Below are 57,671 nucleotides of genomic sequence, written 5' to 3'. Positions count from 1 at the left end.
TCCGGGATTAAACAAGGTGTTCCAGTCAGGGGGAAGGCTGATTCGTTCGGAAAAAGACAAAGGGGTTTTGCGGTTGATCGATGACCGTTATTTGACACCGAAGTATAAAGCCCTCCTGCCTGAAGAATGGACACCATTCGAAGTCATAAAAAAATAAGGAAAGACCCGTCAAAAATAAAATGTACCCTATAGAGTAGACACTTGAAAAAGTCTACCTATAGGGTATTTTTTTGTATAATGACAAATAGACAACTAGTAGAAATCGGGGAAAACATCATGAGTAAAAAAACATTCACAGAGAAAGAAATCCAACTATTATCCATTAATCCTTTTGTCAAAGCTGTTAGCTCTAAGGGAATTACCTACACAGATGAATTTAAACGCCTTTTTATCTCTGAGAAGGAGAAAGGCAAGTTCTCTAGACAGATCTTTGAAGAGGCTGGATTTGATACAGATATAATTGGTATGGCACGTATTCATTCCGCTAGTAAGAGGTGGAATGCTGCTTATAAAAGGAACGGAGTTTTGGGGCTCAGTGACACAAGGAAAGGCCATTCTGGGAGACCTAGACAACGGGAGTTATCCCTTGAGGATAAGAATGCTCGACTAGAAGCTCAAATCAACCTGCTTAAAGCGGAAAATGAACTTCTAAAAAAGATTCGATTCGCGGAAAGGGGGCTAAAGAAGTAGTCCTCTCCCCAAGTCAAAAGTTCATTCTCATTCGTTCCGTAATAGAGAAATATAAACTCAAAAAAATGGTGAGATACCTTTGTGGGGTCGCAGGAGTTTCCAGAAGTGCCTACTATAAATACTACTCTCACGAGTCTCAAGAGCGTAGAAAACAACGGGAAGCAAGGGATGAAGAACTGAAAGAAATCATCTTAAAAGCGTTCCGTCATAAGAAGCGCAAGAAAGGGGCGCGTCAAATCAAAATGACTTTGGCGGGTCAATTTAAGATTGTCTTTAACTTGAAAAGAATTCGAAGAATCATGAAGAAATATAACATCGTTTGCCCCTTCCGGAGGGCGAATCCATATAGGCGTCTAATGAAGGCCACCCAGGAACATTCAGTGGTCCCTAACCTACTGGAGCGCCAATTCAATCAGGGTAAACCAGGCAAAGTGCTGTTAACAGACATCACTTACTTGAACTATGGTAAAAGTTCCAGAGCTTATTTATCCATGATATTGGATGGCTCCAGTGGTGAAGCTCTTGCTTACCATGTGTCTGACAGAATGAATATGGAATTAGCCACAGATACCCTCAAAAAACTAAAGAAAAACAGAAGGTTTAAAAAACATAAAGATTCACTCATCCATTCGGATCAAGGGGTTCACTATACCCATCCCCAATTTCAGAAAATGGTTAAAAAACTTGGAATCCGGCAATCAATGTCCCGAAGGGGCAACTGTTGGGATAACGCCCCCATTGAATCATTCTTTGGACACCTAAAAGATGAAACCTCTATTAAATCCTGCCTGACACTAGAGGAAGTACAAAAGGAAATTAAGCAATACATGACTTACTATAATCACTATAGGTATCAATGGAACAGAAAAAAGATGACCCCTGTTCAATACAGAGATCATCTTTTAGTAGCAGCTTAGGCTTTTTTAAAATGTCCTTTACAAAGGGTACACTTTAAAATACGGTCTTTCCTTATTTTTATAATTTAACTGAAAGAAGGATCTTTCAGCAGACGGTCAAATTCTTCAAGGTGATGCGTTTCATCCGCAATCATATCCTCAAGCTTGATGACAAGCTCCGTCAAGCCTAGCTCTTCAGCCTGCTCTTTGCGTTTTTTGTAGCGTTCAATTGTGTCAGCTTCCGCTTTGCGGCCTTCCACAAGCATTTCTTTCACATCATCTGTCTGTTTGACAGGAGCGGGAGTCGTTGTCGGATCTCCGCCTAATGTTTTGATTTTTTCTGCTAAGTATAAAGCGTGTCCCTGTTCATCAGGGATTTCCTCTTCGAAGAAAGGCTTCAATATCTGACGATACAGTCCGCTGACGACTGCAGCATAGTTCGTATATAGAATGACTGCTGCATATTCGTTAGCCAGGTCTTCATTTAATCCATCGATTAATTCTTTTTTCTTTGCATCCATTATGTTACCACCCTTTTGTTAATTGTTTATATAGAGTATTTACCCGGAGAGCCGGCAAGTAAACATATCCAATTGGATTTGAACACTCTTTGTTATTTTGTCTTTGATTAGTGTTTCTAAACATTTTGGTGTAATATCCTGGACCGTTCCTTTTCGCTTCAGGCATTTGCTTTCCGCGGGGAGGAAGTCAAGCCTCCTCGTCGCTGCGCTCCTGCGGGGTCTCGACCTTTCCTCTCTTCCCGCAGGAGTCAAATGCCTTCCGCTCCAATCCACTCCGGGTTTTAAGTTAGTGTTAAGGTACCACCAATCAATTTCCTTCAAAACAAATATAGTTATGATGACCGTTTACTTCTCTGGGAAAATGAATTTGGGAATCAATTATGAGTCATCTCCATCTGTTGATTGGTGTACAAGACGAAGACTCCTGCTGAAAGCGAAGTCTTGTACGGAAATCAACAGCGGTGATAGTACCCCACAAAATCTTCGGAAGTTTGATGAATATCTTTTTGGCGGAAGGAAAATCCTAATGTTAGAAATATGAAAGCGGAGGCGGGGTGCCGCCGGAGCTTGATAAAAAATGGAGGTAGGTTGAGATGGCAAGAAAAATTGGTGTTGAAGAGTCTCTTACAAATGTTGTGGAAGCTTTGCGTGCAAAAGGACATGACGTTGTTGAACTTAAGCAGGAATCAGATGCGCAGGGCTGTGACTGCTGCGTCGTGACTGGATTGGACTCAAACGTGATGGGCATCCAGAATACTGTCACTCAAGGTTCAGTCATTGAAGCAAGCGGGATGAGTGCTGATGAAGTTTGTCAGCAAGTTGAAAGCAGACTTCAATAATTCAAAGTAAAAAACAGGGCCGCAGCGTGCGGTCCTGTTTTGTTGTTTCCGGACATTATCCAATCTGAGCCAAAGGCTGATTCCGTATATGTTCCTTTAAGAGGTCGGGGGCAGTCAAATAAAGCATTCCGTTTCCTTCGAGTGTCTTTGGGAAGTTCAGCGGCACTGTCCGTTTTATGAGCTGTGCATAAAGTTCCGGTTCAGACAGCGGACGCTCAAATGCTGCCTGTTCATATTGTTTGATGAGGGCAAGAGCACCGGAAACATGGGGAGCAGACATGGAAGTTCCGCTTAGCTTGGCATATTTATCACCCGGAATTGTTGATAATATTTTCTCGCCCGGGGCAACCAGATCCACTTCGTTATTAGAATTGGTGAAGTAAGAAGATTTCCGCTGCAGGTCGATCGCTCCGACAGCAATGACTTCATTATAGGAAGCCGGATAGGAGAATTCATCGGTCGAACTGTTTGAATCGCCTTCATTTCCAGCTGCGCAAACGACTGATACGCCGGCCGCAACAGCTTTTTGTATCACTTCATGCAAAGGTTTATAATCCGACGGACCGCCTAGGGACATGGAGATGATATCAGCACCTTGATCGATCGCATATTGGATGCCATTTACGATCCAATCATAGTCCCCGCTCCCACGGCTTCCTGCCAGCACTTTTATGACAAGCAGTTCTGCAAGCGGCGCAACCCCGATGACGCCGTTTCCGTCTTCGTTCGCTGCGATGGTTCCGGCAACATGGGTGCCATGTCCGCTGTAATCCGTCACATTGTTTTCATCTCCGTCATCATCATCCGTGAAATTCCTGACGCCTTTTACTTTTCCTTTAAGGTCAGGGTGATCGACGTCACAACCCGTATCTAGGACCGCAATCGTAATGCCTTTTCCTTTATAACCATTTTTCCACAAGGTTGGAGCTTGGATTAAATCAATGCCTTTGGGAATCTCATTCGTATCAGCCAATTTTTCTTCCATGAAATATGGAATCAACCTGATTTCACCTTGCATATCAATCCCTCCCGAAAATGGTAGTATACATTGAGGTAAAGAATCTGAAGTTTCTGAAAATATAACATTTTTCGGACGAGTTTTCCAGTGTAATTGGTAATAGGAAAATAAAACCATTTACTGGAATTACAGACAGGCTCAAATTATGAAGGCGGAATTTTAAACAAACGTTTGATTAAACCCTGGAAGTGTTGATGAATAAGGGGTAATCAAGTTTAAACAAACGTTTGAATGAATTTGTCATGAACGTCCTTATCTTTTCATAAAGTGGTTATGAAGCACAGAGAAGGAGGCGGTATCAATGAATTATTATCAATACGGCTATCCTGCCTATTCATATTATCCTTACAGGAATATTCCCGAGATGGCCTACGCCATGATTCAGGGAGGCCCTCTTGCTCCGAAGATAAACGGTTATGTCTTCTTCAGGGAAGTACCGAATGGAGTGGAAGTTTTCATAGAGGTGCACGGGCTGCCTCAATATCAGCAAGGCAGCGGGGATAAAAAACCTGTAGGGCCGCATGGCTTTCACCTCCATGAAAAAGGGGTCTGTGAAATCGGAGACAAGTCAGATCCATTTCAATCTGCAGGCGGACATTGGAATCCTGACAAGCAGCCGCACGGAAACCATGCAGGTGATTTCCCGGTCCTGTTCTCCAACGACGGGTACAGTAAGATGTCCTTCTTCACAAACCGGTTCAGAGTGGAAGATGTCATCGGGAAAGGCGTCATCATCCACCAGAATCCGGACGATTACCAGTCACAGCCCTCGGGGGATGCAGGGAAGAGGCTGGCGTGCGGCGTGATCATGAAATATGGGATGTGAAAAAGCGGACCTTCATCAATGAGGTCCGCTTTTTCTTTGTTTTATATAATTCCAAGTACATCAAGCATGACGGCAATGATCAGAATCGGGGCGACGAAACGGATCAGGAAATACCACGTCTCGAACAACCCTCTCTTCAACGAACTGCCGCGCTTCAGTTCTTCATACAGCGCTGTCTTCTTCATCTTAAGCGGGATGAAGATGGCGATGAGCAGGGAACCGATCGGCAGGAGTACGTTGCTCACTGTAAAGTCAGCCAGATCGAAAATCGTCTTCCCGAAAATGATGACATCCGCAAGTACACCGTATGATAAGGCAGAAGGAATACCGAAGACGAAAATCGCCAAACCGACGATCCATGACCATTTTTTCCTCTGTGCAGGTTCCCCTTTGGAAATGGCCGAAACGATGATCTCAAGCATCGAGAAAGCAGATGTCAGGGCTGCAAACAAAAAGAGTACCAGAAAAGCGATAAAGAAAAGCATTCCGAACGGCAATTGATTAAAGATGGTCGGCAGTACGTTGAATAACAGGACAGGTCCAGCACCCGGTTCCAGCCCGAATGCGAATACAGCCGGGAAGACGGCCAGGCCGGCAAGCAGGACGATGAAAAGGTTCATCGCAACAATCGACCCCGCTGAACGCGGCAGGCTTTGATCTTTCGGCAGGTAAGAACTGTAGGTGACCATCACCGATACCCCGACGCTCAGTGTAAAGAATGACTGCCCCATTGCTTCAAGGATCGTCTGGGACGTCACTTTGGAAAAATCGGGCTGGAGAAGGAACGTAATCCCTTCCATCGCTCCATCAAGCGTAACGGCACGGATCACGAGAATGATGAACAGGACGAAGAGTGCCGGCATCATGATTTTGCTTGCCCGTTCGATTCCATCCTGTACCCCTTTTGCAACGACTAAAATCGTCATAAGGATAAAGATGAATTGTACCAATATGCTCAATCCCGGATTAGAAATCGTGGCGCCGAAAAGCTCTCCATACTGTTCTGAGCTAAGACCGTTCATCTCTCCAGTGACAGCTTTGAACAAATAGGCAACGATCCATCCCCCGATGACGCTGTAGAAAGATAAAAGGATGAAAGATGTAACCATCCCTAGAATCCCTACCCAGTGCCACTTCGTACCCGGGGCTATTTTTTTGTAAGAATCAACCGCATTGCTCTGGGCAGTCCTTCCTATGGAGAACTCCGCAAGCAGTAGTGGAAGGCCGAGAAGTAAGGTAAAAAGTATAAAGATCAGGAAAAAAGCTCCGCCTCCATTTTGACCTGCTGTGTAAGGGAATTTCCAGATGGCCCCGAGGCCGATTGCCGACCCTGCAGCGGCAAGGATGAATCCAAGTTTTGATGACCATTGTTCACGTTGACTCATATACAATCTCCTTTCTGTTCGATTTGATTAAATTAATAAGAAATCAACCTTGCATTTGAGAATTGGCCAGCTCCAGCGCCTAGCCCCTCGAGACGTTTCGGTCCGCCCACTGACGTCAAAGAACGACTTCAATGTTCGGCCCTCCAACGCTTGTCGGGGCTGAACAAGGCGCTTCCGCTTTTCGTAGTGTTCCGCATAAAGACATAAAAAAATCGCCCCTACGTATCGTAGGGACGATTGAATATCGCGGTACCACCCTAGTTATGAGAAAATATTCTCATCACTTCAGTAAAATAACGGCTGTGCCGTCTTTTGATCTCGTCAAAAGAAGCTCCAGAATCGAAATTCGCTACCCATCTTTGTACCGGTTTCCACCAACCACCGGCTCTCTGTCACAGGGAAATGATCACTACTAGTTTCCTTCAAAGCTTGTTCAATATTAGGTTATTCAAGTTTTATCATGAAACGAAACAACTTGTCAATAAATTTCGAAAATACAAATTTTGTATGTGCTTCATGGAAAGGATTACATCCCTCACCTGCGCGTGATTGTATCGGGCTTCTTTCTCTTGTACAATAGCTAACAGAATCCAAATGAAAAATATGATCGGAAAAGGTGTTTTTAATGGAAAAAATCATTGTCATCGGAGCAGGCATCCTTGGCGCTTCCACAGCCTATCATCTCGGTAAAAGAGGAGCAAGGGTCACGCTTGTGGACAGGAATGAAAAGGGACAGGCTACGGATGCAGCCGCAGGAATCGTCTGCCCGTGGCTGTCGCAGAGGCGGAATAAAATATGGTACCGGCTTGCAAGTTCCGGGGCGGGATACTATCCAGGGCTGATCCGGGAGCTCGAGGAAATGGGCGAGACGGAAACAGGTTACAAGCGGGTGGGGGCGCTCAGTCTTCACACAGACGAGAGAAAGCTTGACAAGATGATCGAACGCGCGTTGAAACGCAGGGAGGGTGCGCCTGAAATTGGCGATATTATCAAGCTGAACCCTTTCGAAACACAAAAACGCTTCCCATTGTTGTCGGAAGAATTCTCCTCTGTTTTTGTCAGCGGTGCTGCGAGAGTGGACGGCAGGGCGCTTCGTCATGCATTGGTCCGTGCTGCAGAAAAGAGGGGTGTGACTATTCTTAATGGAAATGCGTCTCTTTTAACAGAACAAAACCGGGCTGTCGGTGTGAAGATCGGTGAAGAAACGATAAAAGCTGATAAAATCATCGTGACTGCAGGAGTATGGGCTAAGCAGCTGTTCGCAGAAGCGGGGATTGATTTCCTCGTTTCCGCGCAAAAAGCACAGATCCTCCATTTGAAAGCTAAAGAAGAAGAAAGCGGCTTTTGGCCGGTCGTCATGCCGCCGGGCAGCCAATATCTCCTCGGGTTCCCCGAAGGCAAAGTGGTGGCGGGGGCGACCCACGAAGATGAAGTGGGTCTTGACCTTAGCGTGACAGCGGGAGGGGTGCATGAAGTCCTTCATAAAGCGATTGAAGCCGCCCCTCATACCGCCGATTGTGCCATTGTTGAAACAAGGGTCGGATTCCGTCCGTTCACTCCGGGCTTCCTGCCGGTATTCGGTGCCGTACCAGGACTCGTAGGAGTATTTACAGCGAACGGACTAGGTGCATCCGGGCTGACTTCCGGACCATTCCTGGGCTCGGAGCTCGCCAAACTCGTCATGGGGGAGGAAACGGAACTCGATCCAGCCGATTATCCGGTGGAGGGTGCCATTGGATAGCGGCAACATTCCATCCTGAGTCACGATTTTCCTCTATCTTCTAAACGGCCGGGCCTTTATAATAGAGGGAGTGTCTAATTTTAAAAAAACAATAGTTTATATAGAAAAGGTGTAGTCATATATGAGTTTATTATCTGTAAAGAATTTAACCCACGGTTTCGGTGACCGTGCGATTTTCAATGATGTATCGTTCCGCCTGTTAAAAGGGGAGCACATCGGATTGATCGGTGCGAACGGCGAGGGTAAATCGACCTTCATGAATATCATTACGGGCAAGCTTGAGCCGGACGAAGGAAAAGTCGAATGGGCAAAGCGTATCCGCATCGGCTATCTCGATCAGCATGCCCAGCTCAAACAGGGGATGACGATCCGTGATGTATTGAAAACGGCATTTCAGTATCTGTTTGATATGGAAACAGAAATGAATGAACTGTTCGGGAAGATGGGGGATGCCTCCCCTGAAGAGCTGGAAGAACTGCTTGAAGAGACCGGCACGCTTCAGGATGCATTGACGAATAATGATTTCTACATCATCGACGCAAAGGTGGAAGAAATCGGCCGCGGGCTGGGTCTTGATGATATCGGTTTGGACAAAGACGTCCACGACTTGAGCGGAGGGCAAAGAACAAAGGTCCTGCTTGCAAAGCTCTTACTTGAAAAACCGGACATCCTGCTACTGGATGAGCCGACCAACTATCTTGATGAACAGCATATCGAGTGGCTGAAGAGATATCTTCAGGAGTATGAAAATGCGTTTATCTTGATCTCGCATGATATCCCGTTTCTGAACAGCGTCATCAATTTGATCTACCATATGGAAAACCAAGAACTGAACCGCTATGCAGGGGATTACCATGAATTCAAGAAAGTCCATGAAATGAAGAAGCAGCAGCTTGAAGCCGCTTATAAAAAGCAGCAGCAGGAAATGAAGGATCTGAAGGATTTCGTGGCACGTAATAAAGCCCGTGTATCAACACGGAATATGGCGATGTCCCGTCAGAAAAAGCTTGATAAGATGGACGTCATTGAACTTGCGGCCGAAAAGCCGAAGCCTGAGTTCAATTTCAAGATGGCGAGAACGGCCGGCCGTGTCATTTTCGAAACGAAGGATCTTGTCATCGGTTACGACACGCCGCTTTCCAAGCCGCTCAATTTGAAAATGGAGCGCGGACAGAAGATTGCATTATCCGGTGCAAACGGAATCGGTAAGACGACGCTGTTAAGAAGCATTTTAGGGGAAATCCGTCCGATCTCCGGATCAGTCGAGCTTGGGGACTACCTGCATATCGGCTACTTCGAGCAGGAAATCAAGACCCAGAACTACAACACCTGCATTGAAGAAGTGTGGAATGAGTTCCCGTCCTTCAATCAGGCTGAAGTACGTGCGGCCCTTGCAAAATGCGGCCTGACAACCAAGCATATCGAAAGTAAGGTCGAAGTGCTGAGCGGAGGGGAAAAAGCGAAGGTGCGCCTCTGCAAACTGATGAATAAAGAAAGCAACGTGCTTGTTTTTGACGAACCTACAAACCACCTTGATGTCGAAGCGAAAGAAGAGCTGAAGCGCGCGTTGAAGGAATACAAAGGCAGCGTCCTCTTGATCAGCCACGAACCCGAATTTTATAACGATGTCGCGACTGAAGTATGGAACTGCGAATCCTGGACGACGAAATTGTTTTAATAAGAGATGAAGAATGCTCCCTTTTGAAAGGGGGCATTTTTTTGATATACCTCGCATCTGCTTAGTTTAGTGGAAATTCGACAATTCGAGCATAAAAACAAGATTCAGAGCATATTTCTTCCGTATTCGAGCATATCAATAAAATTTCAAGCATAAAAGCAAAGTTATCGCGCATATCATTTGCCAGTGATGCCGTGTACGTGTCGAATCTTGTAGAAAAATCTACAGCTCGCACATATATCCCGGGTTTCGCACATATATGAAAAATTCCGCACATATATACGTGAACCTTTTCAATCTCTGTGCACGAACTGTATCATGCACCTGCCTATAACCCCAGGGTTCCCTACATGAATGACAATCTCCATATACCAATACACACAAATACTTACAACTTGCTAATAAATCCTCTTTCCTATGTAAATCCAACACTTTTTCCATGTTTTAATTTTCTGAAAATATATTGACATTTTCCAGTAAAGACGTTATCTTTTGAGTAGTTGAATATAACACTTATTTTAATAAACGAATTAATAACGTTATATGATTATAGTTTTACATAAGGGGAGGCATGGATATTGATTCTGCATGAGATTGAAACGGCCGGTCGAGATCAGATGGAAAGCCTGCAGCTGGAGCGTCTCCGCAAGACTGCCAGCCTGGTTTATCATTCCGTACCTTTTTACAGGGACCATTTTGAAGCAAGGGACATCCACCCGGATGATATCCGGTCTTTAGAGGACTTAAAAATGTTACCGCTTACAACAAAGAAGGACCTGCGTGATCACTATCCTTTCGGGATGTTCGCGGTGGGACAGGAAGAGCTGGTGAGGGTGCATGCTTCTTCCGGGACGAGCGGGAAGCCGACGGTGGTCGGTTATACGCAGAAGGATATCGACATGTGGGGGAATATCGTCGCACGGGCGATTGCGATGGCAGGTGGCAGACCCGGCAGCGTGCTCCACAATGCTTATGGATATGGATTGTTCACAGGGGGCCTCGGACTTCATTACGGAAGTGAGAAACTCGGGATGATCACCGTGCCGGTTTCGGGCGGGAATATGGATAGGCAGATTACATTGATCGAGGATTTCAAGCCGACCGTCATATGCGGTACCCCTTCTTATGTGCTGAACCTGGCCGAGACGATTGAATCGCAGGGGAAAGATCCGGCAGGGCTTTCACTACAAGTCGGAATCTTCGGGGCTGAACCCTGGTCCGATAAGATGAGGGAGACACTTGAAGGAATCCTTGACATAAAAGCCTGTGATATTTACGGGCTGAGTGAGGTCATCGGTCCCGGAGTCGCCATGGAGTGTCCCGAAGCGCAGGACGGCCTTCATATTGCAGAGGATCATTTCCTGGTTGAAGTCATCAACCCGGATACCCTTGAACCAGTTGCTGACGGAGAAGCAGGGGAACTCGTATTCACAAGCTTGACCAAGGAAGCATTCCCGATCATCCGCTACCGGACAGGGGACATTGCGTCCATCCAGCGCGGGTCTTGCGCATGCGGAAGGACGACTGTCAAGATGTCCAGGGTGAAGGGGCGCGTCGATGACATGCTCATCATCAGGGGCGTGAATGTCTTTCCTTCTGAGATGGAGCATCACCTTTTTGAGCTGAAGGAACTTGCACCCCATTATCAGCTTCACCTGAAGAAAAAGGGAGCTCTCGATACAGTAGAGCTTCATGTGGAAGTCAGCCCGGAATATTATGCGGGGCTTTCAGGAAATATCGGACATGAAAAAGTCGGTGAACTGATTACAAAAGTAAAACGTGTGATGAAGAACGGATGCCTTGTGTCCATGGATATAAGAGTGAGGGCGCCGAAGGAAATACCGAGGTCTGAAGGAAAGGCGATCCGGATCGTGGATCTGCGGGAAGAAGCGGTTCTTCCTTAAAAAAATTTGCTCTATAAATCTATTACATTCTTAAAGGTAATCGTGAAAACAGTGTAATAAAGGAGGCAGTGCAATGAGTCTACAGATAACTGAAGAAGAACACATGGCCCGCTTTATGAAAAAAATCGAAAATGATGAAAAAATCGAGGCGGATGACTGGATGCCCGATGAATACCGCAATGCGCTGATCAAGTTGATTTCAATGCACGGGATCAGTGAGATCATGGGGGCCCTCCCCGAGAAGGAGTGGGTGCCGAAAGCACCGTCCCTCCGAAGGAAGCTCGGCATCATGGCCAAGGTCCAGGATGAGATGGGGCACGGCCAGCTTCTCCTCCGTGTGGCTGAGGATTTGATGAAGCCTTACGGAAAAACCAGGGAACACATCATGAGGGATTTATTTTCAGGAGATTTGAAGTTTCATAATGTCTTCCATATGGAAGCACCGACGTGGGGCGATGCGGGACTGATCGGATGGCTCGTCGACGGCGCCGCAATCATCTCGCAGACCAATATGCTCGGCGCATCTTACGGTCCCTATGCCCGTGCATTGAAGCGCATATGCGCGGAAGAAGTGTTTCACGCGCAGCATGGCGAAGCGATCATCATGGCGCTTGCAGAAGGGACGGATGAACAGAAAGCCCTCGTACAGGATGCGGTCGACCGCTGGTGGGAGGCACTGCTGATGTTCTTCGGACCTGCCGATGCAAAAACGACCGGATCATCCAAACAGGATATCACCATTAAATATAAGATCAGGACGAAAACAAACGAACAGCTCCGACAGGATTTCTTCACGAAATATGTACCGCGGATGCTGTCATTGGGCCTTACGCTTCCTGACGAAACGATGTATTACGACGAAGAGCAGGAGCTGTGGATTTATAAGCAGCCTGACTGGAGCCGTTTTAAAGAAATCATCCGCAATAACGGGCCGAAATCGAAGGAACGTCTTCGCCTGCGGGAGTTATCCTATGACAACAACGCCTGGGTCAGGGAAGCACTGAGCCCAAGCGGGAGAGTCGGTTAGAAAGGAATGAGGCAGATGTCTGACAAGGGGCAGAATTTTTACCAGGAGTTTGAAGTGTTCAGCAAACGTACAGACGGGGCGCAGATGCAGCATCAATTCAGTCTGCTTGCCCCCAATCATGAACTGGCGATGGTCATGGCGCAGGAGAATTTCATGAGAAGGGAGCCGGTGGCGGACATTTGGGTCGTCAAACGCTCAGACCTCAGAAAGATGACGCCTGAAGAAAGGGAAAGTGTAAAGCGCCTGGATAATAAGGATTACCGGAATGCAAAAGGATACGGCTACCTTAAGAAGAAGTGGCGGCAATATGAACAGGAGATGCTTGATGAGAAAGAGATCATGTCCTGGGGAGAGTTGGTGAAGAAAAAATGATCGTAAAAAGTCCGGATGACATCCCGAATAAAGAATACAAAGAAGCGCTGCTGAGCCTGCTCTATCAGCTTGCGGATGACGATTTCATCCTTGCGTACCGCGGATCTGAATGGCTGGGGCTCGCCCCTCATATCGAGGAGGATGTCGCATTCTCTTCCATCAATCAAGATACGATGGGTCACGCGACGATGTATTATCAGCTGCTTGAAGAGCTTGGTGAAGGGAGCCAGGATTCACTGGCCCATGCCCGTCCGTCAAACCAAAGGAAAAATGCCATTCTTTTAGAGGAAGTGAACGGACCGGGTGACTATTTGACGGAACCACGCTACGACTGGGCATTTACCGTGGTCAGGCATTATTTTTACAGCGTGGCTAAAAAGGTTCGGATCGATTCATTGAAAAACTCTTCATATGAACCATTGGCTGATCTCGCCATTAAGATCAATACGGAATTATACTATCATCTCCTTCACTGGAAAACGTGGTTCCTGCAGCTGGTGAACGCCGGCGGGGAAGCAGGTGTGAGAATGAAGGAAGCAATGGGAAGGGTGCTTGATGAGTTTCAGGGAGTCCTGACACTTGGACCACAAGGCAAAGAAATGTCCGTTATGGGATTGATTGAAGGAGAAGAAAATCTCAAAAAGCGTTGGGAGCTCGCCCTTCAGCCCGTCTTCCAATCTGCGAATCTCGCATTTCCGCCGAAAACCGGCATGAAAAAAGGAGACGGCCGCCAAGGAGAGCATACATCAGACCTGGATCAGGCATTATCCACTCTCAGTGAAGTGTATAACTCAGACCCGGCAGCAATCTGGTAAAGGATGATCAGAAATGACAGAAACGATTTGGAATGTCCTTCACACGGTGAAGGATCCGGAAATCGATTCAATAAGTATCGTAGATTTAGGAATGGTGAATAGAATTATAGAGGGCGATGGGCCGGTGACCATCGAACTGCTTCCTACATTCATGGGCTGCCCGGCACTCGACATCATTAAATCCAATGTGGAGGAAGCCTTCAGGGACCAGTTGGGAAATACGGGAGTCGAAGTGAAGTTCGTCTATTCCCCGCCCTGGACCTCGAGCCGGCTGACCGAAAAAGGACGTGAAAGCCTGAAGGAATTCGGCATTGCACCGCCGCCGAAGGACTTCACGGGAGAAGAAGACTGGCACATTCACTGCCCGTACTGTGATTCACCCTACACATCCATGGAAAACCTCTTCGGGCCCACCGCCTGCAGAAGCATCCTCTACTGCAAACAATGCAAAAACCCGTTCGAGGCAATGAAGCCCATATCGACCATGATGTGATCAGAAAAGCGGAGGCGGAGTGATCGACCCGACAAGCATAAGCTAAATGGGGCAGGAAGTTCGCCTCTTGGACCATTTTGCTTAAGACCTCTCAGGTCTAACCGGCAGAACTGGACATATGAAAAACGGAAGGGATCACTTGGTCAGTTCTAAAGAGGATTGGTTAATCTTCAATATTAACCGAATCCAGCGGTTGATTGGAGTGGAAGACGAAGACTCCTGCGGGAAAAGTAGCTAATGTGAGACCCCGCAGGAGCGCATGCGACGAGGAGGCTTACGAGCTACCCGCGGAAAGCGAAGTCTTCCACGGAAATCAAAAGCGGTATAAAAACAAATTTTTAAATAATAAGGAGAGATTAACAATGGTAAAACTAATCGCATTATACAAACACCCTGAAAACAAGGAACAATTCGACGAGCACTACTTCAATACCCATGCCCCGATCACATCAAAAATCCCTGGTCTTAAAGAAATGAAGGTTACGAGAATCACAGGTTCCCCAATGGGCGGGGAAGGCAAGTACTACCTCATGTGCGAGATGTACTATGAAAGCCATGAAGCACTTAAAGCAGGCCTTAAATCCGACGAAGGAAAAGCTTCCGGAAAAGACCTGATGGGCTTCGCTGCCGAACTGGTCACGCTCATGATCGGTGAAGAAGTGGATGAGTAAGCACGAATACATTGCAGTCAGCGAAAGGGACGGGCTCGGATTCATCGAGCTTAACCGTCCCAAGGTGCTGAACGCTATCAATCGCCCCATGGTTTCGGAAATCGTTGAAGCTTTTGAGGAGTTTGACCGCAATGACAATGTGAAAGTGATCATCCTGTCCGGAAAGGGGAGGGCATTCGCCGCAGGAGCCGACATTGATGAAATGTCGGAAGACGGCGCCATCGACCTTGAACTTCTCAACCAGTTTACGGAATGGGACCGCCTCGCGTGGATCAAAAAGCCGATCATCGGCGCTGTCCAAGGCTTCGCTCTCGGCGGCGGATTTGAACTCGCGCTTTGCTGTGACATGTTGTTTGCCGCTGAAGACGCCAGTTTCGGTTTCCCCGAAGTGAATCTCGGTGTGATGCCGGGCGCTGGAGGGACCCAGCGCCTGACAAAGCTCATCGGTAAATCAAGGGCGATGGAATGGCTCCTCTCAGGCGACCGCTTCACGGCTGCGCAGGCACTCGAATGGGGTGTCATCAACCGTGCAATCGCTCCGGAACTATTAATGGAAGAAACAGAGAAGTTCGCGAAGAAACTGGCCTCCAAGCCGTCGCTTTCCATACGGTTGATAAAAGAATCCGTACATAAAGCGGTTGATTATTCCCTTTACGAAGGAATGCAGTATGAACGGAAGAATTTCTATCTTCTTTTTGCCTCCGAGGATCAGAAAGAAGGCATGAAAGCGTTCGTGGAAAAACGCAAACCACATTTCAAAGGAAAGTAAGGAGGCTGCATCGTGTACGAAACCATTAAATATGAAGTGAAAAATCATGTAGCCTGGATCACCCTGAACCGGCCGGATAAATTGAATGCGTTCATTCGCCAGCTCAATCTTGAAGTTGCAAAGGCAGTCAAGGAATCATCCCGTGACAAGGATGTGAGGGCCGTCGTCATAACGGGCGAAGGGCGTGCATTTTGTTCGGGGCAGGATTTGAGTGAAGTGGACGAAGAGATGGATCACGGGGAAGTGCTGCGGAATAACTACGGACCCATGGTGAAGGAAATCGAAGCCTGCGAGAAACCCGTGATCGCCGCGGTGAACGGTGTGGCGGCAGGGGCCGGTTTTTCATTGGCTCTGGCATGCGATTTCAGGATTGTATCAGAGAAAGCAAGCTTCGTTCAAGCGTTCGTCCATGTCGGTCTGGTCCCGGATTCAGGAAACCTCTACTACTTAACGAATCTGGTAGGCTATGCAAAAGCACTGGAACTCGCTGTTTTTGGTGAAAAAATCACCGCAGACCAAGCTGAAAAGCTCGGATTGGTGACGAAGCTTATCCCGATTGAAGGATGGCAGGAAGAAACAACGGCCTTTGCAGAACGGATTGCCTCCATGCCGACGAAGGCAATCGGACTCATGAAAAGGCTCTTGAAAGGAAGTCATGATGTATCCTTCCATGAATACTTAGAAAAAGAAGCTTACGCTCAGCGGATCGCCGGTCAAACCCAAGACCACCGCGAAGGCGTCACTGCGTTTCTTGAAAAACGAAGACCAGCTTTTCACGGTAAATAGATTGCTTTTGATTTAAGGTTGCAGCCAGCGTTTGATTGGAGTGCAAGACGAAGACTCCTGCGGGAAAATAAAAAGCGGTGTTTAGCATACTAAAACGAAAAAGGAGATGGGACGATGTCTACAGTAAAAGAACAAAGCTTTGAAGTACTTGAAATGAAAAGAGAGCATTATTCATTGGTGATCAACGGTCAGCGTATGGAAAGTGAATCAGGGGAAACGTTCACGACGTATAATCCTGCAACCGGCGAACCGATTGCAACGGTATCACTTGCTTCCGTGGAAGATGCAGAAAAAGCCGTCCAGGCTGCAAGGAATGCATTTGATCACGGTAAGTGGAAGAAGTTCCCGATCAACAAACGTTCCCGAGTACTGAATAAGATTGCCGGTATTATGCGTTCCCGCTTCAATGAACTGGTTTCACTTGAGATCATGGACAGCGGAAAATCGTTATCTGCAGCTCAAGGCCAGGTCATGCAGGCAATCGAAGACTTCGAATTCTACGCAGGAGCGATTGTGGGGCACCGCGGAACAGTGAACAATGTACCCGGTCAATTCACAAACACAGCAGAAAAAGAGCCTGTGGGTGTCTGTGCGCAGATCATTCCTTGGAATTATCCGCTCATGATGGCGGCCTGGAAGATCGCACCCGCGATTGCGTCTGGATGCTCTGTCGTCGTAAAGCCTGCGACACTTACTCCATTAACTGCAATTGTCCTCGGTGAAATCTGTATCGAAGCAGGAGTTCCTGAAGGAGTCGTAAATATTGTACCGGGGGCCGGATCCTCAGTCGGAAACTACCTTGTTGAACATAAAAAAGTAGACAAAGTGGCCTTCACGGGTTCAACACCGATCGGGAAAAATATCATGGAGAAGGCTTCTCAAACCCTTAAGCGTGTGACATTGGAGCTTGGAGGCAAATCTCCGAACATCGTCTTTGATGATGCAGATGTGGACGCAGCGGTGGACGGATCGCTGTTCGGTATCTTCTATAATACTGGACAGTCCTGTGAAGCACGCTCAAGACTTTATGTTCATGAAGACATTTATGAAGAATTCATGGAAAAATTCGTCGAGAAGACGAAAAAGCTTGCGCTTGGAGATCCGCACGACAAAGGGACTCATATCGGTGCGATCATCAACCAGGGTCAGGTCGATACCATCCACAGCTACGTGGAATCAGCCAAAGAGGACGGCGCTACCATCGTGACCGGAGGGAAACCGGCAACTGTGGAAGGCTTCGAAAAAGGTTACTGGTATGAGCCGACAATCATCACGGATGTCACTCATGACATGAAGGCTGTAAAGGAAGAAATCTTCGGACCGGTTGTTGTGGTCATGAAATTCAAAGATGAAAAAGAAGCCATCAAGATGGCCAACGACAGTGAATACGGACTTGGCTCAGCTGTATGGACACAGAATCATGGCCGCGCGACACGATTATCGAAAGCAATCCAGGCAGGTATTGTCATGGTGAACTGCCCATTCTCCGCATTCCCGGGCACACCGTTCGGAGGTTACAAGCAATCAGGATTCGGCCGCGAACTTTGTGTTGAAACGCTGGATCTATATACAGAAACGAAGAGCATCATCTCTTACTTCGGTAATCGTCCGCTGAATCCGTTCGGCGTATAAATAACAGCTTGATACAGGGGTTGTCCTTTCCGGGTCAACCCCTTATTGCACTAAAGGAGGAATAACAATGACACAGCATATCGTGGTGGTAGGTTCAGGGGTTATGGGAAGAGGCATTGCCTACGTAAGTGCCGTCGGGGGCTTCAGAACCACCCTGGTGGATATAAAGCAAGAACAGCTGGATCATGCCAAATCGGAAATTCAGAGCATTTTTGAAAAAGGTGTGGAAAGAGGGAAGATCACCGGTCAGGAATATATGGAGGCACGCGAGCAGCTTTCATATTCCACCAACCTCTCGATCACAGTCCGTGATGCAGATGTCGTCATCGAAGCGGTGCCGGAGAAGGCGGACATCAAGCGCGGGGTTTTTGAAGTGCTGGATGCGCATGCTCCTGACTACTGCTATCTTGCAACAAACACTTCAACGATGAGCCCGACAGAAATCGGCTCATTTACAAAGCGTCCGGATAAAGTCATTGCCATGCATTTCTTCAATCCTGTACATAAAATGCCGCTGGTGGAGATCGTGCGTGGATTGGAGACAAGTGATGAAACGGCCGAAGTGATTGAACAGGTTGCGCGCCTGATGGGCAAGGAAACAGTCGTCATCAATGAGTTTCCCGGTTTCGTTACAAGCAGGATCAGCGCACTGGTCGGAAACGAAGCCTTTTATATGCTGCAAGAAGGCCTCGGTTCACCGGAAGAAATCGATAAGGCCATCAAGCTGGGTCTGAATTATCCGATGGGTCCGTTTGAGCTTGGGGATCTTGTCGGATTGGATACGCGCTTGAACAACCTGAAATATCTTCATGAAAAGCTTGGGGAGAAATACCGGCCGGCACCGCTTTTGGAAAAGTACGTCAAGGCGGGGAGACTCGGCAGGAAATCCGGCAGGGGCGTGTATGATTACTCGGAAACGAAAGAAAAGGAGAGCCGGCCATGAAGGAAGTAGTCATTGTAGATGCAGTGCGTACACCGATCGGAAAGTATAAAGGAGCATTGAAAGATGTCCGTCCGGATGATCTTGGGGCAATTGTGATCAAAGCACTGGTTGAACGAAATGACATGATGCCGATGGATGAGATCGAAGAGGTTGTGCTCGGTAATGCCAACGGGGCAGGGGAGGACAATAGAAACGTAGCACGTATGTCCGCCTTGCTGGCAGGATTGCCTGTTGAAGTTGGAGCGACGACGATCAACCGGCTGTGCGGCTCCGGGTTGGATGCGGTGAATTATGCTGCACGTGCAATCCTTGCCGGGGAAGGGGATATTTTCATTGCCGGCGGGACGGAAAGTATGACAAGGGCACCCTTTGTCATGGCGAAGCCTTCCAAAGAATTTCCGAGAGGCAATATGGAAATGTTCGACACAACTATCGGGTGGCGATTCGTCAACTCGCGCCTGAAGCAGAGATACGGGACGGATTCCATGCCTGAAACAGCTGAAAATGTAGCAAAGCAATATGAAATCACCAGGGAGGAACAGGACCGCTTTTCCTTTGAGAGCCAGATGAAGGCGAAGCATGCAATGGAAGAAGGGCGATTCAGCGATGAAATCGTTCCTGTGGAAATCACCGACCGAAAAGGGAACGTCACCACTGTGACAGTCGACGAGCACCCCCGTCCCCAGTCAAGTATGGAAAAGCTCGGTAAGCTCTCCCCGCTATTTAATGAAGGAACAGTCACGGCAGGCAATGCGTCAGGAGTGAATGACGGAGCATCCGCGCTGTTATTGATGAGCAGGGAGAAAGCGGAGGAACTAGGCCTGAAACCGCTGGCACGGTATATCACCTCTGCGACTGCGGGACTGGAGCCTTCAGTCATGGGACTCGGGCCAATCTATGCAACGCGCAAGGCACTGAAGCGTGCAGGCCTTTCGCTTGATGAAATCGGGCTGGTGGAGCTAAACGAAGCGTTTGCGGCACAGTCGATCGCCTGCATGAGGGATCTCGGACTTAACGCGGAAATCGTTAACGTCAACGGCGGGGCAATTGCGTTCGGTCACCCGCTTGGTGCAAGCGGTGCGAGGATTCTGACCACCCTTGTACATGAAATGAAAAAGCGAGGAACCCGCTACGGCCTCTCGACGATGTGCATCGGTGTGGGGCAGGGGATTGCAACGCTGGTGGAGCAGGTGGAATAATTTTATTAAAGAGTTAAAAGGAAGGATGTTTCCTTCCTTTATTGTCTGCTTGTCTTTCGTGTTAACTTTTTATTGACCTTCCTCATGATGAAATAGCCTGCGTTGATATAGACGGCGAGGACCAAGAATTCATACCATAAAGCCAGGTATGTTTCAGTTGTGACTGGCATGAATAAGTTTGCTGCGGCAAGTCCCGTATACAGGGAAATTCCCACTACAGCCGTGTCCATTAATGACTGATAGGGGGACCACAGATTTTTAAAGTATGTTCCTAACAGAATAAGTGTCATCGCTGTGAAGAAAAGGCTATGTACAGTGTCAAACGACTGATCACGATCTACCTGCCAAATAGGAATCCAAAACAGTGCGGTTAAAAAGGAACAAACGGCCAAGAATGCTGTGAGTTTCTTCTTTTTATATACCCATTTAGAGTTACTTGTTTCTTCCCTTTTCTTGTACGATTCAGGGCGCCATTGAGGATGAGTGCTATGCTCTTTAGTCACTGCCATTACATCCGGGAGCTGGGAATTGGATTTAAACTGTTTTTTCTTTATATCCTTGTAAAATAATTTGTAATCCGTATGTGGTACATCCTTTAAATCCAGATCAGTAGTGAATACAGGGATAGTATGCTCGTTGAACAGTTGCAGCCATTTGGCCAGATCTTCCTGGGTTTCGGCTAGGAATAGTAAATACTGGTCGGTTTGTTTATCTTCATACTGAATGACTATGTTTGCTCCGATCCGGAATCGAATACTGCGGTCTGTACTACTGGAGGAAGTCCAAGGCAGATATGCATAGCCGATTAATGCCTCGGTCATATTTTGATATGATACAGTCTTTTCTTCCATTTTCTTTGTTTCTTTATTGAAAAATGTTTGGACGTACCCTTTTTCATTCCACCATGATTTATGAGCGGTCTTTCCTTCAACTGAAAGATATTTTTGTAAATCCATATGCTCTCCTTCATAAAAATTCTTTATATATCTTACGAACCTGCCATAGATAAGTTTCAAAAATACTCTACCATTTTTAAAGATTAAGTCAGCCTGAAAATATCCCTTTTATTATTAAAATTATGATATGATACTATTTAAACGTAAAATAAACGGCATAATATATTTTGGAAAGAAAGTAAAAAGGAGAGGCATCAATGAATACCAGATCAATGATTTTTACCCTGTACGGGGATTACATACGCCACTATGGAAATAAAATTTGGATCGGCAGCCTCATCCGGCTGCTGAATGAATTCGGCCACAATGATCAGGCCGTCCGGGCGGCGATCTCGAGGATGAATAAACAAGGCTGGGTACAGGCGGAGAAACAGGGGAATAAAAGCTATTATTCCTTGACTGAACCCGGCGTGGACCGCATGGAAGAAGCCGCAAACAGGATCTTCAAGCTGAAGCCGCAGGATTGGGACGGAAAATGGAGAATCTTCATGTACAGCATCCCTGAAGAAATCCGCAGTATCCGTGATGAACTTCGAAAGGAACTGGTTTGGAGCGGGTTTGGAACGCTTTCGACTTCGACATGGATTTCACCGAACAATTTAGAAAAACAAGTTCAGTCGCTGATCAAGAAATATGATATTAAAGAATACGTCGATTTCTTTATAGCAGAATATCAAGGTCCCAATGAAAATCAGCGGCTCGTCGAAAAGAGCTGGGACTTAAAAGAGATCAATGAACGTTACCAGGATTTCATTGCGCACTATAGCCAGCAGTATATGATTGATAAAAATAAAATTAAAAAAGGCGATATGAGCGACGCGGAATGCTTTGTGGAACGCACAAAGCTCGTGCATGAGTACCGTAAATTCCTATTCGTCGATCCCGGACTGCCTGAGGAGCTTCTTCCCGAAAAGTGGCTTGGGTCCCATGCCGCCTCCTTATTCGCCGAGTACTACAAAGAACTCGCGGAACCAGCCTCCCGCTTCTTCGAAAGTGTATTCGAAGACGGCAATGAACTGAAAAATAAAGACCGCAGCTACGATATCATGACCCACCCTTTATTGCTGGATTAAAAAAAGTGTTTTAGCATATGTTAAACCCGAACTAAATGGCTTTTTTACTGCCAAATTAGTTCGGGTTTTAGTTTTCATTTATGCTTGTTGGCGTCTTCACAGCGGTTGATTGGAGTGCAAGACGAAGACTCCTAACCGAAATGCGGAAGGGCTTTGCTCAGAGGCGTGTGGCATAAGACGAATCGGCCTGCAAGGCGCACTTTGCCTTCATGGACGGTTTGGCTTATGACATGTGCCACTAAGCCCTGAAGCTGGACAGTTCTTATCCTGAATAAGGAGAGGAGGCTCACCAACCGCCCGGGGAAAGCGAAGTCTTGCACGGAAATCATTAGCGGTTTTAAGTATCGATTATCATTTTACTAGAATAACGAAAGTTACCTCTTGTCTAAATTTTTGTAAACGTATAACATGAATTTAACGAAGGGGGATTATAATGAATAACTTAACGGAGATTCTCAATATTGATGTTCCCATTCTTCAGGGGGGGATGGGGAATATCAGCAATGCTCCTCTGACTGCAGCCGTTTCAGAAGCAGGTGCACTGGGTACGATCGGCGTTGGTACAATGGACGTCGATGAAGTTGAAAGTATAATCATAGAGACAAAGAATCTTACAACAAAACCATTTGCGTTAAATATTCCGATCGCCATCACTCCTCATTTACAGGAGATGGTCCGCCTGGTGGTTAAACATGGGGTTCCAGTCGTATCCTTATCGGCAGGAAATCCGACGCCTCTCATCCCATATTTTCATGAACATGGTGTGAAGGTCATCTGTGTGGTCGCTTCAAAGAAACAGGCGGTGAAAGCAGAACAAGCAGGGGCGGATATTATCGTGGGCGAAGGATATGAAGCGGCTGGGATCAATTCCAATCTGGAAACGACGACCCTTGCCCTCATTCCTCAGCTCGTTGATGCCGTCAGTATCCCCGTGGCCGCTGCAGGGGGTATCGGGGATGGAAGAGGGCTTGCGTCAATGCTTGCGCTCGGAGCAAGCGGGGTTCAGATGGGGACGCGCCTGATCGCGACTAAGGAAGCTCCGTTTCATGAAAACTATAAAACAGCGCTATTGGATGCAAAGGATGACAGTACTGTGATTGTCGGGCGCTCAGTCGGAAAAGTAAGAAGGGTCATGAAGGCACCTTACTCGGCGGAATTGCTGCAAAAAGAGAAAGAAGGCGTTCCTGCCGAGGAGTTCGGCAGGCTTACTTCGGAAGATTTTCATAGAATCGGTGCACTGGAAGGGAAGCTGGACCGGGGTTTCATCAATGGGGGACAGATCTCCGGACTGGTATCGGATATCCCGACAGTGAAAGAGTTGATAGAGAAAATGATGAGAGATGCAGAGGGCATTTTTACACGGTTAGTGAATCACAAAGTTAAATGATGGAGAAGAGGCATGTTCCTTTTATGGGGGCATGCTTTTTTGTTGGAAGCAATCTTCAATGCAATAGATGGGCACTGGCCTGACACTGGGTTATCGACCGTTTATCGATTTTATCGTCCGTTTTTTCGAGATATCACCTAAAACCTTTTTTTATCGATCATAATATCAATTTATCGCCCAAAATCGTAATATATCGACCATTCTACAAAATACGACACTATTCGCACTCACCACGAAAGCACCACCCTCCCCCTCCCCGTCACACTATTAAAAAATCAAAAATTCATCTAGATATTCAGACCCAAACCGTCTATACTAGTATTAATTTTTAAATTTTCGGAATATTATTGACTATTTTGTGACGGTGATGATAATATAACGTTGTATTCACGAAGGTGGTATTTTTTATTACAAGGGGGATCTAATAGTCTATTAGACTATTAATCATAAAATTTTTCAAGAGAAAAAGGGGGATATCAATGAAGAAGAAGAGTTTGTTGTTCGGTGCCATGACAATGCTTCTGGGTATGACTGTATTATCCGGATGCGGCAGCAGTGAAAAGAGTTCGGCAGATGATGGTGACAAGAAATATGTCATCGGTGTCACCCAGATCGTAGAACATCCTTCCCTGGATGCTGCATTTGAAGGATTTAAAAAAGCATTGGAGGAGAACGGCTTTAAAGAAGGCGAAAATGTTGAATACAATGTTCAGATAGCCCAGGGAGATCAAAGTAATTCACAAACGGCGGCCAAGAACCTTGTGGGTGACGGCGTAGACCTTATCTTCGCAAACTCAACCCCAAGCGCACAGCATGCGCTCAATGCCACAAAAGAAATTCCGATCGTTTTCACTTCGGTGACGGACCCTGTGGGTGCTGAATTGGTGAAATCGTTTGATGAGCCAGGCGAAAATATCACGGGTACGACGGATACTCATCCTGAAGCGATTTCCAAGACCCTTTCTTTTGTCACAGACGAAATGAAAGCGAAAACAATCGGTATCATTTATAACTCCGGTGAACAAAATGCTGTCGTTCAGGCAGAGGAAATCAATAAGTTTGCCAAAGACAAAGGAGTCAAAGTCGTAGAAGCTTCCGTTTCCACATCAGCGGATGTCAAGCAGGCAGCTGAATCCTTGACAGGGCGGGTGGATGCCATTTATATCCCTAAGGACAACACGGTGGTATCAGCACTTGAGTCGGTCATCGGTGTTGCGAACGAAAAGGATATCCCTTTATTCGTGGGTGAACTAGATTCATTGAAAAAAGGTGCGATTGCAGCAAGCGGCTTCAATTACGAAGATCTTGGTTACGAAACGGGAATGATGGCCGTCAAGATTTTGAAAGGTGAGAAAAAACCGTCTGAAATTCCTGTACAGGCTCCGCAAAATTTCGAGTTGATGTTTAATAAAAAAGCAGCGGAAGAGCAAGGTGTGGAAGTGAAAGATTCATGGTCTGATTTAGGAAAATTTCTTGAAGAATAAGGGAGGATGAAGATTCGTGCCAACAGCAATATTCGCATCCTTTGAATCTGGAATCATATACGCAATTATGGCCCTTGGAGTCTACCTGTCCTTTCGGATATTGGATTTTCCTGATTTAACGGTGGATGGCAGCTTCGTGACCGGGGCTGCTGTCGCCGCCACCATGATTGTCAGCGGCTACAATCCCGTTACAGCAACACTGACAGCAATCGTAATTGGATTTGCAGCGGGATGCATAACAGGTCTGCTTCATACATTTGGAAAAATCAATGCATTATTATCAGGGATACTGATGATGATTGCCCTTTATTCCATCAACCTCAGGATCATGGGACGATCGAATGTCCCTTTATTGAACCAGGATACAGCTTTTACAGGTGTTGAAAGTGTATGGGCACCGCTCGGCATCGATACAGCGCTCAACAAGCTCTGGATGGCAGTGGGACTTGGGGAACCTCTCCCGGGGACGTGGAGCATCCTGTTCATCATGGTGATCATCACACTCGCCATCAAGTTCCTGACGGATGCTTTCTTGAAAACCGAGGTCGGTCTCGCGCTTCGTGCAACAGGCGACAATCAGCGGATGATCCGCAGCTTCTCAGCCAATACAAATCTCATGATCATTTTGGGTCTTGGGATTTCTAACGGCATGGTAGCGCTGTCGGGTGCACTGATTGCCCAGTACAGCCGTTTTGCAGATGTCGGCATGGGGATCGGGATGATCATCATCGGTCTTGCTTCTGTCATCATCGGGGAAGCGTTATTCGGGACAAAGACAATCGCCCGCACGACACTAGCAGTCATAGGAGGTGCGATCATCTACCGTCTAGTCGTCAGTATGGCGCTCCGGGTTGAGTTCCTTGAAACCGGCGATATGAAGCTGATCACGGCGGTGATCGTCATCCTCGCTCTGATCATGCCGAAAGTGATGGACAGATACAAGGATAAAAAACGAAAAGCACAGCGTATGGCGGAAAGAATGAATAAGGTTTCTCTTACTGAAAGGAAGGGTGATGACGGTGCTGCAATTAAATCGAATTCATAAAGTCTTCAATGAAGGCACACCGGATGAGAAAATCGCCCTCGACGATATCCAGCTGACCATGAAACCGGGGGACTTCGTCACTGTCATCGGAAGCAACGGTGCAGGGAAATCTACTCTTATGAACATCGTATCAGGGGTCCTGCTCCCGGATGTGGGTAATGTCCTAATCGGTGACAATGATGTTTCCAGGGTATCGGAGTATAAGCGTTCAAAGCTGATCGGACGTGTCTTCCAGGATCCGATGGCAGGGACGGCGCCTTCCATGACGATCGAGGAGAACCTGGCGATGGCTTATTCCCGGAACCGGACAAGAACCTTCCGAATCGGTGTCACGAAGAAGAGGAAAGAATTCTTCAAAGAAGTACTCGAAACCCTGCATCTCGGTCTTGAAAACCGTCTGAACGCAAAAGTCGGAATGCTTTCCGGCGGGGAGAGACAGGCGCTGTCCCTTTTGATGGCGACTTTCACCGAGCCGTCGATCCTGCTGCTTGATGAACATACTGCAGCACTTGATCCGGCCCGTGCCGATCTGATCACGAACCTGACGAAAGAAATTGTGAAGAAATATCAGCTGACAACCCTGATGGTCACCCATAATATGCAGCAGGCACTCGATCTCGGCAACCGCCTGATCATGATGGACAAAGGACAGATCATCCTTGAAGTCAATGAAGATGAGAAGAAACACCTCACCGTCGAAGGGCTTCTGAACGAATTCCAGCGAATCCGCGGCAGCAAACTCGCAAGCGACCGCGCGCTTCTATCTTAAAAAAACAACGGGACTCCATATAAGGGGTGATTGCTTTTCGTATTGTAACTAGCACCAAAGTAAGAAGCAATCTAGCATGAAAAAAGTGCTTGGAGACAGATGCTCCAAGCATTTTTTATTCGTGGTTGAATTTAAAAATAATTTCTATAAAAAAACTACTAGAATAAGGGGAGGAATTCCTCTTAATAAGGAATTAGCTCCAAATAAGGAATGAATAGACGGAAATATTTCCCCTATTTACTCCAAGAGCATGAAAATGCCCCCTTTTACCTTGCCTTAACGGAAAAAGTCCCCTTATTTTCCCCAAACCTGGTCCGATTCTGCAGGATAACAGAAAAAACTCCCCTTATTTAAACAATTACAGGATACTGACAATGAAGGGCGAAAAAATGTTCTGCTTCATCTCCCCGTTAGACTTGACTCCATCCCGTTGCTTTTTTGTGTTAAAGCGCCGCGGGACGGGCTTTGAGGTTGGTTTGTAAACTGTTTAAATTTTAACAATATATTGACTATTTATAATACTGAATGTTATTATATCGTTAAATTAACGTTATATGAAAATGTATGATGCGTTGGTTTAAAGGGGGAAAGCGATGAAGTCCGGTTTAGCTGAAGGACATACTGCGACGATCATGACGGAAGTGTCCCCTTCCATGCATGCCCAGTTCGAAGGAAGTGTGGTGCATCCGGTTTATTCAACCGTTTCGATGGTCTACCACATGGAATGGGCGTCCAGGAAAATCATTCTTCCTTTTCTGGAGGAAGATGAGGAAGGCATGGGGGCGAAAGTGACTGTTGAGCACATGGCTCCAGCAGGCACCGGTGCCAGTCTTGAAATTAAGGCCGCGGTCATTAAATACGAGAAAAATATCATCGTGACGGAAGTGATTGTGAGAGATTTCAAGAATGACAGGATCATCGGCAGGGGAGAGGTCAAACAGGTTGTCCTGCCCAAAGAAAAAATAAGAGAAAGAATCGAACGTATATAATTTTTGAGCTCTAATCTGTAAGCGTTTACAAAAAGGTCTGGGGGAATCGGAATGGATATGTTTGAACAAATCAAGAACCATGAACAAGTTGTTTTTTGTAATGATGAAGATACAGGACTCAAAGCCATAATCGCAATACATAACACGACACTCGGCCCGGCACTCGGCGGCTGCCGCATGAGGCCATACGGCTCAGTGGATGAAGCATTGAACGATGTGCTTCGCCTGTCAAAGGGAATGACGTACAAATGCGCTGCGGCAGACGTTGATTTCGGGGGAGGAAAGGCAGTCATCATCGGTGACCCTGCGAAGGATAAGCATCCTGAATTATTCCGTGCCTTCGGTCAATTTGTGGAATCCCTGAACGGCCGTTTCTACACCGGAACAGACATGGGGACAGAACCTGAAGATTTTGTTTATGCACTGAAAGAAACGAATTGCATAGTAGGTGTCGATGAAGTATACGGAGGAAGCGGAGACTCGTCGATCCCGACTGCGATGGGGGTCATTTACGGACTGCAGGCAACGAACCAGACCATCTGGGGATCAAGGGACCTGCACGGGAAGAGCTATGCGATCCAGGGCCTTGGGAAAGTCGGTTATAAAGTGGCCGAGCGCCTCCTGGATGAAGGGGCGGATCTGTATGTGACCGATATCAATCAAGGTTCGATCGATCAGCTGGTATCAAAGGCGAAAAGCATGGGAGCGGCCATCAAAGTCGTATCAGGCGATGAAATTTATTCAGTCGATGCCGATGTCTTCGTGCCGTGTGCAATCGGCGGAATCATTAATGACGACACGATCGACCAGCTGAAAGTGAAGGCAGTCGCAGGGTCTGCCAACAACCAGCTTCTCGACCTGTCCCATGGGTTGAAGCTTCATGAAAAAGGAATCCTTTACGCCCCGGATTACATCGTCAATGCCGGCGGATTGATCCAGGTGGCAGATGAATTATACGAACCGAATAAAGAGCGGGTCCTTCAAAAGACAAGTGCCATCTATAACACCCTTCAGAATATTTACCTTCAAGCAGAGAACCAGCAGATGACCACAATGGAAGCAGCGGACCGCTTCTGCGAAGACCGCATCCACTCCCGCTCAAGAAGAAACAGCTTCTTCTCACACATGAAACGGCCTAAATGGGCAGTACGTCAATAAGAAAAACGTAGGGCGGCTCGTTCAGAGGTGACAAACATAAGATGAAGGCGTATTTTGCCTTCATGGACCATTTGGCTTATGACAAGTGCCTCTAAGCCCTGGAGCTGGACAATAAAAAATAAGCACCACACGAGGTGATGAAATGATCGAGGATTTTCCAATCGTCCAGGTGATGGACAATCAAGGGGAACTTATTCAAACCGAATATGAAAACGAGATTTCAGAAAACATGGCCCGGCAGTTTTATCGTCATTTGATCAGGATCCGAACCTTTGACCGTAAAGCAGTCAGTCTTCAAAGGCAGGGAAGGATTGGCACATATGCACCATACGAGGGCCAGGAAGCCTCGCAGGTCGGGACTGCCCTCGCCCTGGATGAGAAAGACTGGCTCTTCCCGACATACCGCGATCACGGGGCCGCGATGACGTTCGGTCATTCCCTGTTGAACATCCTCCTGTTCTGGAAAGGGAGGAATGAAGGGTGCGTCCCTCCGGAAGGGAAGAACATTTTCACACCGGGCATCCCGATTGCCACACAGCTCCCGCATGCGGTGGGTGCGGCCTATGCCGAGAAAAGGAAAGGGACGAGGAATGCTGCGATTGCATACTTCGGCGACGGTGCGACGTCTGAAGGGGATTTTCATGAAGGCTTGAATATCGCAAGCGTATGGGAGGCTCCGGTTGTCTTTTTTAACCAGAACAATCATTATGCGATATCAGTCCCGATGCACAAACAAATGAAAACGAAAACCATTGCCCAGAAAGCACTGGCTTATGATATCCCGGGAGTCAGGATAGACGGCAATGATATTTTTGCTGTGTATTTTGAAACGAAAAAAGCCCTGGAACGGGCACGAAGCGGAGAGGGACCGACCCTGATCGAATCGGTCACCTGGAGATACGGTGCGCATACGACTGCCGATGACCCGACAAAATACCGCGACCAGCAAGAGAGCGATGCGAGAAGGCATGACAACGACCCGGTAGACAGGCTCGTGAAATTCATGGAGAAAAAGGGCTGGATCGACGAGGATTGGATGGAATCAGTCGGGAATGAATGTGCGAAGGAAGTGGACCTCGCAGTTGATGAATTGGAAGCCTATCCTGCTGCAGATCCAAGTGTCATATTCGATTATGTTTTTGAAAAACCGACATGGACGATCCAGGAACAAAAAGAAAAGCTCCTGAAAAGTATGGGAGGAGTGAGCCGATGAGCACATTAACCAAGACAAAGATGCTGACGATGGTCGGGGCGGTCACGGATGGAATGAGAGTGATGCTGGCTGAACACGATGACGTGCTCCTTATGGGGGAAGATATCGGCACCAACGGAGGCGTTTTCAGAGCGACCGACGGACTGCAGGCAGAGTTCGGTGAAGACAGGGTCATGGATACCCCGCTCAGTGAAGCCGGGTTCATCGGTGCTGCGATCGGTATGGCCGTGAACGGCTTCAGACCGGTGGCAGAGGTTCAGTTCATGGGATTCATCTATCCTGCCTATGAGCAGATCATGACACATGCTTCCCGTCTGCGCTCAAGGACCCTTGGGCATTTCACATGTCCGCTCGTGATCAGAGCTCCTTACGGGGCGGGGGTCAGGGCGCCTGAAATCCATTCCGACAGCACTGAAGCGATCTTTACTCATATGCCGGGCATCAAGGTGGTCTGCCCTTCAAGCCCTTATGATGCGAAAGGGCTCATGATTGCGGCCATCGAAGACCCAGATCCGGTCCTTTTCCTCGAACCGATGAGATGCTACCGTTCCTCACGCGAAGAAGTGCCGGAAGAGAAGTACACGGTTGAAATCGGGAAAGGGAAGGTAGTGAAAGAAGGGGAGGACGTCACAGTCATCGCCTGGGGGGCCATGGTCAAGGTGGCGGAAGAAGCCGCAGAAGAAGCTGCGAAGAAAGGGATTTCATGTGAAGTGCTGGATCTGCGCACCCTTTATCCGCTGGATAAGGACTTGATATCTGACTCCGTCCAGAAAACGGGAAGGACAGTCGTGGTGCACGAGGCACACGCGACTGGCGGAGTGGGGAATGACGTACTCGCCATCATCAATGATACGTCCTTTTTATATCAAAAAGCACCGGTGGAGCGTGTGACGGGCTTTGACACACCCGTTCCGTATTTCGGTTTTGAAGATTTTTATCTGCCTGACAAGAAACGCGTACTGGAGGCAGTCAAGAAAGTGGCAGAATACTAGATTGATAAGAGGGGGGAGAGTATGGAGGTCAAGCTTCACGATATCGGGGAAGGCATGACGGAAGCGAACGTGAATCATTTCCTTGTCAAGGCAGGGGACACGGTCAAAGCGGATCAGCCGCTGGTGGAAGTACAGACGGACAAGATGACCGCTGAAATACCTGCGCCTTTCTCAGGCAGGATAAAAGAATTGAAAGTCGGGGAAGGGGAAACGATCCCGGTCGGTACGACTGTGCTGCTGATGGAAAAGGAAGATGGGATGCCGGAAGCAGTCACACAGCCGAAAAAGCCCCAGGGCATCAGGGCGAGGAGAGTACTGGCTTCACCTTACACAAGGAAAATCGCCAGGGAAAACGGTGTGGACCTGGATGAGGTCACCGGCAGCGGGGCAGGCGGACGGATCCTTGATGAAGACGTGTACACTTTTCTCCAAAAAGACACCGGCTCACAGCCTGAAGAGCCTATACGCGCTGAAGAGGCACTGGAAGTACAGGAAGTCCAGCCGGACGCTGCCGCCAAGGATACAAGCACGATCCCGTTCAGGGGAAGAAGGAAACAAATCGCTTCAAAGATGACACATTCCCTTCGCACGATCGCGCACTGCACCCACTTTGAAGAAATCGACGTGACCAATCTGCTGGAATGGAAAGAAACGATGAAGAGCCGGGGGCAGTCCATTTCGATGGGAGCCTATTTTATCAAAGTCATTTCGATCTGTTTAAAAGAGTTCCCTCTATTCAATGCGGAACTTGATGAAAAAAATGAGTGTGTCCATCTTAAACGGGAGCATCATATCGGTTTGGCAACAGACACAGAAGAGGGGCTGATCGTTCCGGTCATCCGCAATGTGGAAGCGAAATCGATGAAAATCATCCATCAGGAAATGAAAGAACTGACGCGCAAAGCGCAGGAAAATAGATTGACGGTCAAAGAAATGACTGGCGGGACATTCACGGTCAGCAATGTCGGTCCGCTGAATGGATCGATCGGAGCCACGCCGATCATCAATGAACCTGAAACCGGACTGCTTGCCTTCCATAAAACGAAGAAGCGGCCGATGGTGAATGAAAACGATGAAATCGTCATCCGTTCGATGATGAATGTGTCGATGTCTTTCGATCACCGGGTAGCAGACGGCGGCACGGCGGTACGATTCACCAACCGTTTGCGTGATCTCATAGAGGAACCCCAAACCTTGCTTCTGGAGTTGATATAAATGGTAGTGGGAGAAATCACGGAAGATAAAGATGTTGTCGTCATCGGCGGCGGACCGGGCGGATATCATGCCGCCATCAGGGCTGCAGGCCTTGGGCGGCGGGTGACCCTCATCGAAAAGGAAGAACTGGGGGGCACATGCCTCAATAAAGGGTGCATACCGTCCAAGATCTTCACCCATTTTGCACAAGAATATAAGAAACTCGGCCATCTAACGGAAATGGGAATGGAATTCATGCAGACAGATCTGAACATGTCCCTCCTTCAACAGTACAGGGAGAAAAAGGTCACCCAGCTCCGCAAAGGGGTGGAAGCACTCTGTAAAGCGAATGAAATCGAAATCGTGAAAGGGACTGCTTCTTTCCTCTCGGATTCGAGGATCGGAGTGGAAAACGGGCACGAGTTCTCACTGTTTAATTTTAAACAGGCGATCATAGCGGCCGGGGGAGAATTCCATTATGAAGCAGGCATTCAGTTTGACTCAGAAAGAATTCTGAAAGAACGCGACATCTTTACGCTGGAAGAAATTCCGAATGAACTGGCTGTCTGCGGATCGGATTATATTTCACTCGAAATCGCCTCGTCCTTTGCGGCGCTCGGGTGCAGGGTCACACTGATCCTGCCGGAGGGACTGCCATTCGATGCGAGTATTACGAAAGAACTCCTGAGACTTTTTAAAAAGCAGAAGATAACCGTGCTGAAAGACTGTGAGCTTCAGGAGGTATCGAGGAACGAATCCGGGGTTCGCACGATTCTGAAGAAAGAAAATGGTGAAACCATCTCGATCGAAAGCAGTCATTTCGCTGTAAGCGGAAGTGTAAGGCCGAATGTAGGAAATCTGGGCCTTGACCGCCTGGGAATCGAATTGACAGGGGACGGGTTCATTAAAACCGACAACCTGGGAAGGACTTCGATTGATAACCTATGGGCTATAGGCGATGTGACACAAGGCCTGCCCCTTGCAGTAAAAGCGATCAAGCAGGGCAAGGCGGCGGCAGAGGCCATCGCGGGAAGGCACCCTGAAGTTGACCTCCGGCATATACCGACAGTCATCCAGCTTACTCCGCCAGTGGCTTTTACGGGGTTGAGTGAAAGCCAGGCGGAAGAGGAGGGGTATGCGGTTTCCGTGAGCGAATACCCTGTGAGGGCGAATGGCTATGCGGGTGTGACAGGTGCATCGGACGGCCTGGTGAAGATTGTCTCTGATAAAGAAACCGATCTTATACTCGGAATTCATATGATCGGGGCAGGCGCCGTCGAGTTGATCCAAACCGGGGTCCTCGGACTTGAAATGGCAGCCAGGGATGAAGATTTCAGTTTTCCCCTGTATGCTCATCCGGGGTTCGGAGAGAGCCTTTTGGAAGCAGTGGAAGCAATAAAGGGAGCGGCGGTCCATCTGCCTCCCCGCAAAAAAGAGCCGGCTGGAAGATAGTGCGCTTCATTGCAGAAAAGCGTTCAAGCTTCACCGGCCGCTCTTGAGAAGATGCGTGTAATTATTTACGATATATTCAGAAAATATAAAAAGTTATCTGGAGGGATCAGTATGCAAGAGAATGCGGCGAAGAAAAAAGAAAAAGTGGAAGAACTATTTCCGGTAAGGGATGTTGACTATCTGGAGTATTATGCGGGAAATGCAAAGCAGACCGCCCACTTCTTCTGTACGGCATATGGATTTAAAACAGTGGCTTACTCGGGCCTTGAAACAGGCAACCGGGACACGGTGTCCTATGTACTGCAGCAAAATAAGGTGCGCCTGGTGATCACAGGAAGTCTGCACGAAGGAAGCCGTGTCTCACAGTTCATCCATAAGCATGGGGATGGAATCAAGGATATCGCTCTTATGGTGGATGATGTTGAAAAGGCTTACACCGGGGCTGTGGAACGAGGGGCAATCGAAATCATGCCGCCGTCCACACTTGAAGATGATGAAGGAACATTGAAAAAAGCCGTGATCGGTACATATGGTGACACGGTCCACACGCTGATCGAGCGCAAGGATTACAAAGGGATCTTCATGCCGGGCTTTGAAAAATATGATTCGGCACTGAACAATGAAGATACCGGAATCATCGCGGTCGACCACGTTGTCGGCAACGTCGAAAGAATGGAAGAATGGGTCGAGTACTATGAGAAAGTGATGGGCTTCAAGGAAATGCGTCACTTCACGAATGAAGATATCACGACCGAGTATTCCGCCCTCATGTCCAAGGTCATGCATAACGGGGGAAGAATCAAGTTCCCAATCAACGAACCGGCGGAAGGGAAACGTAAATCCCAGATTGAGGAATATCTTGAGTTCTACGGCGGACCTGGTGTCCAGCACATTGCGATACTCACAGAAGATATCGTGAAAACAGTCGGTAAATTAAAAGAAAACGGAGTAGAATTCCTTAACACTCCGGACTCTTATTATGAAATGCTTTCAGAGCGTGTAGGCGAAATCGATGAAGAAATTTCAAAGATCAAAGAACTAAATATTCTGGTTGACCGCGATGATGAAGGGTATCTCCTTCAAATCTTCACCAAGCCGATCGTCGACCGTCCGACACTGTTCATCGAAGTCATCCAGCGTAAAGGGGCAAGGGGCTTCGGGGAAGGAAACTTCAAGGCACTTTTCGAATCCATCGAACGCGAGCAGGAACGCCGCGGAAATTTATAAACCATATTAATAGATACAGATAAATAAAGAAAGATAGAGAGATATTGGGGTCAAAGGGACCGGTCAAGGGGGGTTAACCCGTAAAGAGGGGAGCTGATTCCGGCTGAATAGGTGCTTATTCAGTGCGGGGGAAGCTTTTTACTTGAAACGGGTCGGCCCCCTTCATCCATGAGGAAAGCGGGGGACATGCATGGCACTTAAATTTAAAACAAGAGAAGCGGTAACGCATATCGCTCCCTATGTGCTGGGAAAGACATTGGCAGATCTGCAGAAAGAGCATGGATTGAGCAAAATCAGGAAGCTCTCGGAAAATGAGAATATTTATGGCTGCTCACCGAATGTGAAGAAATGGTTCAAGGAACAGGACGGGGATCTTTTTCTCTACCCGGACGGGGCAGCCATTGAACTATCAAATAAAGTTGCAGCGTTCCTTGGTGTGGAGAAAGAAAAGCTGGTGTTCGGGAATGGGTCGGATGAAGTAATCCGGCTGCTGACAAGGGCATATATGTCCTGCGGGGACGAAGCCGTCATGGCCGATGTGACCTTTCCGAGGTATCAGACGAATGTATTCCTTGAAGGAGGCTCACCTGTCATCGTCCCTTTGGTTGATGGCACGCATGACCTGAAAGCCATGGCCCGGGCGGTCACTCCAAAGACAAAGCTCATCTTTGTATGCAATCCCAACAATCCCACAGGAACCATCGTCGGAAAAAAAGAGCTGCTGGCATTTCTCGTAAGCATCCCGTCGCACATTTTGGTGGTCGTGGACGAAGCATACATGGAGTACGTGACGACCGATGACTACCTCGAAACATTACCATTATTGTCTCAGTTTGATAATTTGATTGTCCTGAGGACCTTTTCAAAAATTTACGGCCTTGCCGGGCTGCGGGTCGGGTTCGGCGTGATGAACGAGGAAATTGCCGAGCAGCTGAGAAAAGTAAAGGATGTATTCAACGTGAACATGATCGCCCAGAGATCTGCGGTCATCGCGCTCGAGGATCAATCTTTCATACGTGAATGCACCCACAAAAATCAAGTTGGCCGTGAATACTTAGAAAAAGAGTTTCACCGTTTGGGAGTAAGCTATTTTCCATCACAGGCAAACTTCATCATGGTGGACACCGGACTGAACGGTGATCATGTTTCCTCCGAACTTGTGAAAAGAGGGATCGTCGTCCGCTCCGGGACCCTGCTCGGATATCCGACGACCGTGCGCGTCACGATCGGCACCGAGGAAGACAATAGACTGTTTGTTTTTTCACTGGAACAAATTTTAAATGCGAAAGGAGGAGAGTGAATGGATCTCAAACCACACACCCTTCCCTGGCAGGACGCGTATAAATTAATGATCGGCAGTATTTTGCCGCGGCCGATTGCTTTCGTCTCCACCCTCGACGCTGACGGGAGGGCGAATCTTGCTCCTTTCAGTTTCTTCACGGCCATTTCCGCGGAGCCGATGCTCGTCTGCTTTTCCCCGATGAGAAAGGGGAAAGACGGGGGCAAAAAAGATACGCTCTGGAATATCGAAGAGACGAATGAATTTGTCATCAATATCGTAAGTGAAGAGTTCGTCGAGGAAATGAATAACTGTGCGATTGAATTCGACCGCGGAATCGACGAGTTTGAACAAACAGGCTTAACAAAGAAGGAATCGGTCACCGTCAGGCCGCCAGGAGTTGCAGAAAGCAAGGTGCAGCTTGAATGCACCCTGCATCAGGTCCTTCACTTCGGGGATCAGCCCGGTGCAGGGAGCCTTGTGATCGGCAAGGTGGAATGCGTGAGGATCGACGATGACCTTTATTATGACGGGAAGATCGATTCACAGAAATTAAAGCCTGTCGGCAGGCTTGCCGGCCAATCGTATACGAAACCGCTGGCGGATTCGTTTGAAATGATCAGGAAAAGGTGATCCTCAATGAAACTAGTAAGTTTTCAAAAGGAAAATGAAGTCAGGACCGGCCTTATTCAACATGACCTTGTGATAGATTTGTACGAAGCAACTGACGGGAAGCTGCCGAAGGACATCCTTGCCTTGATCGGACGCGGGGGCGGGGCTCTGGAAACGATCGCTGACCTCGGACCTTTTTCCCAAGGCGGCAAAGGGGTTATTTTATTGGAGGATGCCACGCTGAAAGCTCCGATCCCAATACCGGTCAGCATCCGCGATTTTTATGCATTCGAGGAGCATGTCAGAACCGCCCGCAGGAAAAGGGGGCTCGATGTCGTGCCCGAGTGGTATGACGTCCCAGTATTCTACTTTACGAATCATCTGGCGGTGAAAGGACCGGACGAAGCGGTCGCAGGGCCGGCAGAGTGTGAATGGCTCGATTATGAACTGGAGATCGCATGCGTCATCGGGAAAGAAGGCAGGAATATTGCAAAGGAAGATGCCGAAGACCATATATTCGGCTACTTTATCATGAACGACTGGAGTGCCAGGGACATCCAGAAGCATGAAATGAAAGTCGGACTAGGGCCGGCCAAAGGGAAGGATTTCGCCACATCCTTCGGTCCTTATCTTGTGACAAAGGATGAATTGGAAACCCGCAGGTCGGGGGACCGGTTTGATATGAAAATGACGGCGAAAGTAAACGGGAAGCTCCTTTCCGAGGGGAATTTCAAAGATATTCACTACACGTTTGCCGACATGATTGAAAGGGCGTCAAAAGATGTCACGCTTTATCCAGGTGAAGTCATCGGCTCGGGGACGGTCGGGACCGGCTGCATCCTTGAACTCGGGACGGAAACCCACCGCTGGCTGAGAGCGGGGGATGAAGTCGAATTGGAAATTGAAGGACTCGGCGTGCTGCGAAACACTGTCGCAGGCACGAGGGAGGAGGAAAAAGATGTATTACCGCAAAATGGGGAAAATACCACACAAACGTCACACCATGTTTAAAAAGGACGACGGCACCCTTTTCAGGGAGCAGGTCATGGGGACAAAAGGATTCTCCGGCACGCAGTCGATCCTGTATCATCATCACCTGCCGACTTCCGTCACAAAGACGGAATATCTCGGCAGCTATAGACCTGAGTTTGAAGAAGACGGTGCAGTGCGCCACCGCCACTTCATGACGGACGGGGTGGAGAAGAAAGGTGATGCACTAAAAAGCAGGGAATACCTGCTTGGAAATTCGGATCTCCTGATCGGGACGGCGTATGTCACAGAAGGAATGAAGAACTTTTACCGTAATGGAGACGGCGATGAGGTTTTGTATATCCATTTCGGAACAGGGAAAGTCGAAACGATGTTCGGGACAATCACGTACGGAGAAGGAGATTATGTCGTGATCCCGATCGGCACGATTTACCGGGTGGTCCCTGATGAAGACACAAAAATGCTGATTGTCGAATCCTTCAGCCAAATCACCACGCCGCGGCGCTACCGGAATGAATACGGCCAGCTCCTCGAACACAGCCCGTTCTGCGAAAGGGATCTGCGCGGACCGGAGAGACTCGAAACCTTTGAGGAAAAGGGCGAATTCGAAGTCATCCTGAAATCACGCGGCGCCCTTCATTCACACATTCTGGATCACCATCCGTTCGATGTGGTCGGCTGGGACGGCTACTTATATCCGTGGGTCTTCAACATCGGGGACTTCGAACCGATCACCGGGCGCGTCCATCAGCCGCCTCCGGTCCACCAGACATTCGAAGGCCATAATTTCGTCGTGTGCTCTTTTGTGCCGAGATTATATGACTATCATCCGGAAGCGATCCCTGCCCCGTACAACCACAGCAACGTAAACAGCGATGAACTCTTGTATTATGTGGAAGGGAACTTCATGAGCCGGAAAGGGATCAAGAAAGGGTCGATCACCCTCCACCCAAGCGGAATCCCGCACGGCCCGCACCCCGGAACAACCGAAGCAAGCATTGGCAAAAAAGAAACACTAGAACTCGCCGTCATGATCGACACGTTCAAACCACTAAAAATCGTCAAACAGGCAAAAAATGTCGAAGACGAAAAATACATGTTCACTTGGACATAACCAAAAAACCAATTTAAAGTGCCTGACGCACTTTAAATTGGTTTTTTATTTAGAGGGATTTTAATTTCAAAGAGGGTGAACGTTAGGATGCCGATTAAGTGAGAGAAAATAATTATTATAAATATTATTTTGATTAGATCTTGGTGTGGACCGTTCCAGCAGATGATTGGAGTGCAGGACGAAGACTCCTGCGGGAGAAGTGGCCAATGTGAGACCCCGCAGGCGAAGCCGAGGAGGCTCACGGGTCACCCGCGGAAAGCGAAGTCCTGCACGGAAATCATCTGCGGTATTCAAAGGTCATTATCAATTAAACAATTAAACTGAGAATCACCTAAATCCTTATTCATAGGCCCATCCTCCTTCTACAAAAAAATGACCATCAAACCTTGTCGAATTCCCCCAAACCCGCGCCAAACAAATGAATCACCACTCATTAAAAAAATTCCAAAAAAATTTAAACCAAACAAACATGATTAGGACAAAGATGTAAGCGGTTACCATAAATCAGATAAATCTAAATAGTCTAAAAATTTATAAAAATACTGTTGACCTTCCCGGGAAACGGGCGTAATATTGTCCTCAATATAAAAATTCGAGCCGCAGCAAACCGGTCATCGGCCGCTCCATGAACGCAGCCGAGACCACTGGAAAATGGCTCATAAGCAGCACCGGATTTAAGCTGCAAAACATACAAATCTATCAACCTATACAAAAACAAATACTCCCGCGAAAGGAATGATGAACATGAACGAACAATGGATCTACTTAGACGGTCAATACGTTAAAAAAGAAGACGCAGTCGTATCAGTTTACGACCATGGTTTTCTTTATGGAGATGGAGTGTTCGAAGGGATTCGGATGTACGATGGTAACGTATTCCGCCTTGAAGAACATGTTGACCGCCTCTATGACTCAGCAAAAGCCATCATGCTCGACATTGAAGTGTCGAAAGAAGAGATGTGCGACATTATCGTAGATACATTGAAGAAAAACCAACTGGAGAATGCATACATCAGAGTAGTCATTTCCCGCGGAGTAGGAAATCTTGGTCTTGATCCATTTTCCTGCAAGCGGCCGCAGCTGATCGTCATCGCAGAACAGCTGGCCCTTTTCCCGAAAGAATTATATGAATCAGGCATCGAAATCGTATCCGTCGCAAGCCGCCGGAATCGTGCCGATGTGCTTTCACCGAAAGTAAAATCACTGAACTACTTAAATAATATCCTGGTTAAGATCGAAGCAAACCTTGCTGGTGTGAGCGAAGCGCTCATGATGAACGACCAGGGGTATGTAGCTGAGGGATCTGCCGACAACATCTTCATCGTGAAAAAAGGAAAGATCCTTACGCCGCCGGGATACGTTGGCGCACTGGAAGGGATCACACGGAACGCGATCATCGAACTCGCTGAAAAATCAGGTTTCGATATCAAGGAAGATGTATTTACCCGTCATGATGTCTATACAGCGGATGAAGTATTCCTGACCGGAACAGCGGCGGAAGTCATCGCAGTAGTGAAAGTGGACGGCCGCGTCATCGGAGACGGTAAACCGGGATCCTATACAAAGCAATTATTGCAGGAATTCAGAAACACTGTCACGCAGGATGGAAGAAAAGTTTACAAACAAAATGCTCAAGTCGGATAAGTTGGAGGTGATGACGTGCGAAGTGACATGATCAAAAAAGGAATCGACCGTGCCCCTCACCGCAGTTTGCTATATGCAACAGGGGTCAAACTTGAAGATATGGAAAAACCATTCATCGGGGTGTGCAACTCCTACATCGATATCATTCCGGGGCATATGCACCTGAACGGTTTTGCCCAGGTGGTGAAAGAAGCCATTCGTGAAGCAGGCGGAATTCCATTCGAGTTCAATACAATCGGAGTAGACGATGGGATCGCGATGGGACATATCGGGATGAGGTATTCACTTCCAAGCCGTGAACTCATCGCGGATTCAGCGGAGACCGTCATCAACGCCCACTGGTTCGACGGAGTCTTCTACATCCCGAACTGTGACAAAATCACTCCCGGGATGCTGATGGCATCAGTCAGGACGAATGTACCTTCCGTGTTTGTATCGGGAGGACCGATGGAAGCGGGAGTATCGAGTGATGGAGATCCTTTATCACTTGTATCTGTCTTTGAAGGCGTCGGTGCCCACCAGTCAGGCAGAATGACAGCCGAACAGCTCCTCGACATCGAACAGAATGCCTGTCCTACATGCGGTTCCTGCTCGGGGATGTTCACAGCGAATTCGATGAACTCCCTGATGGAAATGCTCGGCATGGCGCCTCCAGGGAACGGGACGATCGTCGCCACTTCCGCAGACCGTCACAGGCTGATCAAGGATGCAGCCAAACATCTGGTGGAAATGGTCAAGAAAGACATCAAGCCGCGTGACATCATCACGGAAGAAACGATCGACGATGCATTCGCACTCGATATGGCGATGGGCGGATCAACCAATACCGTCCTTCATACCCTGGCGATCGCAAATGAAGCGGAAATCGATTACGACATCAACCGTATCAATAAGGTGGCCGAACGCGTCCCTTATTTATCTAAAATAAGCCCGGCATCCGACTACTCCATGCAGGATGTCCACAATGCCGGCGGAGTCAGCGCCATCATCAAGGAACTATGCGAAATGGGTGCTGTACATAAAGAGAGGATCACGGTCACAGGAAAATCTCTTTATGAAAATGTAAAAGAAGCGCACATTCAAAACGACGATGTGATCAGGAGCAAGGAAAACGCCCACAGCCCGGTCGGGGGATTATCGGTCCTCTTCGGAAACATCGCCCCTGATGGAGGGGTCATTAAAGTCGGAGCGGTCGATCCTTCGATCAAGACATTCATGGGAGAAGCAATCGTTTATGAATCCCAGGATGAAGCACTCGCTGGAATCGAAAGCGGGGAAGTGAAGGAAGGCCATGTCGTCGTCATCCGGTACGAAGGACCAAAAGGCGGTCCGGGGATGCCTGAGATGCTCGCCCCGACAGCAGCGATTGCCGGCAGGGGACTCGAAAAGAAAGTGGCGCTCATGACAGACGGAAGGTTTTCCGGGGCATCGCGGGGAATTTCCATCGGCCATGTTTCTCCGGAAGCGGCTGAAGGCGGCCCAATCGGCGTCATTGAAAACGGGGACGCCATCCTTATCGACTTAACGAACCGGACCATCTCACTCATGGTCTCCGAAGAAGAACTGAAATTCAGGCAGCAGGAATGGGTCCAGCCGCCTCCGAAAATCAGAAAAGGTTATCTCGCAAGATACGCAAAGCTGGTTACATCCGCAAGCACAGGCGGCATCTTGAAAACCGAATAGATTGAAAGCGTTGAAGAGGTTAAAGGATCGGGACTTGTATTTCCAGAGAGCTGGTGGTGCTGCAAACCAGTAATACATCCGATACCGACATCCCCTCTGAGTATCGTTCTGAAACATCGGAGTAGGAACGATCGAGTAGCTGTTACTCGTTACAAAAACAAAGGCTGATGCCAATAAAGTCAGCCTGCTGAGGGAGACGGCCCCGTGCCGTCTCTGAACTAGGGTGGTACCGTGGAAAGGAACAAAGCCTTTTCACCCCTGCGAAAGATCAAATTCTGACGTAGTGGGTGGAAGGGCTTTTTTATATGGAAAATCAATAAACTATCGGCTGATAGAAATCATTTTTTGAGGAGGAGATGAAAAAATGAGAGCTAAGCTAGAGGCAGAACCGGTTTCGCACACAGAGACAGAAAAAGCCAACGGTGCTGACATGCTCATGAAGGCGTTAAAAGAGGAACAAGTGGAAATTCTGTTTGGGTACCCGGGTGGAGCGGTCCTGCCAATCTATGATGCTCTGTACAAAGCCCCGATCAAACACGTTCTCGCCAGGCACGAGCAGGGAGCCATCCATGCTGCAGAAGGGTATGCGAGGGTTTCGGGAAAACCAGGGGTCGTCATCGCGACTTCAGGTCCCGGTGCAACAAATCTCGTAACCGGGATCGCAGATGCCATGATGGACTCACTGCCGCTCGTCATCTTCACCGGCCAGGTTGCGTCAGGCGTGATCGGGACCGATGCCTTCCAGGAAGCGGATGTTGTCGGGATCACGATGCCGATCACGAAACATAATTACCAGGTCCGGGACATCAAGGATTTACCGAGGGTCGTAAAGGAGGCTTTCCATATTGCCTCGACAGGGCGGCCGGGTCCGGTCCTCGTCGATATTCCAAAGGATCTGACTGTTCAGGATGCCCCGCAAGTGAAAGACGTGGAAATGGATCTGCCCGGTTATCAGCCGAATTTTTATCCTAACCCGCTGCAGATCAGGAAGCTTGTGGATGCAATCAAAGTATCGAAAAGACCGGTGATCCTAGCTGGGGCGGGCGTCCTGCACGGCAAAGCGTCAGAAGAATTAAAAAACTTTGCCGAAAGTTACGACCTTCCGGTTATCCATACCCTTCTCGGGTTGGGCGGCTTTCCGGCAGATCATCCGTTATTTTTAGGGATGGCAGGGATGCACGGCTGTTACACAAGTAATATGGCACTTTATGAATGCGACCTTTTAATTAATATCGGCGCCAGATTCGATGACAGGCTGACCGGGAATCTTGCCACCTTTGCACCGAAAGCAAAAGTGGTCCATATCGATATCGACCCGGCTGAAATCGGAAAGAACGTGACAACGCATATCCCGATTGTGGCCGATTCCAAACAGGCTCTCTTGAAAATACTTGAACATCAGCCGGCAAGGGGAGATACAGAAGACTGGCACCGCCATCTTCAGGCATACAAACTTGAGAATCCTTTCTGGTATACGAAGACGAATGATGTCCTGTCCCCTCAGCTTCTGATCGAGCAGGTATACGAAATGACAAACGGGGAAGCGATCGTCACCACAGATGTCGGTCAGCATCAAATGTGGGCAGCTCAGTACTACTCATTCAAAAAGCCGAATAACTGGGTCACTTCCGGAGGACTCGGAACGATGGGGTTCGGTTTCCCGGCGGCAATCGGCGCTCAGCTTGCGAATCCTTCAAGCAAGGTCGTAGCATTCGTCGGGGACGGCGGCTTCCAGATGACACTGCAGGAACTGGTCCTCTTAAATGAACTCAATCTTCCTGTCAAAGTCGTCCTGCTGAACAACAGTACGCTGGGAATGGTGAGGCAGTGGCAGGAAACCTTCTATGAAGAAAGGTACTCACAATCACTCTTTTCCCTGCAGCCCGATTTTGTAAAACTGGCCGAATCATACGGGATCAAAGGTTATCGCGTGAAAACACAGGAAGAAGCCGAAACGGTTTTAAAAGAGGCGCTGACCAGTGACGAACCGGTCCTCATCGACTGCCTGGTGAATCCGAAGGAAAACGTCTATCCGATGGTCGCCCCAGGCAAAGGAATCCACGAAATGTTAGGGGTGAAACCATGAAGCGGATTGTAACTGCGCTCGTTCATAACCGCAGCGGCGTACTGAATCGTGTGACTGGATTATTCACGAAGCGCCAGTTCAACATCGAAAGCATTTCGGTCGGCTACACCGAAGTGGAAGGCATTTCACGGATGACATTCGTCGTTAACGTGGAAGACGACCGCAAAATCGAACAGCTGATGAAACAGCTTCACAAACAAATCGACGTATTAAAGGTGACGGACATCACGGACCAGGGAGTGGTGGCCCGTGAACTCGCACTTATCAAAGTGCTGAGCACAGGCCAGACAAGGTCCGAGATCAACGGGATCGTCGAACCATTTAGGGCATCGATCATTGATGTGGCCAGGGACAGCGTCACCGTCCAGGTTACCGGTGAAACCTCAAAGATCGAAGCCATCATCGACTTATTAAGGCCTTATGGGATCAAGGAAATTGCCCGGACCGGCATCACGGCTTTTGCCAGGGGAAATGGAAAACCGGTGACGGAGCTCAAGCAGTATTCAATCGTGAACTGACGGAAACACCGCTAAACGGCGTGAATTTTATAAAAAAACTGGAGAGGATGAGCGAAATGGTAAAGGTTTATTATAACGGAGATGTGAATGAAGAGGTTTTAAAAGGGAAGAAGGTTGCGGTCGTAGGATACGGTTCCCAAGGTCATGCCCATGCACAGAATTTAAAGGAAAGCGGATTTGATGTAGTTGTCGGTCTGCGCAAAGGGAAATCATGGGATCAAGCAGTGGAAGACGGATTGGATGTTTATTCAGTACGCGAGGCGTGTGAACAGGCGGACGTGATCATGGTCCTTCTCCCGGATGAACATCAGCCTAAGGTGTATGAAGCAGAAATCAAGCCGGCCCTCACAGCCGGAAAAGCACTGGCATTCGCACACGGATTCAACATTCACTTTAGCCAGGTTGTTCCTCCTGAAGACGTCGATGTCTTCCTTGTCGCTCCTAAAGGTCCGGGGCATCTTGTACGGAGAACATTTGAAGAAGGCGCGGGTGTACCTGCACTGTTCGGTGTGTATCAGGATGTATCTGGTCAGGCCCGTGAAGTTGCACTTGCCTACGCAAAAGGAGTCGGGGCAGGACGCGCCGGGATTCTTGAAACCTCATTCCAGGAAGAAACGGAAACGGATCTATTCGGTGAACAGGCGGTACTTTGCGGAGGGCTTACTTCCCTCGTAAAGGCAGGGTTCGAAACGCTCGTCGAAGCAGGCTATCAGAAAGAAGTTGCATACTTTGAATGTCTGCACGAACTGAAATTGATCGTCGACTTAATGTACGAACAAGGACTTGAAGGCATGCGTTACTCCATCTCCGACACAGCCCAATGGGGAGATTTCGTTTCAGGACCGCGTGTCGTGAACGAAGAAACGAAAGCCCGGATGAAGGAAGTCCTTTCAGACATCCAAACAGGAAAATTTGCAAAAGGCTGGATCCTAGAGAACCAGGCGAACCGTCCGGAATTCAATGCCATCAATCAGCGTGAAAGCAAACACGAACTCGAAGTGGTAGGGAAGGAGCTCCGTAAAATGATGCCATTTGTTCAGCCGAAATCCTCTAAAAAAGAGAAGGAAGTGGTAGCAAGTGCGAACCATTGATATTTTTGACACAACGCTTAGAGACGGGGAACAATCTGCCGGTGTAAACCTGAACACAGTCGAAAAAATAGAAGTGGCAAAGCAGCTCGAACGCCTCGGGGTCGACGTCATTGAAGCCGGGTTTCCTGCAGCTTCAAAAGGTGATTTCGACGCCGTGAAGAGGATCGGTGAAACAATCAAAAACAGCTCTGTGACCGGATTGGCGAGAGCGAGTATACGTGACATCGATGCTGTTTGGGAATCGTTGAAAACGACTGCCGAACCAAGGCTTCACGTCTTTATCGCGACCTCTCCGATCCACATGACCCACAAGCTGAAGATGACGCCTGATCAAGTCATTGAGAAAGCGGTCGAAACGGTGAAATACGCGAAGAAGTTCTTCCCGGTCGTCCAGTGGTCTGCTGAAGATGCCGGCAGGTCGGATTTGAATTTCCTGGTCAAAATCATGGAGAAGGTGATTGATGCAGGTGCATCGGTCATCAACCTACCTGACACGGTCGGATATATGACACCTCAGAAATACGGTGAAATGTTCCGGTTCGTACGCGAGAATGTCCCGAATATCGACGGCGTGAAATTATCCGCCCACTGCCATGACGATCTTGGAATGGCAACGGCGAATTCGCTGGCAGCCATCGAGAATGGAGCCGATCAGATCGAAGGAACGATTAACGGAATCGGTGAACGGGCCGGGAATGCAGCTCTTGAAGAGGTGGCAGTCGCCCTCCTGATCCGCGAAGACTTTTACAGCGCGTCCACCCGTTTAAAGCTCGATGAAATCAAGAAAACGAGCGCACTGGTCAGCAAGCTGACCGGGATGAGGGTACCGGCCAACAAGGCGGTCGTCGGCAACAATGCCTTCGCCCATGAATCCGGGATCCACCAGGACGGCATGCTGAAGGAGAAAACAACGTATGAAATCATTACGCCTGAGCTGATCGGGGTCAATTCCACAAGACTCGTCCTCGGCAAGCACTCAGGGCGTCATGCTTTTAAAAATAAGGCACTTGAACTTGGCTTCGATTTAACAGAAGAGAAGTTAAAAGAAGCATTTGATACCTTTAAAGATTTAGCAGACAAGAAGAAAGAAATCGTCGACGACGACCTGTTCAGCATCCTGACGAACAAGCAAACCGAAATCGGTGAAGGTGTTGGCTTCAAGCTTGAAAGGATGCAGGTACAGTACGGTATGGATAATATCCCGACCGCAACCATCGAGCTCCGTGATGAAAATGGCGACCTGAAGCAGCTCGCATCTACCGGGTCGGGAAGCGTGGAAGCCATCTACAACACAATCGAATCGATGCTTCCATCGCCATCCAGGCTCCTTGACTACAAAATCAACTCAGTCGGCGGAGGCCGGGATGCCCTGGCAGAAGTATATGTCCGCCTTGAATATGACGGAGATAACACAAGCGGCCGCGGCACCGCACAAGATGTCCTTGAAGCATCCGCCCGCGCTTACCTTAACGCAGTGAACCGGATGCTGCAGCAGAAAGCGGCGATGAAGGAGAAAGTGGCAGTGAAGGCCGGGGTATAGATTTTTATTAGTTTTTTGATGATACCTGTCTCAAGGCAGGTACTTTATTCAAAGCAATGGTATGGGAAGATCTAGCTGTTGATTGGAGTGCAAGACGAAGACTCCTGCGGGAGAAGTGGCTAATGTGAGACCCCGCAGGCGAAGCCGAGGAGGCTCACGGGTCACCCGCGGAAAGCGAAGTCTTGCACGGAAATCAACAGCGGTTTTGTAACAGATTTTATAAAAACAGGAGGTAGTTCTAATGAAGAAAAAAATCGCAGTGTTGCCTGGAGACGGTATCGGTCAAGAGATCATGGATGGTGCATTAGAAGTACTGAAAGCGGTGGGTGACTGGTTCGGCCATGAATTCGAGGTAGAAAAAGGCTACATCGGCGGAGCAGCGGTCGACCGTTTCGGTACCCCGTTACCTCCTGAAACAGTCAAGCTTTGCAGGGAAAGTGACGCCGTGCTCTTAGGGGCAGTCGGCGGCCCGAAGTGGGAGCACCTGCCAAAAGAACAGCGCCCTGAAAAAGGACTGCTTGCCATCCGTAAAGAATTCAATCTATTTGCGAATCTGAGACCGGTAAAAGCTTTCGAAAGCCTGCTGAATTCGTCTCCTCTGAAAAAAGAAATGGTCGAAGACGTCGATCTGGTAATTGTCCGTGAGTTGACGGGCGGCCTGTATTTCGGTCAGCCATCAGGCCGCCAGGGGAAAAACAATGAGGTAGCAGTCGATACCCTGGTGTACGAACGAAGTGAAATCGAACGAATCGTCCGTAAAGCATTTGCTCTTGCTCAGAAACGAAAGAAAAAGTTGACGTCCGTTGACAAGGCGAACGTTTTGGAAACGAGCCGAATGTGGCGGGAAGTCGTGAATGAAGTAGCTGTCGAATACCCGGATGTGGAAGTCGAGCACATGCTGGTGGACGTGGCTGCCATGAAACTGATGTATAAGCCGAAGCAATTCGATGTACTGGTGACGGAGAATATGTTCGGGGATATCCTCAGCGATGAGGCGTCCATGATCACAGGGTCTCTCGGAATGCTGCCTTCTGCAAGTTTAAGAGAAGACTCTTTCGGACTCTATGAACCAGTACACGGCTCCGCACCGGACATCGCCGGTAAAGGAAAAGCCAATCCGCTTGCGATGATCCTGTCCGTTGCAATGATGCTCCGTCACTCATTCGGACTGAAAGAAGAAGCAGAAATGATCGAGCTGGCCGTCCAGGAAGTATTGAACGCCGGCTACCGTACCGGCGACCTGTGGACGATGGGCCGCGGCACCGTCGTCGGGACAGGGGCGATGAGCCAGCTCGTCGTGGAACGTCTGGAAGCGGATCATGCGTTGAGTTCGATCTTGGCGGCTTATTTGTAAGAAGGAAAGGATAATAGACTCGCTTCAACGTGTGTGGACACTCGATGAAATTCGACATTTAGAGCAAAAATCATAGAATTCGAGCAAAAATATGATGAAAGCGGGCATACTTGCAGGATTTTCGAGCATAAATCGAAAATTTTGAGCATAAAGTAAGATTTTCATAGGGATACGAACCACAATAGAAGCTATAAAGACAAACAAACCAGGAGGGAGATCATGGCAGGGAAAAATATCATTGAAAAGATATGGGAAAAGCATATCGTGCATGAAGAGAAAGGGAAGCCGGATTTGCTGTATATCGATCTGCACCTTGTTCATGAGGTGACATCTCCCCAGGCTTTTGAAGGACTCCGTCTCAAGAGCAGAAAGGTGAGAAGGCCGGATCTGACTTATGCCACGATGGATCATAATGTTCCGACCCGTGAGCGCCATATCGTGCGGGATGAAATCGCCAGGCTGCAGATGGATACGCTGAAGAAAAATTGTGAAGAGTTCAGTGTTGAGCTTTCCGACATCCATCATCCGGATCAGGGGATCGTCCATGTCATCGGTCCCGAGCTCGGGCTTACCCAGCCGGGTAAAACGATTGTCTGCGGTGACAGCCATACTTCGACTCACGGAGCGTTCGGTGCTCTCGCATTCGGGATCGGGACGAGTGAAGTGGAGCACGTACTCGCAACCCAGACCCTCTGGCAGGCGAAACCGAAAACGCTGCAGGTGGAAGTGACCGGCGAACTTGGTTTCGGCGTGTCGGCAAAAGATGTGATCCTTCACATCATCTCCGCATACGGGGTCGGATTCGGAACCGGATATGTCATTGAGTTCACAGGCGATGTCATCCGGAATCTCACGATGGAAGAGCGGATGACGGTCTGTAATATGAGCATCGAAGCAGGTGCAAAGGCAGGATTGATCTCTCCGGATGAGGTGACATTCGAGTATCTTGAAGGCAGGGAGCATCTGCCTAACCACACTTCTTATGACGAACTGAAAAAGGAGTGGCGTTCTCTTCAAAGCGACAGTGATGCCGCATACGACGATCACATCTCGATCAAAGGGGAAGACATCGAGCCGCATGTGACATGGGGTACGAACCCCGGAATGGGTGCCGGCATCTCAAGCAATGTCCCCCATCCGGGAGATTTTCAGGATCCCTCCGATCAGGAAGGCACGGAGCGGGCGCTGCACTACATGGGGCTTGAACCCGGCATGAGGATCGAAGACATTGAGGTCGATTATGTGTTCATAGGTTCCTGTACGAACTCAAGATTGAGCGATTTGAGAGCGGCGGCGGAAGTGGTGAAAGGCCACAAGGTCAAAGAGGACGTGACCGCACTTGTCGTACCTGGTTCATTCAAGGTAAAGCAGGCCGCTGAAGCAGAAGGGCTTCATGACATCTTTAAAGAAGCAGGGTTTGAATGGAGAGAAGCCGGATGCAGCATGTGCCTTGCGATGAATGATGATATCGTTCCCCCAGGGAAACGATGTGCATCGACTTCCAACCGGAACTTTGAAGGGCGCCAGGGGAACGGGTCACGCACCCATCTCCTCAGTCCTGCAATGGCCGCTGCAGCAGCGGTAACCGGCAAACTTACAGACGTAAGAAAACTAAAAGCAGCGACAGTATCCTGAGGAGGTGGACTACTGATGGCATTCAATCATCTGGAGGGGAAGGTATTCCCTCTCAACCGCGATAATGTTGATACCGATCAAATCATACCGAAGCAGTTTTTAAAAAGAATCGAGCGCAAAGGGTTCGGACAGTTCCTGTTTTACCACTGGCGCTTCGAGGATGACGGGAAGACGCTGAAACAAGACTTTCAGCTTGATACCGGGAAGTACAGCGATTCGGAGATCCTTCTTGGCGGGAAAAATTTCGGCTGCGGATCATCAAGGGAGCATGCGCCGTGGTCCCTTCAGGATTTCGGATTCAAAGTGATCATCGCCAAGAGTTATGCAGATATTTTCTATAATAACTGCCTGAAAAACGGTATCCTGCCAATCCGGCTCCCGGAAGATACAGTGGACGCTCTGTTCAAGAATGAAAAGAAAGCCGATCTTTATAAAATTGAAGTATCACTGGGATCACAGATGCTGTGTGATTCTGAAGGGCTGATTGCATCGTTCGAGGTCGATCCTTACTGGAAGACGATGCTGATGAAAGGCCTTGATGAAATTGATCTTACATTGCAATACGGCGGGAAAATCGAGCAATACGAAAAACAAAATGAGGTGAATGTCTTGGGGATTTAATGAAAAGTGCTGATGTTGTAGAAGCGATGGAAAGAATTTGCGGTCAAGTGCATCGAACGCCGTTGAAGCAGTCTTCAACATTGAATACTTTTACCGGCGGAAACATTTTTATGAAAATGGAAAACTTGCAGCGGACCGGGTCTTTTAAAGTAAGAGGGGCAATGAATAAAGTGATGTCCTTATCAGAGGAAGAAGCCGCGAGAGGAATCATCTGCGCTTCTGCAGGGAATCATGCGCAGGGAGTCGCACTTGCCGCCACCCAGCGCAACGCGGACTCGAAGATATTCATGCCGAAGCGGACTCCATCTGCGAAGGTGGAGGCGACAAAGCATTACGGGGCGAACATCGTGTTGGAAGGCGAGACCTATCAAGAAGCCTATCGTGCGGCTGTCGATGAAATGAGGACAAAGGGCTCGACATTCGTTCATGCATTTGATGATCCAAAAGTGATGGCGGGGCAGGGAACCGTCGCACTTGAAATGCTTCAGCAGCTCAGCGATCTGGACACGATCCTTGTTCCGGTCGGCGGCGGGGGATTGCTTGCCGGCATGGCGCTGGCAGTGAAAACATTCAACCCCCGGGTAAACATTATTGGCGTGCAGGCACTCGGTGCCCCTGCCACCTATAATTTTTTCACAGGGAAAAATAAAGGCTCCCTGAATCACGTGCACACAATCGCCGACGGAATCCTGGTGAAGAAACCGGGTGAGCTGACATTCCCGATCATCCGCAAATACGTGGATGACATGGTCACTGTGACCGACGAAGAAATCGCTTATGCGATGATGTTCATGCTGCAGCGTGAAAAAACGCTCGTCGAAGGCGCAGGCGCCGCATCCTTGGCTGCCGCAATGTGCCATAAAGTCAAAGTACACGGGAAGAAGGTCGGATGTGTCATCTCCGGGGGCAACGCGGATCCAAGCAAAATTCCCGTCTACCGGGAACTATCAAAAATGGTCCGCCAGCTTCACTATATCGGATAAAGCAGGACGGCTCCCGATCTGAACCGAGATCAGGGGCGGTCCTCTGTTATTAAAATGGGGATTTTCAGACGATTTAATACAAAGAGTAATGGTGTTTAGATAATCGTTTATAGTAACCTATCAAGCTTTTGATTGGAGTGGAAGACGAAGACTCCTGCGGGAGAAGTGGCCAATGTGAGACCCCGCAGGAGCGCAGCGACGAGGAGGCTCACGGGTCACCCGCGGAAAGCGAAGTCTTCCACGGAAATCAAAAGCGGTATTCAACAGTAGATTTTTTATTCCTCATCTACCAACAAAGAAAGCTCTTACATTCAGAAAATACGAAAAAAGGTATTGTAATAGGAAATTATTTCTACTATAATGTCCTCTATACAAATACAAATGTACACCAGAAATAAACAATTGGAGGTTTTCGACTTATGGAATCAATTTCAATCGGACTTTTGGGACTCGGAACAGTGGGAGCCGGAGTTGTAAAGATCATCGAGAATCATCAGGATAAACTGGCGCATCAAATCGGCTGTCCTGTGAAAGTGAAAAAAGCCCTTGTTCAGGACTTGGAAAAGGATAGGGGACTTGCGATTGAGGACGGGATATTGACCTTGGATCCCGAGGACGTCCTGGCCGACCCTGAAATTGATATTGTGGTCGAAGTAATGGGAGGAATCGAAGCTACAAAGGAACACCTCCTCGTGGCTTTGAAAAATAAGAAGCACGTCGTGACGGCAAACAAGGATCTGATGGCCGTACATGGACCGGAGCTCCTGAAAGCCGCTTCCGCCAATGAATGTGATTTGTTTTACGAAGCAAGTGTAGCTGGAGGGATCCCTATATTAAGAGGGCTCGTAGACGGGCTTGCATCCGACCGCATCACGAAAATGATGGGGATCGTCAATGGGACGACGAATTTCATCCTGACGAAGATGACGAAAGAGGGCAGGACCTTCGATGATGTATTGAAAGAAGCACAGGACCTCGGGTTTGCCGAAGCGGATCCGACTGCGGATGTCGGCGGTCTTGATGCAGCGAGGAAGATGGCGATCATGTCGACGCTTGGCTTTTCCATGAACGTGGATCTATCCGATGTAAAGGTGAAGGGAATCACAGATGTGACGGCAGAAGACATCGAATATGCCGGACAGTTCGGGTATACGATGAAGCTGATCGGATACGCACATCGCGACGGAGAAAAGGTGGAAGTGAGCGTAGAGCCGGCATTGCTGCCGAATGAACACCCGCTGTCATCGGTGAATGATGAATACAATGCCGTATATGTATACGGAGAGGCTGTAGGTGAAACGATGTTTTACGGACCGGGGGCAGGAAGCCTGCCGACGGCGACAGCGGTAGTTTCCGATATGGTCTGCACAATGAAGAATATGAGACTGGGAGTGACGGGAAAGAGCGCCGTGAACCCTCAATTCGAGAAAAAATTGAAGGAACGCGAAGAAATTTCCTCTCAATACTTTTTGCGCCTTCATGTTCAGGATGAAATCGGAGTGCTGGCAAAGCTGACGTCCATTTTTTCAAATCATGGTGTCAGTTTCGAGAAGATTCTTCAAAATCCATTGAATGGAGCGGGTTATTCCGAAATCGTCCTCGTTACGCATAAAGCATCACTCGATCATTATGAGGATATTCTGATGGAGCTGAAAGACTATCATGCGATTCATTCGATCGAAAGCTCTTACCGGGTGGAAGGGGGAGAGAAGGGATGAGATGGAAAGGTTTATTGGAACAATACGGTGAGCATCTTCCCCTCACGGAAGAAACTCCGCTTTTAAGCCTGAATGAAGGAAATACACCATTGATTGAATTGAAGACGCTGTCCGAGGAATGGGGAATCGAGCTTTATGCAAAAGTCGAAGGTGCCAATCCGACCGGCTCGTTCAAGGATCGCGGGATGGTCCTTGCAGTAGCAAAAGCGGTCGAAGAAGGAAGTTCGACGGTGATTTGCGCGTCAACAGGGAATACATCAGCCTCGGCTGCAGCCTATGCAGCGCGGGCAGGCATCAAATGCATCGTCGTCATTCCTGAAGGGAAGATTGCTCAAGGCAAGCTTGCCCAGGCCGTCATGTACGGAGCAGAGATTGTATCAATCGAAGGAAACTTTGACGATGCGCTGGAAATCGTGAGGGAATTGAGTCATACGGAATCTATGACTCTCGTTAACTCAGTGAACCCATACCGTCTTGAAGGGCAGAAGACTGCTGCCTTTGAAGTTATTGAAGGTCTGGGCCAGGCGCCAGACGTGCTGGCCATCCCAGTCGGCAACGCAGGGAATATCTCAGCTTACTGGAAAGGATTCAAGGAATACAGCAGGCGCGAAGAATCAAGCCTGCCGCGAATGTTCGGGTTTGAAGCGTCGGGGGCTGCTGCACTTGTTCACAACAGGGTATTCCCCGAGCCTGAGACGATTGCGACAGCAATCAGGATCGGGAACCCGGCAAGCTGGGATTTTGCAGTGGATGCGTTGAAAGAGTCGAATGGTCATATCGATGAAGTGACAGATGAAGAAATCCTCGACGCATACCGGCTTATTGCAAAAAAGGAAGGGATCTTTGCAGAACCTGCTTCCTGTGCATCGATAGCAGGAGTAAAGAAAAGCATGGATAAGGGCTTGCTGAAGAAAGGAAGCAAGGTGGTGGCGGTCCTTACAGGAAACGGATTGAAGGATCCCGTCACTGCCATGGAACATAGTCCCGTTCAGCCGGTGAAACTGCCGAATGACAAGGAAAAAGTAAAGGATTATATCAAAGGAACAATTGGGGTATGAAGAAGCGGGAGGCTCGTTCCTGGAAAATAACCGTCCCCGCGAGTACCGCCAATTTGGGGGCAGGATTTGATTCTCTCGGTCTGGCGCTGGATCTGTATTTGACAGTGGAAGCCGTCGAGTCCGAAACATGGAAAGTGACGGCACTGTCCCCGGAGCTTGAGGTATTCCCTTCTGATGAATCTCATTTTATCGTCCAGGTTGCCAAGGAAACTGCAGAAGCCTGCGGAAAGGATCTCACGCCTTGCGAGTTATATGTTTCAAGTGATATCCCGCTTACAAGGGGACTGGGATCCAGTGCGGCTGCCGTCGTGGCAGGGGTTGAACTTGCTGATGTTTCAGGCGGATTGAACCTCTCCGGACAGGAGAAGCTCGAAATCGCGGCGAAATATGAAGGCCACCCTGATAATGTCGGGGCTTCCCTTTACGGCGGTTTCGTCGTAAGCTGCCGGACGGATGAAGGGGTTCAGCTGATGAATGTATCCCAGCTGCCGGTTGAAGTGGTGGCGGTGATTCCGAAGACTGAATTGAAGACGTCCGAATCGCGGGATGTCCTGCCGGGAGAGATGAGCTTTCAGGAGTCTGTCCAGGGCGGGGCGGTTTCAAATGTACTTGTGGCTGCATTCCTGAACGGAGATTGGGAGCTGGCGGGGAAGATGATGAAAGAGGACCGCTATCATCAGCCGTACCGCAGGAAGCTGCTTCCGCACTACGAAGCAGTCGAGGAAACGGCTCGTAAGTTTGGTGCATTCGGCACAGCGATTAGCGGAGCGGGTCCAACCATTGCCTGCTTTGCGGAGAAGGGAGCAGGTCAGTGGCTGCTGAAGCAGCTCCGCCAATCATTCCCTTCCATAGACATCCGTAGACTCTCCATCGATACGACCGGAAGTATAGTTGAATGTAATGAAGCTGAACAGAAGGCCCGTCCCTCAACGCTTTAAAGCGGTGGAGGCGGGCTTTTTCTTATTGTCCAGCTCCGGCGGCTAGGGGATCGGGGTCATAAGCTAACGGTCCATGAAGGCAAAGACCTTCCGAATTTCTATTGTGCAGTAACGAAGGCTGGAGGCTCGAGGTCAAAAATGTTTTTTTAAGGAGGAATACTGGGGTTTTAGGCTTGTTTGACGCTGTATACGAAGTGGCTGCACCCGCCCTAATAGGGGGAAATCAGTGTTTTGGCTCAAAAAGCGCTTTGGTTCAGCCTGCGGAACGGGTGGAATCGGGGTAATCTTTTAATTTTGGCCGAAAATCTTTCGAAAATTGGACTTTATCTTTCAATTCAGGGCAATAATCTTCGAATTCTGCTGGATAATCTTTTAATTTTAGGATTTATTCCACCACTTACCAAAAATATCCAAACTGTACGCAGGTTGATTTAAGAAGGCAAAGACCACCTTTCCTATGTCCAGCTCCGGCGGCTAGCCCTTCTAGGTCATAAGTCAAATCAAGCAAAAAGGCAAAGACCGCCTACCCGTCTGGTTCGTCTTATGCCACACGCCTCTGGGCAAAGCCCCTCCGCTTTTCTATTCGCATGTAAGGATAAAACAGCGCTGTTCTTCATTGATGTGCAGGGTGTAGGAGTCTTGAGGTGTGATGCCCATTGCATCTCGGAGTTCCTTCGGGATGTGGACGGTTCCTTTTTCAGATACATATCGTTTGTTATTGGTAGTATGTTTTCGGGCGGGTTTGATATAAATGGAATCGTTTTGATAGATGAGCTCTGCCAATCTCCCCGGGATGAGTCCGAACCGCTGCCTCCACTGTTTGGGTAATGTGATCATACCGCTGTTACTGAAGGTTTTGTTTTCGTAAACCTGGCTCAAAATATCGAAACACCTGCTTTCCTTTTTGACCTGTAAGTCTTTTTCCATATATATCGTTTAACCCTAAATTTGGAAAGGGTAAACACATTCCCGGGAAAATGGTACATATGACTGAGGATGGACGTTTAGGTCAGGAAGTGCGAAGGGAATAAATAGTGAAAAGAACATCGTTAGGAGGTGATTATCATTGAACCTTTAAGCATGTTGATCCTGCTTATGATTGGTTATTTGGTGTATACAATTGATAAAAAGAAAAAAGATATCCCTGTGCCGGTGGTGCTGCTGATAATCGGGGCGCTTATTGGATTCTTTCCCGGATTTGAAGGACTTGAACTGACGAAGGACACCATCTTTTATTTGTTTCTTCCTGCGTTATTATTCATCTCGGCCTATCAGTTTCAGGTCAAGGAGCTGAGGAAGCACGGCGGCGAGATTTTCCTTTTAAGTACATTGGGAATACTGGTCACAGCACTCCTCATGAGTATACTGATCTATTATATTCTCCAGCCCGTCCTCCCGATTTCATATATAGAAGCCTTGTTGATATCCACTATTTTAACCCCGACGGATCCTGTTTCGGTTGTTTCTATCTTGAAACAGTCATCCAATAAACAAGCGCTTGCGAGCGTGGTCGAAGGTGAATCGATGATTAATGACGGCACCAGCATTGTTCTATTCACACTCGCAGCGGGAATTTATTTCGGAGATGAATCTTTTTCAATTACTTCCTTTTCAATGGAGTTTCTATGGGTATCCATTGGGGGAGCGGTGATCGGGATCGTGT

The 57,671-nt window shown here is 48.3% G+C and carries 54 protein-coding genes and 2 other annotated features (2 of these 56 only partly in view); of the genes, 49 read left to right on the top strand and 5 right to left on the bottom strand.

Annotation, left to right across the window (positions count from 1 at the left end; all coding sequences use genetic code 11):
• Both ACKA06_RS01700 and ACKA06_RS01695 read left to right on the top strand, forming a co-directional pair.
• On the top strand, positions 1 to 157 hold the end of the coding sequence (locus ACKA06_RS01700; RefSeq protein WP_411158907.1) for an ATP-dependent DNA helicase. 2,123 nt of this gene lie to the left of the window's left edge; only the last 157 of its 2,280 coding nucleotides appear in the window; the start codon falls outside the window, past its left edge; it ends in the stop codon at positions 155 to 157.
• 80 nt (positions 158 to 237) lie between these two features.
• A protein-coding gene (locus ACKA06_RS01695; RefSeq protein ID WP_411158906.1) for an IS3 family transposase occupies positions 238 to 1,607 on the top strand; the annotation gives its coding sequence in 2 pieces (ribosomal slippage) (positions 238 to 649 and positions 649 to 1,607; 1,371 coding nt in all).
• 65 nt (positions 1,608 to 1,672) lie between these two features.
• On the opposite strand, the gene ACKA06_RS01690 is transcribed toward ACKA06_RS01695, so the two are convergent.
• The gene (locus tag ACKA06_RS01690; RefSeq protein ID WP_032085513.1) at positions 1,673 to 2,107 is read right to left on the bottom strand and encodes a ferritin-like domain-containing protein; all 435 of its coding nucleotides are present in this window, start codon (positions 2,105 to 2,107) and stop codon (positions 1,673 to 1,675) included.
• Positions 2,108 to 2,700: 593 nt separating this feature from the next.
• Here ACKA06_RS01690 and ACKA06_RS01685 point away from each other — a divergent pair.
• The gene (locus ACKA06_RS01685; RefSeq protein ID WP_058299065.1) at positions 2,701 to 2,946 is read left to right on the top strand and encodes a YkuS family protein; all 246 of its coding nucleotides are present in this window, start codon (positions 2,701 to 2,703) and stop codon (positions 2,944 to 2,946) included.
• Positions 2,947 to 3,001: 55 nt separating this feature from the next.
• Here ACKA06_RS01685 and ACKA06_RS01680 read toward each other — a convergent pair whose 3' ends face one another.
• Positions 3,002 to 3,964, bottom strand: a complete 963-nt coding sequence (locus ACKA06_RS01680; RefSeq protein ID WP_197670001.1) for a S8 family peptidase — start codon at positions 3,962 to 3,964, stop codon at positions 3,002 to 3,004.
• A 301-nt stretch (positions 3,965 to 4,265) separates the two neighbouring features.
• On the opposite strand from ACKA06_RS01680, the gene ACKA06_RS01675 reads away from it, so the two are divergent.
• The gene (locus ACKA06_RS01675) at positions 4,266 to 4,790 is read left to right on the top strand and encodes a superoxide dismutase family protein (RefSeq protein ID WP_058299063.1); all 525 of its coding nucleotides are present in this window, start codon (positions 4,266 to 4,268) and stop codon (positions 4,788 to 4,790) included.
• Positions 4,791 to 4,831: 41 nt separating this feature from the next.
• On the opposite strand, the gene ACKA06_RS01670 is transcribed toward ACKA06_RS01675, so the two are convergent.
• Positions 4,832 to 6,175, bottom strand: coding sequence for a sodium-dependent transporter (locus ACKA06_RS01670; RefSeq protein ID WP_032085517.1), 1,344 nt, complete (start codon positions 6,173 to 6,175; stop codon positions 4,832 to 4,834).
• Between the two features lie 226 nt (positions 6,176 to 6,401).
• Positions 6,402 to 6,610, bottom strand: a binding site (T-box leader).
• Positions 6,611 to 6,800: 190 nt separating this feature from the next.
• Between ACKA06_RS01670 and ACKA06_RS01665 the strand changes: the two genes are divergently transcribed.
• The 13 genes from ACKA06_RS01665 (at position 6,801) to ACKA06_RS01605 (ending at position 20,205) form a co-directional block, all read left to right on the top strand.
• Complete coding sequence (locus ACKA06_RS01665; RefSeq protein ID WP_411158905.1) at positions 6,801 to 7,916, top strand: NAD(P)/FAD-dependent oxidoreductase; 1,116 nt, start codon at positions 6,801 to 6,803, stop codon at positions 7,914 to 7,916.
• Positions 7,917 to 8,037: 121 nt separating this feature from the next.
• Positions 8,038 to 9,594 carry an ABC-F family ATP-binding cassette domain-containing protein gene (locus ACKA06_RS01660; protein WP_411158904.1) on the top strand — a complete coding sequence of 519 codons (1,557 nt, stop codon included), beginning with the start codon at positions 8,038 to 8,040 and terminating at the stop codon, positions 9,592 to 9,594.
• A 578-nt stretch (positions 9,595 to 10,172) separates the two neighbouring features.
• Positions 10,173 to 11,498 (top strand): phenylacetate--CoA ligase family protein, encoded by a 1,326-nt coding sequence (locus ACKA06_RS01655; protein ID WP_411158903.1) that lies wholly within the window; start codon positions 10,173 to 10,175, stop codon positions 11,496 to 11,498.
• A 73-nt stretch (positions 11,499 to 11,571) separates the two neighbouring features.
• Positions 11,572 to 12,525, top strand: coding sequence for a 1,2-phenylacetyl-CoA epoxidase subunit PaaA (paaA, locus tag ACKA06_RS01650; protein ID WP_411158902.1), 954 nt, complete (start codon positions 11,572 to 11,574; stop codon positions 12,523 to 12,525).
• A gap of 15 nt (positions 12,526 to 12,540) precedes the next feature.
• Positions 12,541 to 12,897 carry a 1,2-phenylacetyl-CoA epoxidase subunit PaaB gene (gene paaB, locus ACKA06_RS01645; RefSeq protein ID WP_032085522.1) on the top strand — a complete coding sequence of 119 codons (357 nt, stop codon included), beginning with the start codon at positions 12,541 to 12,543 and terminating at the stop codon, positions 12,895 to 12,897.
• Positions 12,894 to 13,712, top strand: a complete 819-nt coding sequence (paaC, locus tag ACKA06_RS01640; protein ID WP_411158901.1) for a 1,2-phenylacetyl-CoA epoxidase subunit PaaC — start codon at positions 12,894 to 12,896, stop codon at positions 13,710 to 13,712. The genes paaB and paaC overlap by 4 nt, the downstream gene beginning before the upstream one ends.
• 13 nt (positions 13,713 to 13,725) lie before the next feature.
• The gene (paaD, locus tag ACKA06_RS01635; protein WP_411158900.1) at positions 13,726 to 14,205 is read left to right on the top strand and encodes a 1,2-phenylacetyl-CoA epoxidase subunit PaaD; all 480 of its coding nucleotides are present in this window, start codon (positions 13,726 to 13,728) and stop codon (positions 14,203 to 14,205) included.
• 362 nt (positions 14,206 to 14,567) lie between these two features.
• Positions 14,568 to 14,876: an EthD family reductase gene (locus tag ACKA06_RS01630; RefSeq protein WP_032085525.1), complete on the top strand. Its 309-nt coding sequence runs from the start codon at positions 14,568 to 14,570 to the stop codon at positions 14,874 to 14,876.
• The gene (locus ACKA06_RS01625; RefSeq protein WP_411158899.1) at positions 14,869 to 15,645 is read left to right on the top strand and encodes an enoyl-CoA hydratase/isomerase family protein; all 777 of its coding nucleotides are present in this window, start codon (positions 14,869 to 14,871) and stop codon (positions 15,643 to 15,645) included. Before ACKA06_RS01630 ends, ACKA06_RS01625 begins: the two co-directional genes overlap by 8 nt.
• Before the next feature lie 12 nt (positions 15,646 to 15,657).
• The gene (locus ACKA06_RS01620) at positions 15,658 to 16,431 is read left to right on the top strand and encodes an enoyl-CoA hydratase-related protein (protein WP_411158898.1); all 774 of its coding nucleotides are present in this window, start codon (positions 15,658 to 15,660) and stop codon (positions 16,429 to 16,431) included.
• Between the two features lie 114 nt (positions 16,432 to 16,545).
• A complete protein-coding gene (locus ACKA06_RS01615; protein WP_411158897.1) occupies positions 16,546 to 18,063 on the top strand; it encodes an aldehyde dehydrogenase family protein in 1,518 nt (505 codons plus the stop codon).
• A 67-nt stretch (positions 18,064 to 18,130) separates the two neighbouring features.
• Positions 18,131 to 19,006, top strand: a complete 876-nt coding sequence (locus tag ACKA06_RS01610) for a 3-hydroxyacyl-CoA dehydrogenase (protein ID WP_411158896.1) — start codon at positions 18,131 to 18,133, stop codon at positions 19,004 to 19,006.
• Positions 19,003 to 20,205 carry a thiolase family protein gene (locus ACKA06_RS01605; protein WP_032085530.1) on the top strand — a complete coding sequence of 401 codons (1,203 nt, stop codon included), beginning with the start codon at positions 19,003 to 19,005 and terminating at the stop codon, positions 20,203 to 20,205. The genes ACKA06_RS01610 and ACKA06_RS01605 overlap by 4 nt, the downstream gene beginning before the upstream one ends.
• Before the next feature lie 38 nt (positions 20,206 to 20,243).
• On the opposite strand, the gene ACKA06_RS01600 is transcribed toward ACKA06_RS01605, so the two are convergent.
• Positions 20,244 to 21,161, bottom strand: a complete 918-nt coding sequence (locus ACKA06_RS01600) for a hypothetical protein (protein ID WP_411158895.1) — start codon at positions 21,159 to 21,161, stop codon at positions 20,244 to 20,246.
• Between the two features lie 197 nt (positions 21,162 to 21,358).
• On the opposite strand from ACKA06_RS01600, the gene paaX reads away from it, so the two are divergent.
• From paaX to ACKA06_RS01445, 31 genes are all read left to right on the top strand, one after another.
• Positions 21,359 to 22,234 (top strand): phenylacetic acid degradation operon negative regulatory protein PaaX, encoded by an 876-nt coding sequence (paaX, locus tag ACKA06_RS01595; RefSeq protein ID WP_064562506.1) that lies wholly within the window; start codon positions 21,359 to 21,361, stop codon positions 22,232 to 22,234.
• A 433-nt stretch (positions 22,235 to 22,667) separates the two neighbouring features.
• A complete protein-coding gene (locus tag ACKA06_RS01590) occupies positions 22,668 to 23,621 on the top strand; it encodes an NAD(P)H-dependent flavin oxidoreductase (protein WP_411158894.1) in 954 nt (317 codons plus the stop codon).
• Between the two features lie 479 nt (positions 23,622 to 24,100).
• Complete coding sequence (locus ACKA06_RS01585) at positions 24,101 to 25,105, top strand: ABC transporter substrate-binding protein (protein ID WP_411158893.1); 1,005 nt, start codon at positions 24,101 to 24,103, stop codon at positions 25,103 to 25,105.
• Positions 25,106 to 25,121: 16 nt separating this feature from the next.
• Complete coding sequence (locus tag ACKA06_RS01580) at positions 25,122 to 26,150, top strand: ABC transporter permease (protein WP_411158892.1); 1,029 nt, start codon at positions 25,122 to 25,124, stop codon at positions 26,148 to 26,150.
• A complete protein-coding gene (locus ACKA06_RS01575; protein ID WP_411158891.1) occupies positions 26,125 to 26,919 on the top strand; it encodes an ABC transporter ATP-binding protein in 795 nt (264 codons plus the stop codon). The genes ACKA06_RS01580 and ACKA06_RS01575 overlap by 26 nt, the downstream gene beginning before the upstream one ends.
• Positions 26,920 to 26,995: 76 nt before the next feature.
• Entirely contained in the window at positions 26,996 to 27,133 is a 138-nt protein-coding gene (locus ACKA06_RS01570; RefSeq protein ID WP_411158890.1) for a hypothetical protein, read from the top strand.
• A gap of 379 nt (positions 27,134 to 27,512) precedes the next feature.
• A complete protein-coding gene (locus tag ACKA06_RS01565) occupies positions 27,513 to 27,908 on the top strand; it encodes a thioesterase family protein (protein ID WP_058299049.1) in 396 nt (131 codons plus the stop codon).
• 51 nt (positions 27,909 to 27,959) lie between these two features.
• A complete protein-coding gene (locus ACKA06_RS01560; protein WP_032085535.1) occupies positions 27,960 to 29,066 on the top strand; it encodes a Leu/Phe/Val dehydrogenase in 1,107 nt (368 codons plus the stop codon).
• Positions 29,067 to 29,208: 142 nt separating this feature from the next.
• Entirely contained in the window at positions 29,209 to 30,279 is a 1,071-nt protein-coding gene (pdhA, locus tag ACKA06_RS01555) for a pyruvate dehydrogenase (acetyl-transferring) E1 component subunit alpha (RefSeq protein WP_032085536.1), read from the top strand.
• Positions 30,276 to 31,271 (top strand): alpha-ketoacid dehydrogenase subunit beta, encoded by a 996-nt coding sequence (locus tag ACKA06_RS01550; protein ID WP_058299047.1) that lies wholly within the window; start codon positions 30,276 to 30,278, stop codon positions 31,269 to 31,271. Before pdhA ends, ACKA06_RS01550 begins: the two co-directional genes overlap by 4 nt.
• Before the next feature lie 21 nt (positions 31,272 to 31,292).
• Positions 31,293 to 32,486, top strand: coding sequence for a dihydrolipoamide acetyltransferase family protein (locus tag ACKA06_RS01545; RefSeq protein WP_032085538.1), 1,194 nt, complete (start codon positions 31,293 to 31,295; stop codon positions 32,484 to 32,486).
• Complete coding sequence (locus ACKA06_RS01540; RefSeq protein WP_411158889.1) at positions 32,487 to 33,917, top strand: dihydrolipoyl dehydrogenase family protein; 1,431 nt, start codon at positions 32,487 to 32,489, stop codon at positions 33,915 to 33,917.
• A 111-nt stretch (positions 33,918 to 34,028) separates the two neighbouring features.
• Positions 34,029 to 35,144 (top strand): 4-hydroxyphenylpyruvate dioxygenase, encoded by a 1,116-nt coding sequence (gene hppD / locus ACKA06_RS01535; RefSeq protein WP_032085540.1) that lies wholly within the window; start codon positions 34,029 to 34,031, stop codon positions 35,142 to 35,144.
• Positions 35,145 to 35,334: 190 nt separating this feature from the next.
• Positions 35,335 to 36,444: a histidinol-phosphate transaminase gene (gene hisC / locus ACKA06_RS01530; RefSeq protein WP_411158888.1), complete on the top strand. Its 1,110-nt coding sequence runs from the start codon at positions 35,335 to 35,337 to the stop codon at positions 36,442 to 36,444.
• On the top strand, positions 36,445 to 37,056 hold the full coding sequence (locus ACKA06_RS01525; protein WP_032085542.1) for a flavin reductase family protein: 612 nt from the start codon (positions 36,445 to 36,447) through the stop codon (positions 37,054 to 37,056). It abuts the gene before it with no gap.
• A 6-nt stretch (positions 37,057 to 37,062) separates the two neighbouring features.
• Positions 37,063 to 38,046, top strand: a complete 984-nt coding sequence (locus ACKA06_RS01520) for a fumarylacetoacetate hydrolase family protein (protein ID WP_197670020.1) — start codon at positions 37,063 to 37,065, stop codon at positions 38,044 to 38,046.
• Complete coding sequence (locus tag ACKA06_RS01515; protein WP_411158887.1) at positions 37,994 to 39,139, top strand: homogentisate 1,2-dioxygenase; 1,146 nt, start codon at positions 37,994 to 37,996, stop codon at positions 39,137 to 39,139. Before ACKA06_RS01520 ends, ACKA06_RS01515 begins: the two co-directional genes overlap by 53 nt.
• Before the next feature lie 744 nt (positions 39,140 to 39,883).
• A complete protein-coding gene (gene ilvE / locus ACKA06_RS01510) occupies positions 39,884 to 40,783 on the top strand; it encodes a branched-chain-amino-acid transaminase (RefSeq protein ID WP_032085546.1) in 900 nt (299 codons plus the stop codon).
• A gap of 15 nt (positions 40,784 to 40,798) precedes the next feature.
• A complete protein-coding gene (gene ilvD, locus ACKA06_RS01505) occupies positions 40,799 to 42,466 on the top strand; it encodes a dihydroxy-acid dehydratase (protein WP_058299040.1) in 1,668 nt (555 codons plus the stop codon).
• A gap of 1 nt (position 42,467) precedes the next feature.
• Positions 42,468 to 42,729: a binding site (T-box leader), on the top strand.
• A gap of 101 nt (positions 42,730 to 42,830) precedes the next feature.
• Positions 42,831 to 44,552: an acetolactate synthase large subunit gene (ilvB, locus tag ACKA06_RS01500; RefSeq protein ID WP_197670022.1), complete on the top strand. Its 1,722-nt coding sequence runs from the start codon at positions 42,831 to 42,833 to the stop codon at positions 44,550 to 44,552.
• Entirely contained in the window at positions 44,549 to 45,070 is a 522-nt protein-coding gene (ilvN, locus tag ACKA06_RS01495) for an acetolactate synthase small subunit (protein WP_032085549.1), read from the top strand. The genes ilvB and ilvN overlap by 4 nt, the downstream gene beginning before the upstream one ends.
• 56 nt (positions 45,071 to 45,126) lie before the next feature.
• Positions 45,127 to 46,161: a ketol-acid reductoisomerase gene (ilvC, locus tag ACKA06_RS01490; RefSeq protein WP_032085550.1), complete on the top strand. Its 1,035-nt coding sequence runs from the start codon at positions 45,127 to 45,129 to the stop codon at positions 46,159 to 46,161.
• Positions 46,148 to 47,701 carry a 2-isopropylmalate synthase gene (locus ACKA06_RS01485; RefSeq protein ID WP_411158886.1) on the top strand — a complete coding sequence of 518 codons (1,554 nt, stop codon included), beginning with the start codon at positions 46,148 to 46,150 and terminating at the stop codon, positions 47,699 to 47,701. Before ilvC ends, ACKA06_RS01485 begins: the two co-directional genes overlap by 14 nt.
• A 241-nt stretch (positions 47,702 to 47,942) precedes the next feature.
• Complete coding sequence (gene leuB / locus ACKA06_RS01480) at positions 47,943 to 49,055, top strand: 3-isopropylmalate dehydrogenase (protein ID WP_411158885.1); 1,113 nt, start codon at positions 47,943 to 47,945, stop codon at positions 49,053 to 49,055.
• Positions 49,056 to 49,274: 219 nt separating this feature from the next.
• Positions 49,275 to 50,690, top strand: coding sequence for a 3-isopropylmalate dehydratase large subunit (gene leuC, locus ACKA06_RS01475; protein WP_058299035.1), 1,416 nt, complete (start codon positions 49,275 to 49,277; stop codon positions 50,688 to 50,690).
• A 15-nt stretch (positions 50,691 to 50,705) separates the two neighbouring features.
• Entirely contained in the window at positions 50,706 to 51,311 is a 606-nt protein-coding gene (leuD, locus tag ACKA06_RS01470) for a 3-isopropylmalate dehydratase small subunit (protein ID WP_032085554.1), read from the top strand.
• The gene (gene ilvA, locus ACKA06_RS01465) at positions 51,311 to 52,294 is read left to right on the top strand and encodes a threonine ammonia-lyase (protein ID WP_231937950.1); all 984 of its coding nucleotides are present in this window, start codon (positions 51,311 to 51,313) and stop codon (positions 52,292 to 52,294) included. The genes leuD and ilvA overlap by 1 nt, the downstream gene beginning before the upstream one ends.
• Before the next feature lie 419 nt (positions 52,295 to 52,713).
• Positions 52,714 to 54,012 carry a homoserine dehydrogenase gene (locus tag ACKA06_RS01460; protein WP_214872984.1) on the top strand — a complete coding sequence of 433 codons (1,299 nt, stop codon included), beginning with the start codon at positions 52,714 to 52,716 and terminating at the stop codon, positions 54,010 to 54,012.
• Positions 54,009 to 55,070 carry a threonine synthase gene (thrC, locus tag ACKA06_RS01455; protein WP_411158884.1) on the top strand — a complete coding sequence of 354 codons (1,062 nt, stop codon included), beginning with the start codon at positions 54,009 to 54,011 and terminating at the stop codon, positions 55,068 to 55,070. The genes ACKA06_RS01460 and thrC overlap by 4 nt, the downstream gene beginning before the upstream one ends.
• A complete protein-coding gene (thrB, locus tag ACKA06_RS01450) occupies positions 55,067 to 56,008 on the top strand; it encodes a homoserine kinase (protein WP_411158883.1) in 942 nt (313 codons plus the stop codon). The genes thrC and thrB overlap by 4 nt, the downstream gene beginning before the upstream one ends.
• Positions 56,009 to 56,239: 231 nt before the next feature.
• Positions 56,240 to 56,443, top strand: coding sequence for a hypothetical protein (locus ACKA06_RS01445; protein ID WP_411158882.1), 204 nt, complete (start codon positions 56,240 to 56,242; stop codon positions 56,441 to 56,443).
• A 144-nt stretch (positions 56,444 to 56,587) separates the two neighbouring features.
• Here the strand turns inward: ACKA06_RS01445 and ACKA06_RS01440 are convergent, their stop codons facing one another.
• On the bottom strand, positions 56,588 to 56,935 hold the full coding sequence (locus ACKA06_RS01440) for an AbrB/MazE/SpoVT family DNA-binding domain-containing protein (protein WP_411158881.1): 348 nt from the start codon (positions 56,933 to 56,935) through the stop codon (positions 56,588 to 56,590).
• A 129-nt stretch (positions 56,936 to 57,064) separates the two neighbouring features.
• Between ACKA06_RS01440 and ACKA06_RS01435 the strand changes: the two genes are divergently transcribed.
• Positions 57,065 to 57,671: the 5' portion of a cation:proton antiporter gene (locus ACKA06_RS01435; protein ID WP_411158880.1), read on the top strand. 590 nt of this gene lie beyond the right edge of the window; only the first 607 of its 1,197 coding nucleotides appear in the window; the start codon lies at positions 57,065 to 57,067; its stop codon lies beyond the right edge, outside the window.

The sequence above is a fragment of the Rossellomorea oryzaecorticis genome (assembly GCF_045897515.1).
Taxonomy (GTDB): Bacteria; Bacillota; Bacilli; order Bacillales; family Bacillaceae_B; genus Rossellomorea; species Rossellomorea enclensis.
This window is presented reverse-complemented; position numbering and strand designations above follow the sequence as displayed.

What these genes read in the sequence shown, in the direction of transcription:
- ACKA06_RS01690 (WP_032085513.1), bottom strand. Translation starts at nt 2,107, where the DNA reads ATGGATGCAAAGAAAAAAGAATTAATCGATGGATTAAATGAAGACCTG.
- ACKA06_RS01685 (WP_058299065.1), top strand. Translation starts at nt 2,701, where the DNA reads ATGGCAAGAAAAATTGGTGTTGAAGAGTCTCTTACAAATGTTGTGGAA.
- ACKA06_RS01680 (WP_197670001.1), bottom strand. Translation starts at nt 3,964, where the DNA reads ATGCAAGGTGAAATCAGGTTGATTCCATATTTCATGGAAGAAAAATTG.
- ACKA06_RS01675 (WP_058299063.1), top strand. Translation starts at nt 4,266, where the DNA reads ATGAATTATTATCAATACGGCTATCCTGCCTATTCATATTATCCTTAC.
- ACKA06_RS01670 (WP_032085517.1), bottom strand. Translation starts at nt 6,175, where the DNA reads ATGAGTCAACGTGAACAATGGTCATCAAAACTTGGATTCATCCTTGCC.
- ACKA06_RS01665 (WP_411158905.1), top strand. Translation starts at nt 6,801, where the DNA reads ATGGAAAAAATCATTGTCATCGGAGCAGGCATCCTTGGCGCTTCCACA.
- ACKA06_RS01660 (WP_411158904.1), top strand. Translation starts at nt 8,038, where the DNA reads ATGAGTTTATTATCTGTAAAGAATTTAACCCACGGTTTCGGTGACCGT.
- paaA (WP_411158902.1), top strand. Translation starts at nt 11,572, where the DNA reads ATGAGTCTACAGATAACTGAAGAAGAACACATGGCCCGCTTTATGAAA.
- paaB (WP_032085522.1), top strand. Translation starts at nt 12,541, where the DNA reads ATGTCTGACAAGGGGCAGAATTTTTACCAGGAGTTTGAAGTGTTCAGC.
- paaC (WP_411158901.1), top strand. Translation starts at nt 12,894, where the DNA reads ATGATCGTAAAAAGTCCGGATGACATCCCGAATAAAGAATACAAAGAA.
- paaD (WP_411158900.1), top strand. Translation starts at nt 13,726, where the DNA reads ATGACAGAAACGATTTGGAATGTCCTTCACACGGTGAAGGATCCGGAA.
- ACKA06_RS01630 (WP_032085525.1), top strand. Translation starts at nt 14,568, where the DNA reads ATGGTAAAACTAATCGCATTATACAAACACCCTGAAAACAAGGAACAA.
- ACKA06_RS01625 (WP_411158899.1), top strand. Translation starts at nt 14,869, where the DNA reads ATGAGTAAGCACGAATACATTGCAGTCAGCGAAAGGGACGGGCTCGGA.
- ACKA06_RS01615 (WP_411158897.1), top strand. Translation starts at nt 16,546, where the DNA reads ATGTCTACAGTAAAAGAACAAAGCTTTGAAGTACTTGAAATGAAAAGA.
- ACKA06_RS01610 (WP_411158896.1), top strand. Translation starts at nt 18,131, where the DNA reads ATGACACAGCATATCGTGGTGGTAGGTTCAGGGGTTATGGGAAGAGGC.
- ACKA06_RS01605 (WP_032085530.1), top strand. Translation starts at nt 19,003, where the DNA reads ATGAAGGAAGTAGTCATTGTAGATGCAGTGCGTACACCGATCGGAAAG.
- ACKA06_RS01600 (WP_411158895.1), bottom strand. Translation starts at nt 21,161, where the DNA reads ATGGATTTACAAAAATATCTTTCAGTTGAAGGAAAGACCGCTCATAAA.
- paaX (WP_064562506.1), top strand. Translation starts at nt 21,359, where the DNA reads ATGAATACCAGATCAATGATTTTTACCCTGTACGGGGATTACATACGC.
- ACKA06_RS01590 (WP_411158894.1), top strand. Translation starts at nt 22,668, where the DNA reads ATGAATAACTTAACGGAGATTCTCAATATTGATGTTCCCATTCTTCAG.
- ACKA06_RS01585 (WP_411158893.1), top strand. Translation starts at nt 24,101, where the DNA reads ATGAAGAAGAAGAGTTTGTTGTTCGGTGCCATGACAATGCTTCTGGGT.
- ACKA06_RS01570 (WP_411158890.1), top strand. Translation starts at nt 26,996, where the DNA reads ATGAAAAAAGTGCTTGGAGACAGATGCTCCAAGCATTTTTTATTCGTG.
- ACKA06_RS01565 (WP_058299049.1), top strand. Translation starts at nt 27,513, where the DNA reads ATGAAGTCCGGTTTAGCTGAAGGACATACTGCGACGATCATGACGGAA.
- ACKA06_RS01560 (WP_032085535.1), top strand. Translation starts at nt 27,960, where the DNA reads ATGGATATGTTTGAACAAATCAAGAACCATGAACAAGTTGTTTTTTGT.
- pdhA (WP_032085536.1), top strand. Translation starts at nt 29,209, where the DNA reads ATGATCGAGGATTTTCCAATCGTCCAGGTGATGGACAATCAAGGGGAA.
- ACKA06_RS01550 (WP_058299047.1), top strand. Translation starts at nt 30,276, where the DNA reads ATGAGCACATTAACCAAGACAAAGATGCTGACGATGGTCGGGGCGGTC.
- ACKA06_RS01545 (WP_032085538.1), top strand. Translation starts at nt 31,293, where the DNA reads ATGGAGGTCAAGCTTCACGATATCGGGGAAGGCATGACGGAAGCGAAC.
- ACKA06_RS01540 (WP_411158889.1), top strand. Translation starts at nt 32,487, where the DNA reads ATGGTAGTGGGAGAAATCACGGAAGATAAAGATGTTGTCGTCATCGGC.
- hppD (WP_032085540.1), top strand. Translation starts at nt 34,029, where the DNA reads ATGCAAGAGAATGCGGCGAAGAAAAAAGAAAAAGTGGAAGAACTATTT.
- hisC (WP_411158888.1), top strand. Translation starts at nt 35,335, where the DNA reads ATGGCACTTAAATTTAAAACAAGAGAAGCGGTAACGCATATCGCTCCC.
- ACKA06_RS01525 (WP_032085542.1), top strand. Translation starts at nt 36,445, where the DNA reads ATGGATCTCAAACCACACACCCTTCCCTGGCAGGACGCGTATAAATTA.
- ACKA06_RS01520 (WP_197670020.1), top strand. Translation starts at nt 37,063, where the DNA reads ATGAAACTAGTAAGTTTTCAAAAGGAAAATGAAGTCAGGACCGGCCTT.
- ACKA06_RS01515 (WP_411158887.1), top strand. Translation starts at nt 37,994, where the DNA reads ATGTATTACCGCAAAATGGGGAAAATACCACACAAACGTCACACCATG.
- ilvE (WP_032085546.1), top strand. Translation starts at nt 39,884, where the DNA reads ATGAACGAACAATGGATCTACTTAGACGGTCAATACGTTAAAAAAGAA.
- ilvB (WP_197670022.1), top strand. Translation starts at nt 42,831, where the DNA reads ATGAGAGCTAAGCTAGAGGCAGAACCGGTTTCGCACACAGAGACAGAA.
- ilvN (WP_032085549.1), top strand. Translation starts at nt 44,549, where the DNA reads ATGAAGCGGATTGTAACTGCGCTCGTTCATAACCGCAGCGGCGTACTG.
- ilvC (WP_032085550.1), top strand. Translation starts at nt 45,127, where the DNA reads ATGGTAAAGGTTTATTATAACGGAGATGTGAATGAAGAGGTTTTAAAA.
- leuB (WP_411158885.1), top strand. Translation starts at nt 47,943, where the DNA reads ATGAAGAAAAAAATCGCAGTGTTGCCTGGAGACGGTATCGGTCAAGAG.
- leuC (WP_058299035.1), top strand. Translation starts at nt 49,275, where the DNA reads ATGGCAGGGAAAAATATCATTGAAAAGATATGGGAAAAGCATATCGTG.
- leuD (WP_032085554.1), top strand. Translation starts at nt 50,706, where the DNA reads ATGGCATTCAATCATCTGGAGGGGAAGGTATTCCCTCTCAACCGCGAT.
- ilvA (WP_231937950.1), top strand. Translation starts at nt 51,311, where the DNA reads ATGAAAAGTGCTGATGTTGTAGAAGCGATGGAAAGAATTTGCGGTCAA.
- ACKA06_RS01460 (WP_214872984.1), top strand. Translation starts at nt 52,714, where the DNA reads ATGGAATCAATTTCAATCGGACTTTTGGGACTCGGAACAGTGGGAGCC.
- thrC (WP_411158884.1), top strand. Translation starts at nt 54,009, where the DNA reads ATGAGATGGAAAGGTTTATTGGAACAATACGGTGAGCATCTTCCCCTC.
- thrB (WP_411158883.1), top strand. Translation starts at nt 55,067, where the DNA reads ATGAAGAAGCGGGAGGCTCGTTCCTGGAAAATAACCGTCCCCGCGAGT.
- ACKA06_RS01440 (WP_411158881.1), bottom strand. Translation starts at nt 56,935, where the DNA reads ATGGAAAAAGACTTACAGGTCAAAAAGGAAAGCAGGTGTTTCGATATT.